General features: G+C 34.9%; 53 protein-coding genes and 1 pseudogene (2 of these 54 cut by a window edge). 34 read left to right on the top strand and 20 right to left on the bottom strand.

Annotated features, from left to right (window positions below; all coding sequences use genetic code 11):
• From BW932_RS03955 to BW932_RS03980, 6 genes are all read left to right on the top strand, one after another.
• Positions 1 to 336, top strand: partial view of a GIN domain-containing protein gene (locus tag BW932_RS03955; protein ID WP_076385597.1) — the end only. Its footprint begins 366 nt before the window's first position; only the last 336 of its 702 coding nucleotides appear in the window; its start codon lies beyond the left edge, outside the window; it ends in the stop codon at positions 334 to 336.
• 96 nt (positions 337 to 432) lie between these two features.
• Positions 433 to 2,145, top strand: coding sequence for a phospho-sugar mutase (locus tag BW932_RS03960; protein WP_076385599.1), 1,713 nt, complete (start codon positions 433 to 435; stop codon positions 2,143 to 2,145).
• A gap of 266 nt (positions 2,146 to 2,411) precedes the next feature.
• Positions 2,412 to 3,665, top strand: a complete 1,254-nt coding sequence (locus tag BW932_RS03965) for a pyridoxal phosphate-dependent aminotransferase (RefSeq protein ID WP_076385601.1) — start codon at positions 2,412 to 2,414, stop codon at positions 3,663 to 3,665.
• Between the two features lie 48 nt (positions 3,666 to 3,713).
• Positions 3,714 to 4,466: a 3-deoxy-manno-octulosonate cytidylyltransferase gene (gene kdsB / locus BW932_RS03970; protein WP_076385603.1), complete on the top strand. Its 753-nt coding sequence runs from the start codon at positions 3,714 to 3,716 to the stop codon at positions 4,464 to 4,466.
• A gap of 154 nt (positions 4,467 to 4,620) precedes the next feature.
• Complete coding sequence (locus tag BW932_RS03975) at positions 4,621 to 5,283, top strand: histidine kinase (RefSeq protein WP_076385605.1); 663 nt, start codon at positions 4,621 to 4,623, stop codon at positions 5,281 to 5,283.
• A 180-nt stretch (positions 5,284 to 5,463) separates the two neighbouring features.
• Positions 5,464 to 6,033, top strand: a complete 570-nt coding sequence (locus BW932_RS03980) for a glutathione peroxidase (protein WP_076385607.1) — start codon at positions 5,464 to 5,466, stop codon at positions 6,031 to 6,033.
• A 165-nt stretch (positions 6,034 to 6,198) separates the two neighbouring features.
• Here the strand turns inward: BW932_RS03980 and BW932_RS03985 are convergent, their stop codons facing one another.
• From BW932_RS03985 to BW932_RS03995, 3 genes are all read right to left on the bottom strand, one after another.
• Positions 6,199 to 7,653, bottom strand: coding sequence for an LptF/LptG family permease (locus tag BW932_RS03985; protein WP_076385609.1), 1,455 nt, complete (start codon positions 7,651 to 7,653; stop codon positions 6,199 to 6,201).
• Between the two features lie 67 nt (positions 7,654 to 7,720).
• On the bottom strand, positions 7,721 to 8,368 hold the full coding sequence (locus tag BW932_RS03990; RefSeq protein ID WP_076385611.1) for a LolA family protein: 648 nt from the start codon (positions 8,366 to 8,368) through the stop codon (positions 7,721 to 7,723).
• Between the two features lie 60 nt (positions 8,369 to 8,428).
• Positions 8,429 to 10,885, bottom strand: coding sequence for an FtsK/SpoIIIE family DNA translocase (locus BW932_RS03995; RefSeq protein WP_076385998.1), 2,457 nt, complete (start codon positions 10,883 to 10,885; stop codon positions 8,429 to 8,431).
• 218 nt (positions 10,886 to 11,103) lie between these two features.
• Here BW932_RS03995 and BW932_RS04000 point away from each other — a divergent pair, with 218 nt between their 5' ends.
• Positions 11,104 to 11,346, top strand: a complete 243-nt coding sequence (locus tag BW932_RS04000) for a hypothetical protein (RefSeq protein ID WP_076385613.1) — start codon at positions 11,104 to 11,106, stop codon at positions 11,344 to 11,346.
• A 51-nt stretch (positions 11,347 to 11,397) separates the two neighbouring features.
• On the opposite strand, the gene BW932_RS04005 is transcribed toward BW932_RS04000, so the two are convergent.
• Positions 11,398 to 11,799 (bottom strand): acyl-CoA thioesterase, encoded by a 402-nt coding sequence (locus tag BW932_RS04005; RefSeq protein ID WP_076385615.1) that lies wholly within the window; start codon positions 11,797 to 11,799, stop codon positions 11,398 to 11,400.
• Positions 11,800 to 12,088: 289 nt separating this feature from the next.
• Between BW932_RS04005 and BW932_RS04010 the strand changes: the two genes are divergently transcribed.
• The 7 genes and pseudogenes from BW932_RS04010 (at position 12,089) to BW932_RS04040 (ending at position 20,273) form a co-directional block, all read left to right on the top strand.
• Positions 12,089 to 12,379, top strand: a complete 291-nt coding sequence (locus BW932_RS04010) for a hypothetical protein (protein WP_076385617.1) — start codon at positions 12,089 to 12,091, stop codon at positions 12,377 to 12,379.
• A 98-nt stretch (positions 12,380 to 12,477) separates the two neighbouring features.
• Entirely contained in the window at positions 12,478 to 14,478 is a 2,001-nt protein-coding gene (locus BW932_RS04015) for a urocanate hydratase (protein WP_076385619.1), read from the top strand.
• A 659-nt stretch (positions 14,479 to 15,137) separates the two neighbouring features.
• Positions 15,138 to 15,359: a hypothetical protein gene (locus tag BW932_RS14295; RefSeq protein ID WP_076385621.1), complete on the top strand. Its 222-nt coding sequence runs from the start codon at positions 15,138 to 15,140 to the stop codon at positions 15,357 to 15,359.
• Entirely contained in the window at positions 15,349 to 18,276 is a 2,928-nt protein-coding gene (locus BW932_RS04025; RefSeq protein ID WP_076385623.1) for a T9SS type B sorting domain-containing protein, read from the top strand. Before BW932_RS14295 ends, BW932_RS04025 begins: the two co-directional genes overlap by 11 nt.
• 44 nt (positions 18,277 to 18,320) lie before the next feature.
• Positions 18,321 to 18,665: pseudogene (locus BW932_RS04030) on the top strand (urocanate hydratase); the annotation flags it as partial.
• A gap of 494 nt (positions 18,666 to 19,159) precedes the next feature.
• Positions 19,160 to 19,837 (top strand): peptidoglycan DD-metalloendopeptidase family protein, encoded by a 678-nt coding sequence (locus tag BW932_RS04035; protein WP_084566435.1) that lies wholly within the window; start codon positions 19,160 to 19,162, stop codon positions 19,835 to 19,837.
• A gap of 10 nt (positions 19,838 to 19,847) precedes the next feature.
• Entirely contained in the window at positions 19,848 to 20,273 is a 426-nt protein-coding gene (locus BW932_RS04040; RefSeq protein WP_076385627.1) for an SRPBCC domain-containing protein, read from the top strand.
• Between the two features lie 193 nt (positions 20,274 to 20,466).
• On the opposite strand, the gene BW932_RS04045 is transcribed toward BW932_RS04040, so the two are convergent.
• The 3 genes from BW932_RS04045 to pncA all read right to left on the bottom strand — a co-directional run bounded on the left by BW932_RS04045 (position 20,467) and on the right by pncA (position 23,624).
• Positions 20,467 to 21,291 carry an alpha/beta fold hydrolase gene (locus BW932_RS04045; protein ID WP_076385629.1) on the bottom strand — a complete coding sequence of 275 codons (825 nt, stop codon included), beginning with the start codon at positions 21,289 to 21,291 and terminating at the stop codon, positions 20,467 to 20,469.
• Between the two features lie 85 nt (positions 21,292 to 21,376).
• Positions 21,377 to 22,921 (bottom strand): S41 family peptidase, encoded by a 1,545-nt coding sequence (locus BW932_RS04050; protein ID WP_076385631.1) that lies wholly within the window; start codon positions 22,919 to 22,921, stop codon positions 21,377 to 21,379.
• Between the two features lie 97 nt (positions 22,922 to 23,018).
• On the bottom strand, positions 23,019 to 23,624 hold the full coding sequence (pncA, locus tag BW932_RS04055; RefSeq protein ID WP_076385633.1) for a bifunctional nicotinamidase/pyrazinamidase: 606 nt from the start codon (positions 23,622 to 23,624) through the stop codon (positions 23,019 to 23,021).
• A gap of 143 nt (positions 23,625 to 23,767) precedes the next feature.
• On the opposite strand from pncA, the gene BW932_RS04060 reads away from it, so the two are divergent.
• From BW932_RS04060 to BW932_RS04070, 3 genes are all read left to right on the top strand, one after another.
• A complete protein-coding gene (locus BW932_RS04060; RefSeq protein ID WP_076385635.1) occupies positions 23,768 to 24,304 on the top strand; it encodes a YfiT family bacillithiol transferase in 537 nt (178 codons plus the stop codon).
• A gap of 105 nt (positions 24,305 to 24,409) precedes the next feature.
• Positions 24,410 to 24,784, top strand: coding sequence for a bacillithiol system redox-active protein YtxJ (ytxJ, locus tag BW932_RS04065; protein WP_076385637.1), 375 nt, complete (start codon positions 24,410 to 24,412; stop codon positions 24,782 to 24,784).
• Positions 24,785 to 24,792: 8 nt separating this feature from the next.
• The gene (locus BW932_RS04070) at positions 24,793 to 25,383 is read left to right on the top strand and encodes a Crp/Fnr family transcriptional regulator (protein ID WP_076385639.1); all 591 of its coding nucleotides are present in this window, start codon (positions 24,793 to 24,795) and stop codon (positions 25,381 to 25,383) included.
• Between the two features lie 15 nt (positions 25,384 to 25,398).
• Here the strand turns inward: BW932_RS04070 and BW932_RS04075 are convergent, their stop codons facing one another.
• The 3 genes from BW932_RS04075 to BW932_RS04090 all read right to left on the bottom strand — a co-directional run bounded on the left by BW932_RS04075 (position 25,399) and on the right by BW932_RS04090 (position 28,565).
• A complete protein-coding gene (locus tag BW932_RS04075; protein ID WP_076385641.1) occupies positions 25,399 to 25,869 on the bottom strand; it encodes a hypothetical protein in 471 nt (156 codons plus the stop codon).
• Between the two features lie 67 nt (positions 25,870 to 25,936).
• Positions 25,937 to 26,803 carry a sigma-70 family RNA polymerase sigma factor gene (locus BW932_RS04080; RefSeq protein WP_039344711.1) on the bottom strand — a complete coding sequence of 289 codons (867 nt, stop codon included), beginning with the start codon at positions 26,801 to 26,803 and terminating at the stop codon, positions 25,937 to 25,939.
• A gap of 298 nt (positions 26,804 to 27,101) precedes the next feature.
• On the bottom strand, positions 27,102 to 28,565 hold the full coding sequence (locus BW932_RS04090; protein WP_076385645.1) for a T9SS type A sorting domain-containing protein: 1,464 nt from the start codon (positions 28,563 to 28,565) through the stop codon (positions 27,102 to 27,104).
• Between the two features lie 106 nt (positions 28,566 to 28,671).
• Here BW932_RS04090 and BW932_RS04095 point away from each other — a divergent pair, with 106 nt between their 5' ends.
• Both BW932_RS04095 and BW932_RS04100 read left to right on the top strand, forming a co-directional pair.
• A complete protein-coding gene (locus tag BW932_RS04095) occupies positions 28,672 to 29,535 on the top strand; it encodes an aldo/keto reductase (protein ID WP_076385647.1) in 864 nt (287 codons plus the stop codon).
• A 138-nt stretch (positions 29,536 to 29,673) separates the two neighbouring features.
• On the top strand, positions 29,674 to 30,042 hold the full coding sequence (locus BW932_RS04100; RefSeq protein WP_317043733.1) for an RNA recognition motif domain-containing protein: 369 nt from the start codon (positions 29,674 to 29,676) through the stop codon (positions 30,040 to 30,042).
• A gap of 45 nt (positions 30,043 to 30,087) precedes the next feature.
• On the opposite strand, the gene BW932_RS04105 is transcribed toward BW932_RS04100, so the two are convergent.
• The 3 genes from BW932_RS04105 to BW932_RS04115 form a co-directional block, all read right to left on the bottom strand.
• A complete protein-coding gene (locus tag BW932_RS04105; RefSeq protein ID WP_076385649.1) occupies positions 30,088 to 31,854 on the bottom strand; it encodes a DUF4153 domain-containing protein in 1,767 nt (588 codons plus the stop codon).
• 66 nt (positions 31,855 to 31,920) lie between these two features.
• Entirely contained in the window at positions 31,921 to 32,412 is a 492-nt protein-coding gene (locus BW932_RS04110; RefSeq protein ID WP_076385651.1) for a BlaI/MecI/CopY family transcriptional regulator, read from the bottom strand.
• Between the two features lie 4 nt (positions 32,413 to 32,416).
• Positions 32,417 to 33,019, bottom strand: coding sequence for a phosphatase PAP2 family protein (locus tag BW932_RS04115; protein WP_084566438.1), 603 nt, complete (start codon positions 33,017 to 33,019; stop codon positions 32,417 to 32,419).
• Between the two features lie 165 nt (positions 33,020 to 33,184).
• On the opposite strand from BW932_RS04115, the gene pdhA reads away from it, so the two are divergent.
• The 8 genes from pdhA (at position 33,185) to BW932_RS04155 (ending at position 42,489) form a co-directional block, all read left to right on the top strand.
• On the top strand, positions 33,185 to 34,189 hold the full coding sequence (gene pdhA, locus BW932_RS04120) for a pyruvate dehydrogenase (acetyl-transferring) E1 component subunit alpha (protein WP_076385653.1): 1,005 nt from the start codon (positions 33,185 to 33,187) through the stop codon (positions 34,187 to 34,189).
• Positions 34,190 to 34,287: 98 nt separating this feature from the next.
• Entirely contained in the window at positions 34,288 to 35,925 is a 1,638-nt protein-coding gene (locus tag BW932_RS04125) for a 2-oxo acid dehydrogenase subunit E2 (protein WP_076385655.1), read from the top strand.
• Between the two features lie 186 nt (positions 35,926 to 36,111).
• Positions 36,112 to 36,777 carry an ABC transporter ATP-binding protein gene (locus BW932_RS04130; protein WP_076386004.1) on the top strand — a complete coding sequence of 222 codons (666 nt, stop codon included), beginning with the start codon at positions 36,112 to 36,114 and terminating at the stop codon, positions 36,775 to 36,777.
• A gap of 114 nt (positions 36,778 to 36,891) precedes the next feature.
• Entirely contained in the window at positions 36,892 to 37,569 is a 678-nt protein-coding gene (radC, locus tag BW932_RS04135; RefSeq protein ID WP_076385657.1) for a RadC family protein, read from the top strand.
• A complete protein-coding gene (locus BW932_RS04140) occupies positions 37,566 to 38,441 on the top strand; it encodes a hypothetical protein (RefSeq protein ID WP_076385660.1) in 876 nt (291 codons plus the stop codon). The genes radC and BW932_RS04140 overlap by 4 nt, the downstream gene beginning before the upstream one ends.
• A 36-nt stretch (positions 38,442 to 38,477) precedes the next feature.
• The gene (locus BW932_RS04145) at positions 38,478 to 38,987 is read left to right on the top strand and encodes a DUF7935 family protein (protein WP_076385662.1); all 510 of its coding nucleotides are present in this window, start codon (positions 38,478 to 38,480) and stop codon (positions 38,985 to 38,987) included.
• A gap of 8 nt (positions 38,988 to 38,995) precedes the next feature.
• Positions 38,996 to 39,607, top strand: a complete 612-nt coding sequence (locus tag BW932_RS04150) for an inorganic pyrophosphatase (protein ID WP_076385664.1) — start codon at positions 38,996 to 38,998, stop codon at positions 39,605 to 39,607.
• A 143-nt stretch (positions 39,608 to 39,750) separates the two neighbouring features.
• A complete protein-coding gene (locus BW932_RS04155; RefSeq protein WP_076385666.1) occupies positions 39,751 to 42,489 on the top strand; it encodes a sodium-translocating pyrophosphatase in 2,739 nt (912 codons plus the stop codon).
• Between the two features lie 133 nt (positions 42,490 to 42,622).
• Here the strand turns inward: BW932_RS04155 and BW932_RS04160 are convergent, their stop codons facing one another.
• Positions 42,623 to 44,188, bottom strand: a complete 1,566-nt coding sequence (locus tag BW932_RS04160; protein WP_076385668.1) for a glycoside hydrolase family 10 protein — start codon at positions 44,186 to 44,188, stop codon at positions 42,623 to 42,625.
• 153 nt (positions 44,189 to 44,341) lie between these two features.
• Here BW932_RS04160 and BW932_RS04165 point away from each other — a divergent pair, with 153 nt between their 5' ends.
• Positions 44,342 to 44,836, top strand: coding sequence for a hypothetical protein (locus BW932_RS04165; RefSeq protein WP_076385670.1), 495 nt, complete (start codon positions 44,342 to 44,344; stop codon positions 44,834 to 44,836).
• Positions 44,837 to 45,365: 529 nt separating this feature from the next.
• Here BW932_RS04165 and typA read toward each other — a convergent pair.
• The 6 genes from typA to BW932_RS04200 form a co-directional block, all read right to left on the bottom strand.
• Positions 45,366 to 47,171, bottom strand: coding sequence for a translational GTPase TypA (typA, locus tag BW932_RS04175; protein ID WP_076385674.1), 1,806 nt, complete (start codon positions 47,169 to 47,171; stop codon positions 45,366 to 45,368).
• A 207-nt stretch (positions 47,172 to 47,378) separates the two neighbouring features.
• Positions 47,379 to 47,612, bottom strand: coding sequence for a YdcH family protein (locus tag BW932_RS04180; RefSeq protein WP_076385676.1), 234 nt, complete (start codon positions 47,610 to 47,612; stop codon positions 47,379 to 47,381).
• Between the two features lie 89 nt (positions 47,613 to 47,701).
• A complete protein-coding gene (locus BW932_RS04185; RefSeq protein WP_076385678.1) occupies positions 47,702 to 48,565 on the bottom strand; it encodes a GLPGLI family protein in 864 nt (287 codons plus the stop codon).
• 65 nt (positions 48,566 to 48,630) lie between these two features.
• Positions 48,631 to 50,427, bottom strand: coding sequence for a M56 family metallopeptidase (locus BW932_RS04190; RefSeq protein WP_076385680.1), 1,797 nt, complete (start codon positions 50,425 to 50,427; stop codon positions 48,631 to 48,633).
• On the bottom strand, positions 50,427 to 50,792 hold the full coding sequence (locus BW932_RS04195; protein WP_076385682.1) for a BlaI/MecI/CopY family transcriptional regulator: 366 nt from the start codon (positions 50,790 to 50,792) through the stop codon (positions 50,427 to 50,429). Before BW932_RS04195 ends, BW932_RS04190 begins: the two co-directional genes overlap by 1 nt.
• A 443-nt stretch (positions 50,793 to 51,235) precedes the next feature.
• Entirely contained in the window at positions 51,236 to 51,670 is a 435-nt protein-coding gene (locus tag BW932_RS04200) for a cold-shock protein (protein WP_076385684.1), read from the bottom strand.
• 394 nt (positions 51,671 to 52,064) lie between these two features.
• Between BW932_RS04200 and BW932_RS04205 the strand changes: the two genes are divergently transcribed.
• From BW932_RS04205 to BW932_RS04230, 6 genes are all read left to right on the top strand, one after another.
• Positions 52,065 to 52,580, top strand: a complete 516-nt coding sequence (locus BW932_RS04205; protein ID WP_076385686.1) for a pyridoxamine 5'-phosphate oxidase family protein — start codon at positions 52,065 to 52,067, stop codon at positions 52,578 to 52,580.
• A 106-nt stretch (positions 52,581 to 52,686) separates the two neighbouring features.
• On the top strand, positions 52,687 to 53,946 hold the full coding sequence (locus BW932_RS04210; RefSeq protein WP_076385688.1) for a putative DNA modification/repair radical SAM protein: 1,260 nt from the start codon (positions 52,687 to 52,689) through the stop codon (positions 53,944 to 53,946).
• Positions 53,946 to 54,710, top strand: a complete 765-nt coding sequence (locus tag BW932_RS04215; RefSeq protein ID WP_076385690.1) for a TIGR03915 family putative DNA repair protein — start codon at positions 53,946 to 53,948, stop codon at positions 54,708 to 54,710. The genes BW932_RS04210 and BW932_RS04215 overlap by 1 nt, the downstream gene beginning before the upstream one ends.
• Before the next feature lie 74 nt (positions 54,711 to 54,784).
• Positions 54,785 to 55,990 carry an NAD(P)/FAD-dependent oxidoreductase gene (locus tag BW932_RS04220; RefSeq protein ID WP_076385692.1) on the top strand — a complete coding sequence of 402 codons (1,206 nt, stop codon included), beginning with the start codon at positions 54,785 to 54,787 and terminating at the stop codon, positions 55,988 to 55,990.
• 12 nt (positions 55,991 to 56,002) lie between these two features.
• The gene (locus BW932_RS04225) at positions 56,003 to 57,016 is read left to right on the top strand and encodes a ligase-associated DNA damage response exonuclease (protein WP_076385694.1); all 1,014 of its coding nucleotides are present in this window, start codon (positions 56,003 to 56,005) and stop codon (positions 57,014 to 57,016) included.
• Positions 57,017 to 57,172: 156 nt separating this feature from the next.
• A protein-coding gene (locus tag BW932_RS04230; protein ID WP_076385696.1) for an ATP-dependent DNA ligase crosses the window boundary here: on the top strand, positions 57,173 to 57,671 show its beginning. It continues 1,082 nt past the right edge of the window; only the first 499 of its 1,581 coding nucleotides appear in the window; it begins with the start codon at positions 57,173 to 57,175; the stop codon falls past the right edge of the window.

The raw sequence follows: 57,671 nt of genomic DNA on the forward strand, positions 1-57,671 counted from the left end.
TTTAAGTTGAATCTGAAAAAAAATGCTAAATTTATTGGAGCCGTAAATTCCAGAAAAACAGATTTGGAAATGACAGGAAAAAGCCGTGCAAATTTTCTTGGATCCACAAAAAAAGCAACCATTAAAATTGCTGATACGGCCAGTTTAATCGCACCTTTCTGGCAAATTGGCGATTTGATGATTGACTCCAAAAACGGGAATTATGCGGAAGTGAATGTGAAAGATTCCATCAAAGGAAATATAAATAATTCGGCTAAATTTGTTTATTACAACGATCCAATTCGCGCCTTTAAAATTGAAAAAGGTACAACGGTAGAAAATAAAAAATTAGACTGAAGACTACGAAATTAACAGGTTTTATGAAATTTGATGATGCAAATATTTTAAAATCTAAAAACATAAACCAAGTCAAACGACATTAAAAAAATTACAATGACTACTTTAGAAAAAGCTAAACTTTGGTTGACCGATTCTTTCGATCAGGAAACACAAAACACCATCCAAAACTGGATCGACACAAATTCTGATGAACTTGAAGATTCTTTTTATAAAGAATTGGAATTCGGAACCGGCGGAATGCGCGGAATTATGGGGGTTGGAACCAATCGTTTAAATAAATACACGCTTGGACAAGCCACGCAAGGTTTAGCCAATTATCTTCATCAGCAGTTCCAAAATCAGGAAATTAAAGTCGCAATTGCTTACGATGTTCGGCATAATTCGAAAGAATTTGGAAAAATGTGTGCCGATGTTTTGACTGCAAACGGAATTAAAGTTTTATTGTTCAAGCAACACCGCCCAACTCCGGAACTGTCGTTTACCGTTCGTGATAAAAAATGCAATGCCGGAATTGTTTTAACGGCTTCTCACAATCCACCTGAATACAATGGCTACAAGGTTTATTGGAATGATGGAGCACAAATTGTTCCTCCACAAGATGGTGCGATTATTAAAGAAGTATATGCTGTAAAATTTGACCAGATTAAATTCAACGGCAATGATGATTTAATCGAATGGATCGGAGAAGAGCAGGATCAAGTTTATATCGACGCCTGCATGAAAAATTCTCTTTATCAAAATATTGGCAGAGATAATCTGAATATTGTTTTCACCTCGATTCACGGCACAACTTATACTACGGTACCACAGGCTTTGGAAAAAGCGGGATTCAAAAAAGTTGATTTGGTAAGAGAGCAAATGATTCCAAGCGGAAATTTTCCTACGGTTGCATCCCCGAATCCTGAAGAACCGGCTGCTTTGGAAATGGCACTTGATTTGGCCCGAATTACAAACGGTGATATCGTTATCGGAACCGATCCAGATGGCGATCGATTGGGAATTGCAGTTCGAAATTTAGAAGGAGAACTACAGCTTTTAAACGGAAATCAGTGCAACACGATTTTGACTTACTATATTTTGGATCAGTGGAAAAAAGCGGGAAAAATTACCGGAAAAGAATTTATCGGTTCTACGATTGTGACTTCCGATATTTTCTATGATCTCGCGAAAAAATTTGGTGTGGATTGCAAAGTTGGATTAACCGGTTTCAAATGGATTGGTAAAATGATCCGCGATTTTGAAGGTCAGGAAAAATTCATCTGTGGTGGCGAAGAAAGTTTCGGTTTTATGACCGGAGATTTCGTTCGAGATAAAGATTCTTGTGGCTCCATTTTATTGGCTTGCGAAATTGCAGCAGTTTGCAAAGCAGAAGGAAAAACCATGTACCAGTACATGATTGAAATCTATGAAGACTTGGGAATGTACTATGAAGGTTTAGTGAATGTAGTGAAAAAGGGTAGAACAGGAGCAGAAGAAATCAGCCAAATGATGATGGATTTTCGAAATAATCCGGTGAAAGAACTTGCAGGTTCGAAAGTAACCGAAATTAAAGACTTCCAGGAGCAAACCTCTCTCAACTTGATAGACAATCAAAAATCGATCATGGATGAGATTCCAAAATCAAATGTTTTAAGTTATTACACAGAAGATGGAACGAAAGTTTGTATTCGTCCGTCTGGAACAGAGCCGAAAATTAAATTTTATGTTTCGGTGAAAGATTCCATTACTTCGGAAGAAGATTTCAACGCGAAGTTAATTCAAGCAGAAAATAAAATCCAGAAAATTAAAGCAGATTTAAAACTTTAATCAATAGAGGACAAAATTGTAAAAAAAGACAGAGAATTGGGTTTTTCTGTCTTTTTCTTTGAGGAAATCAGAAAAATGATGAAAAACAAATAGATCGTAATAAATTCAATAAAAGAATGGTGACTTTAACTATTTTTTAAGAGTGAAAATGACTTTTTTCACAGTCCAAATCGTATTTTCGCTTCGAAAAATTATTTAAAATTTGTACATTTGAAAAGCATAAAAGGATGGATTCAATCCAATATTTATTTTACTAAAATTTATCTATGAAAGTATCAAAACTTGCCGCAAACTTAATTGGTTCCGAAATTATTAAGATAGGAAATCAGGTAAATGATTTAAAAGCACAAGGTGCAGAAATCGCGAATCTTACCATTGGAGATTTAAACGCTGATATTTATCCGATTCCGGCGAGACTAAAAGAAGAAATCAACAAAGCCTATCAAAATAATTTAACCAATTATCCACCCGCAAACGGATTATTATCTTTACGAAAATCAATTTCAAAAGATGTTAAAAAAAGATGGAATCTCGATTATCATGAAAACCAAATTTTAGTTGCAGGCGGTTCCAGACCTTTAATTTATGCTGCTTTCAAAACGATTGTTGATGATCGTGATAAAGTCGTTTATCCCATTCCGTCATGGAACAATAATCACTACGCATATTTGAGCAATGCGAATAAGGTTGAAGTAGAAACTTTGCAGGAAAATAATTTTTTACCCACCGCAGAAGATTTGAAACCTCATTTGCAAGGTGCTGTTTTGTTAGCATTATGTTCGCCGTTAAACCCGACTGGAACGATGTTTACCAAAGAACAGCTTTCGGAAATCTGTGAATTGGTGTTGGAAGAAAATAAAAAAAGAGGTGAAAATGAAAAGCCCCTTTATTTGATGTATGATCAGATTTATGCGATGCTGACTTTTGAGGAAGAGCATTTCAATCCTGTTTCGCTTTTTCCAGAGCTTGAAAAATACACCATTTTTATCGATGGAAGTTCTAAATGTTTTGCTGCAACAGGAATTAGGGTTGGTTGGAGTTTTGGTCCAATAGAAATTATGGATAAAATGAAAGCTTTGCTCGGTCATATCGGAGCTTGGGCACCAAAACCGGAGCAGGAAGCAGTTTCTGTATTTTTGGGAGAAACCGAAAATGTGGATGCTTTTGTTAATGATTTTAAGGGAAAAATTGCCGCAAGTTTACACGCTCTTCATCACGGAATTCAAGATCTGAAATCCCGAGGTTTTGCGGTAGAAAGCATCAAACCGATGGGCGCATTATATTTGACAATCGAGCTGAATTATTTGGGAAAAACGAAACCAGACGGAACGGTGATCAAAGATTCCTCAGATTTGGTTTTCTATCTTATTAATGAAGCGGGAGTTGCTTTGGTTCCTTTTTCAGCATTTGGAAACGCTTCAGAAATGCCTTGGTTCAGAGCTTCTGCAGGTGGATTGTCACTCAATGAAATAGAAAAAATGTTGCCCAGATTAGAAGCAGCTTTGGCTCAATTAAAGTAATGTTTTCAGGTATTCCAACAATCATTATCAAATTTCTAAAGTAATTTTATGAAAATTATCGCTGTAATTCCTGCAAGATACGAAGCTAGCCGATTCCCCGGAAAATTGATGCAACTTTTGGGAGAGAAAACAGTAATTGCAACAACTTATGAAAATGTAGTTGAAACCAAACTTTTTGATGAAGTTTTCGTGGCTACAGATTCCGAAATTATTTTTAATGAAGTTAGAAGTATAGGCGGAAATGCGATGATGACTTCTCAACATGAAACGGGAAGTGACCGCATCGCAGAAGCAGTTTCAACCATCGACTGCGATATTGTCATCAATGTACAAGGTGATGAACCATTTCTGAAAACAGAACCTTTAAAACAACTGATAGAAGTTTTTAAAAACGATGTGGAAGAAAAAATTTCGTTGGCTTCTCTAAAAATCAAATTGAAAGATCAGGAAGAAATTGAAAATTCGAACAATGTGAAAGTCATCACTGATCGTGAAGGTTTTGCACTCTATTTCAGCCGATCCGTCATTCCTTATCCGCGGGAAACTGCCATAAAAGCAGAGTATTTTAAACATATTGGCGTTTATGCATTTAGAAAAAATGCCTTGCTGAATTTTGCAAACTTACCAATGAGTCCGTTGGAAATTGCGGAAAAAATAGAATGCATTCGTTATTTGGAATATGGAATGAAAATTAAGATGATTGAAACCGATTTTGTAGGTGTCGGAATTGATGTTCCCGAAGATTTGGAGAAAGCACGGGAAATATTAAAGAAACAAGATTCGTCACCAAAGTTCACGTAATTTTTTTTGAATCATTATCTTTTGCTCAAAATGGATCAACAGAATCTTCAGGATCACAAAAAGAGAGTAGAAATTTAATGTACGTTTCTGACAGTCGATTTTTAAATTGACAAAAAATAAAAGTATATATTTGAAAAATAAATAGATTGCCTTAATGAGAAAGATATTTTTAGGATTTGTATTGTTGATGAGCTGCATGATTAATGCACAAACTGCAAAGGAAATTATAGACAAAAACATAGAATTATCGGGTGGTTTAACCAACTGGAAACTTTTAAACTCCGTCATTTTACAAGGAAAGGTAACTTTGGGAATCAATGATGATTATCCCATAAAAATTTATCAACTAAGACCGAATCTTACCAAAACAGTGATTACCATTAATAAAAAGGAAACGCAAGTTGAAGGGTATGATGGTAAAAAAGGATATGCGATGAATTACGCCACCAATAAAATTCAGGTATATCCCAATTACATCCCAGAAAGTTTTGATAACGACTTTATAGATTGGGAAAATAAAGGTTTTAACGCACAATATCTTGGTAAAGAGAAAATAGGAGAAGTGTACTGTCATAAAGTGGAGTTGACCAAAAATGTAAATAAAACCATCTACTTTTTTGATACGAAAAATTATATGCTTTTAAAAGAAGTAAAACCAGACGAAACTTTGATCTATAACGATTACCGAAAGGTGGGAAATCTTTTGATGCCTTTCAGATTGGAATCATCTTCCCAGAAAAAAGAAAGTGACTACGTGATGATCATCAATAAAATAGAAACCAATAAAGTTTTTCCAGCCAATACTTTTAAATTTTAAATGACCGATGCCGGAAAATAGGTTATTGGTTCAAATTTTGTTGTAAATTTCGTACAGCGATGTTTTCTTTGGAAGATATCCTCAGATTTTTAATGGAGAACTTTTTCATGATGAACTGAAATTTTTCTTTATGCCATTCTTTAAAATTAAAAAAAGATAATCATCTTTAAATTCCTGTAAATGAAAAAATTATTTATTGTCCTATTGTCAATAGGCGCTTTTTTACAAAGCTGCACCAACCATAAACAAGAAATATCGAAAGATAAATCAAATGAAATGAAAAACTTATACGACTACAAAGTGGAAAGTCTTGATGGTAAAGAAATTAATTTTGCCGACTTCAAGGGAAAGAAAGTTTTGATTGTGAACACAGCATCAGAATGTGGATTTACTCCTCAATATGCTGATTTGGAAAAGGTTGCAGAACAGTACAAAGATCAATTAGTCGTTGTAGGATTTCCTGCCAATAACTTTGGTGCGCAAGAACCGGGAAGCAATGCGGAGATTGGTGCATTCTGTCAGAAGAATTTTGGCGTGACTTTTCCGATGGCGGCAAAAGTTTCTGTTAAAGGAGATGATATCGCTCCGATTTTTAAATATCTAACAGAAAAAGATCTCAATGGCGTGAAAAACACCAATATTCTATGGAATTTTACTAAATTTTTGGTCGATGAAAATGGGAAATTAATTGATAGTTTTATCAGTACCACAAAACCAACAAGTGAATCCATTACGAAATATCTGAAATAAGTCTAACTCTTTATTTAAATGTAAATTGTAAGGTTTCGTTACAAACCTATTCGAAGGTTTTTACACCAAAAAAAAAGCAAAATAGACCAACTATTTTGCTTTTTTCATGATATTTTTCTAGGCCAAAATTGCATCAGAATACAATTTGAATTTTCGGGTACACTGTTATCGATATCTCGCGTGTTCCTTATTTTTTGAAAACCTATTGATCAGCGGTTTAAAGATGGCTTTATATTTCTCCACATCAAAGAGTTGTGAGTCTGTTAATGCTTTGTAAGTCAACCAAGCGCCAAATGGGAATAGGATCATATTGGGTAGCCAAGAAGCAAGATAAGGGTCCATTTTTCCCGCCCACGCCATATTTTCTACAGATAAGTTGATCACGTAAAAGATAATGAAAACGACGATTGCAATAACTACCGGCAATCCTAATCCTCCTTTTCTGATGATCGACCCTAAACTCGACCCAATCAAAAAGAAAATTAAGCACGTCATCGAATACGCAAAAATTCGCTGTTGATAAATAATAATTCGGGAATAATACGCATGAAGATCCTGAATTTGCTCTGTTTTAGTACTATTGAGCTGCTTTACACTTTCAATTTTACTATAGGCTCCGAAAAGAACCTCCTGTTTTTTCTGCGGTTTTAAAGTTTCAAATTTCGGAACAGAAGTCGGCGTCTCTTTTGTATTTGTTTTACCGATATAACTTATAAATCCATTGGTCTGATTCACCAATTCTGAATTGATATTATTCAGAATATCGCTGTTCTGTGTCTTTGCTTTCTCAATGGTTGTATTCAATTCAATAAAATTCTGAAACGTGTAATCATCGGTGATTTTTTCTGCTTCCAAAGCTTTATTAATGATTTCAGAAATATTAAAATGCGAAACCATGGTATCAAATTTAATCGCCTGATCTGGTTGCTTCAAACGCTGTGCGTAATCTACGTTTTCAATATTATCTTCGAAGATATGCCCGTTGAAAAGTACAAGTTTTAAATAATTCCGGTTAGCTGCAGGTACAAATTTACCTTTTTCGGCAACGATTGATTGTTGATTCTCGTAAGAATTTGCCATTTTGTGAATGAAAACCCCTTCGATATTCTCGCCGTTTTCGCCAAGAATTTTATCAAATTTCACACTGTATCCTGGGATTTGCTGAATGAACTGTCCCGGAGTAAAATTGAGTGCAGGTTTGGTCGCAGCAATGTTATAGAGCATATTCTTCGCTTTCCGCTGAAAATCGGGTATGACATTATTAGAAAAGAAAAAAAGAAATAGCGAAAAAATAAAGGTGACAAAAAATAAAGGCAACATAATTCTGGTCAACGAAATTCCGGCCGCTTTCATTGCCGCAAGTTCATAGCGCTCCCCAAAATCCCCAAAAGTCATGATGGCTGAAAGCAGAATTGTCAATGGCAAAACAAGCTGCACCACAATCGCAGAAAGGTAGGAGAGGAGTTTCAGGATTTCCCAATAACTCAGTCCTTTGCCTGTAAACTGCGCCAATCTAATCCAGATAATGTTGACCACAAATATGAAAAACAACACACTGAAAATAAAAATAAACGGGCCGAAAAAAGTTTTAATGACGTAACCGTCGATTTTTTTTATCATGGTTCAAATTTACCAAAAAAGTCACAAAAGAATTTTCCTTTGTGACTTTTTTTGAATTTAAAATATTTTACAGTTCAGTGACAAGGTAATTTTTATATTGATCTTTGTCAAAATTAAATAGGGCACTGCTTAAGTTTTGATTTTCTTTATAATCGCTGATCGCAATTACAGAAACAGATTTATCGGTAGAAAATTGCTCCACTTTTACAATTTGTTTTTTCGCAGCATTCACAAAAAGATTGACTTCTTGGATGCCGTTTTTTGAAGTTGGAGTCAGTTTAATGAAATCAGAATTCACACCGTTCACCATTAATTTCCCCATATATTTCACGTTGTATCCTTTTTTATATTCTTCAATATAATTTAAAGGCGAGAACATCTGTTCGTTTCCTGTTGGTTTCGCTACGGTAACTTCTTGATCTTCTGCGGAAATATTATACAATTTTTTGCCATCAAAAATCTGTTCAGTTCCCATGATTTTCAATTTGTACTTGTCTTTTGCAGAATAGAAAATTCCAGGTTCGGTGCGCGTAATTTTTTTACTGTTTCCTGTTCCGTACACAAATTTAAAATACACATTGTTTTTAGATTTATACTGAGTAGAGATCGCGTCTAAAATCGTTTTTGCTTTGGCATCAATTTTCTGCGCAGAAAAACTCGCGCTTGCTGCTACAATTAATATCCCAAGAGAAATTTTACTCCATGTATTTTTCATTCTTCTTTTCTTTTGATTAAAATTTTACTATAAAATTAAACTCATGTTTAAAGTTTAAAATTACTTTCGCAACTCTTCCAAAAACTGTTCCAAAGAATTTAAATCAGAGATTTGTACTTCTCTTGCTTTTGCTCCATTAAACCCACCAACAATTCCACTTGCTTCCAATTGATCCATGATTCTTCCGGCTCTGTTGTAACCCAATTTAAGTTGTCTTTGAAGCATTGAAGTGGAGCCTTGCTGCGTAGAAACAATAATTCTTGCGGCATCTTCGAAAAGAACATCTTTTTCGTTCGGATCAAAAGCTCCCACGGTCGAAGTCGTTTCTTCCGAAGAATATTCCGGTAACATAAATGCACTTGCATATCCTTTTTGTTCCCCGATAAATTCTGCAATTTTTTCAACTTCTGGCGTATCTACAAAAGCACATTGCAATCGCATAATTTCATTTCCATTGAAATAAAGCATGTCTCCTTTACCAATCAATTGATCTGCTCCCGGAGAATCTAAAATCGTTCTGGAATCTACGCTAGAAATTACACGGAAAGCCGCTCTCGCTGGGAAATTCGCTTTGATCATTCCCGTAATTACGTTTACTGAAGGTCTTTGTGTTGCTACAATTAAGTGAATTCCGACGGCTCTTGCCAATTGTGCTAATCTCGCAATAGGAATTTCAACTTCTTTTCCAGCAGTCATTATTAAATCAGCGAATTCATCGACGACCAAAACGATGTATGGCAAATAACGATGTCCATTTTCAGGATTCAGTTTTCGCTCCGTAAATTTTTTATTGTATTCCTTAATGTTTTTACAAAAAGCATTTTTAAGCAAATCATAACGCTGATCCATTTCCACACATAGGGAATTCAAAGTGTTAATTACTTTGTGGGTATCTGTAATAATCGCATCATCACCATCTGGAAGTTTTGCCAAATAATGTCTTTCAATTTTTGAATAAAGGGAAAGCTCTACTTTTTTAGGATCTACCATCACAAATTTCAATTCACTCGGATGTTTTTTGTAAAGTAAGGAAGTCAAGATGGCATTAATTCCGACCGATTTTCCTTGTCCGGTTGCTCCTGCCATTAATAAATGCGGCATTTTTGTTAAATCTGCCATAAAAATCTCGTTGGAAATGGTTTTACCAAAAACCACGGGCAAATCCATATCTGTATTTTGAAATTTCTGTGAAGCAATCACACTTCGCATAGAAACCATCGCTGGATTTTTCCTTGGAACTTCTATCCCAATCGTTCCTTTTCCAGGCATTGGTGCAATAATTCGAATTCCTAATGCCGAAAGATTCAGCGCGATATCATCCTGTAATTTTTTAATTGAAGCAACCCGAATTCCAGCTTCCGGAACGATTTCATATAACGTAACAGTTGGTCCAACTGTCGCTTTAATTTCTGCAATTCCTACATTAAAGTTTTTGAGAAGTCCAACAATTTTATTTTTATTTTCTTCTAATTCTTCTCTATTAATGGCGATTTCTTCGTTTCCATAATCTCGCAATAAATCAATTGTTGGCATTTGAAAATTCGCCAAATCTAATTTATGATCGTACAATCCGTGTTTGTCAACTAATTCTTGTGACTTTTTATCCGATTCGTCTACAATATCAATCGTTTTTGCCACTTCAACTTTAAAATCGATGTGATCTGTTTTCGGAGAAACGATATCGATTGGCTTAGAAACTGGATTTAAATCAATAGAACTTCCTGTACTTTCCGTTACATTTATATTGGGCAATTCTTCAAAAGAAGTTTTGTTTGGCGTAACAATGGGTTCGATCTCAATTTCCGGAGTAAAATCAGGAACTTTGTTGATGGTAGAATCTTCGCTTTTAATGGATAAATCTTGCTCGTTTTGTAATTCTTCATCTGCTTCAAAATTTTCAGAAGAATTCGGCATCATCGCTTTTACTCGTCCTAAAGTTTGATCGTTGAGATCATTCAATTTTGATTTTACGTTGCTTGGATTTAAGTTAAATTCGAGAATAAAATACAACGAAATACTTACCAAAAGAATCAGCCATAATCCAACTGTACCAATTACTGAATTGAGGAAATCCATAATTTGAAAACCGTAAACACCGCTCAAAACTCCTTGTCCATTGGTAATTGCACCCATGAAAATCGGCACCCAACAAATTAAAAATAGGGAATGTCCGAAAGTTTTCCAAGGTTTAAAATAATTCTTTTTAAGGATCATCATTCCGAAAACAAAAAACAGAAACGCCACGACAAAAGCAGCAATTCCCAGACTTTCAAAAATAAAAAGATTACCCAACCAATCTCCTATTTTCCCAAATATATTCGAAGATTTCACGGTTTTATCCAACATTGTTCCAGCTTGACTTTGATCACTTTTCCAATTTAAAAGATAAGAGATAAAAGAGAAGGCCAAAATAATGGAGGTGACGATAAATAAAACTCCAAAAAATATGCGGGGTTTAGAGAGTATTTTACTTTGCTCAGCCGTTTGCTGTGGTACTTTTTTAATATTTTTTTCCATAATGTCAATGAGGGCAAATTTAATAATAAAAATTAAGATTTTGTTCGCAGGAGTGTAGAATTTCAATCTCTATTTTTACTAAAAAATGTAAACATTCGTTGCAGTTCTTCAATAGATTGAAACCAGCGCACGCGATTGATAGAGGAGAACTATTTTCGATTTGAAAAACCTTTAGGAATAATTATTGAATATCGTAATTTGTAAAAATATAAAAGATCATGGAAAATACGCACGACAATAATTTGACCGACAATAATGCTTCTGAAGTTGAACAAAAAAATACAGAAATAAAAACATCCACACTTCCTACACCGGAACAAGGAGTTCAACATGACGATGAAGGCAATATCATCAAAACCGCCGCAAATGCAATTCCGCCGAAAGCTTGGAAAAATCAAAAAAAAGCGTACGATGACGCTTTTGAAAAGAATAAAAATCAACAGTTAGATGATGATTTCTAAAATATCATATAAAATTTAAAATCCGCTGCAGCGCGGATTTTTTTAATTCAGTTAAGACGAAGGATGATCTTCAAAAATTTTTAGCGGTTTTTTATCGGACCCGATTGCGACCAAAGTAAAATCTCCGGCAACTGCTTTTTCCCGTTTTTCTTCATACATTTCTTCTACAAAAACTTCCACATTTACCTTTACACTGGAGTTTCCTACATATTTTACTTTGCCAATTAATTCCACCAAAGTATCTGCAGGAATGGGTTTTTTGAAATCAATTCGGTCGCAACTCACCGTTACGAATGATTTTCTGGCAAATCTTGTTGCCGTCATAAATGCAACTTCATCCATCATTTCCATCACCGTTCCTCCAAACATGGTATTGTGATGATTGGTAATATTGGGGAAAACTACTTTGAAAACGTGGGTTTCGGAATTTTTGATTTTTTCCTGATAATTCATTTCTTTTAATTTTACAGATTGATAAATGAGTTGAACAGAAAAACAGGACTTTTAAAAAGTGGAATTTCTGCTTCAAATCGCGAAAGCATTTTTTAATTTCAAAAAAGGGATCTGACTTATCCTCGCCGGATTTACAGTTGCGCGACAGTTCGTGATTTTCACACGATTCACCTTGATGATTGAAATCTTCGGTGCAAAGATAAATTTTTTATTTTATTAGGAATTATTTGAGGAGGGTTGGAACTGTTTTTGAAGATACTTTATATATTAACAAAAAATACCAACGATTATGAGTACAGAAGATAAAGATCAGGAACAGGAAAGAAAATTAGAAGAAATGGATTACAGTCCAAACGAAGATATTTTTGCTAAAGGGGAGCAAATTCCTTTGGACGGCGACGGAAATCCCATCACGAATGAAAATCAAAATGACGGAATGCCTTACGGATTGGATATTCCAGGTTCAGAAGATGATGATAATTTTGAGCAAATTAACAGTCAGATTCCCACCGAAGATGAAAGCCTTCATACCGAAGATATTATTAAAGACGATCTCGAGGAGAATGACGACGATATTTAAAAAACAATTTACCTTACTCAATTCAGTAAGGTTTTTTTTGTGCTCATTTTCAATATTCATTTAATAATCTTATTTTTGAGAAAATTCATGAATTGAAAATGCAGACTACTACAACCACTTTCAAAGACCAAATACAACAGGGAATTCCGTTTGAATTGCCTCAACCAAAATCATACGATTCCACCATCAATCACGCTCCGAAGCGGAAGGAAATCTTGACCGATGAAGAAAAAATTTTAGCTTTAAAGAATGCTTTACGCTATTTCGATCCGAAATTTCATGCAGAACTGTTGCCTGAATTTAGAGAAGAATTAGAAAAATACGGAAGAATTTACATGTATCGTTTTCGTCCGGATTACGAGATGAAAGCCAGACCAATTTCCGAATATCCTGGAAAATCGGAGCAGGCAAAAGCAATTATGCTCATGATTCAAAACAATCTGGATTATGCAGTCGCGCAACATCCGCATGAACTCATAACTTACGGTGGAAACGGTGCGGTTTTCAGCAATTGGGCGCAATATCTGTTGACAATGAAATATCTGTCGGAAATGACGGATGAACAGACTTTAACGATGTATTCCGGTCATCCGATGGGATTATTTCCTTCGCATAAAGATGCACCAAGAGTGGTGGTAACGAACGGAATGGTTATTCCCAATTACTCAAAACCCGATGATTGGGAGAAAATGAATGCTTTAGGCGTTTCCCAATATGGACAAATGACTGCGGGAAGTTACATGTACATCGGTCCACAAGGAATTGTTCATGGTACAACGATTACTGTTTTGAATGCTTTCAGAAAAATTAATAAAGAACCGAAAGGCGGAATTTTCGTCACTTCAGGTTTAGGTGGAATGTCTGGAGCGCAACCAAAAGCCGGAAATATTGCAGGTTGCATCACGATTTGTGCAGAAGTGAATCCTAAAATCACCAAAATCCGTCACGAACAAAAATGGGTGAATGAAATCCATGAAAATTTAGATGAATTGGTTTCCAGAGTGAAAAAAGCGCAGGAAAATAAAGAAACTGTTTCTTTGGCTTACCTCGGGAACATCGTGGATATCTGGGAAAAATTTGACGAAGAAAATCTCAGAATTGATATCGGTTCGGATCAGACTTCGCTTCACAATCCATGGGCAGGAGGATATTATCCGGTCGGAATTTCTTTTGAAGAATCCAATCAAATGATGGCTGAAAATCCGGAATTATTCAAAGAGAAAGTTCAGGAAACTTTACGAAGACATGCTGCTGCGATTAACAAACATACCCAAAAAGGAACCTATTTTTTCGATTACGGAAATGCATTTTTACTGGAATCGAGTAGAGCTGGAGCCGATGTAATGTCCGAAAATCCTACAATTGGTCGGGAATTTAAATATCCGAGTTACGTGCAGGATATTATGGGACCGATGTGTTTTGATTATGGTTTTGGGCCGTTTCGCTGGGTTTGTGCAAGCGGAAATCCGGAAGATTTACAGAAAACTGATGAAATTGCGTGCGAAATTTTAGAAGAAATGATTAAAACATCTCCTCCAGAAATCCAACAGCAAATGCAGGATAATATCACTTGGATTAAAGGTGCGCAGGAAAATAATTTGGTGGTCGGTTCGCAGGCAAGAATTTTATACGCCGATGCAGAAGGACGAATGAAAATCGCTGAAGCTTTCAACAAAGCCATCAAAACCGGAGCAATTGGAGCGGTGGTTTTAGGTCGTGATCATCACGATGTTTCGGGGACAGATTCTCCTTATCGTGAAACTTCTAATATTTATGACGGGTCCAGATTTACGGCAGATATGGCAATTCACAATGTGATTGGTGACAGTTTCCGTGGCGCAACATGGGTTTCAATTCACAACGGAGGTGGAGTTGGTTGGGGAGAAGTGATCAATGGAGGTTTCGGGATGTTGCTCGATGGAAGTGATGATGCGGATAGACGTTTAAAATCCATGCTTTTTTGGGATGTGAACAACGGAATTTCTAGAAGAAGCTGGGCAAGAAATGAAGGTGCCGTTTTCGCCATTAAACGAGCGATGGAAGCTGAACCAAATTTGAAAGTGACACTGCCAAATTTTGTGGATGAGGGTTTGTTTTAAATTATTATCTTAAGACTCATCATCAAGTAACATTTTCATTTTTTCCAAATACTGAATGGCTGTATGGAAGTTTTTTTAATACATCCAATTTTTTTTACTTTGATTACATACAATCCTATTTGTGGTGAACTAGAACTTAGATTCATTTATAACACGCTTGTTTATAATCAAATATTTTTTGCATTTAATTAAAACAGAGGTGTTTTTAATGAATTACAACTGTATTGTTTTTCCAAAATATTGGTAATAGATAGATTCCAAATTTTTTTATTTGTCTGAACGATTTATTTAAATAATTAATACTAAAAACAGAATTAGTGAAGTTAGTGTATTGAAACAAAAAGTAGCAATTTCAATTTAAGCATTAAAAACGTAATAAGGAGCAACTATAATCACCTCAAAATAACTTCAAAAAATGAAAAACTATAATTTACTTTAGAAATTAATGCTTTTAAATAAAAAGTTTAGGATGCACTTTGGCAAGACGAAAACGTCATAAAATGGACTTCCGCTTTCGGCGAAGGTTCTTATTACTAATAGGATTTGCTAGGAGGTTGTGAAGTTCATTTTCTTTCTCCCAATAACAACCGAATGATCGAAACTAGTGAAAAATTAGTTCCAACAAAAAATGTATTTTTTGCATAAAGGTGAAGTAAAACATGGTGAAAAACAAGAAGCAATTTATGGTGAAGATGCTATTGGACTATACGATTTTTCTGAAAAAAGGCAAAACTGAACGTATTGCAAACATGAATAAGCCAGAAGAATATATTCCTTATATTGCAGACACGTTTCCCGATGCGCTGGATTTTATAAAATTAATTGCAGAAAGTTTAATAAATAAATTGAAGATCTATAGATCTGTTTCACATGTTTTATAAAAAATATATTATAGTATTATTAACAGTTGTTTTTAATTTTTGTACAGCACAGACATTCAGTGGAGTAGGTGGAAATATTCCCAAAAATGATTACACGGTTTTTGATATTAATGTTAACGGAATTGGAGTTTTAAATTCCAGCCACGGCTTAGAAAAAATTTGTGTTAATATAAATTTTCCACATGATGAGAATTTAAAATTAGCCTTACGTTCGCCTTTCGGTTCAATTATTATTCTAAGTGAAAATAATGGGGGAAAAGGTTCGGATTATATAGGAACATGTTTTGATGGGGTATCAACAAAAAGTATTGCACTAGGAGAAGCTCCATTTACAGGGAATTTTTTAGCGGAAAGATCATTGGGAATTTTAAATAATAATCAATCTGGAGATGGAAAATGGTCTTTAATAATTTACAATAATTCAACATCATTATCTGGGAATTTGACAAATTGGACTATAACATTTGGAAACAATCCTGTCATCACTCCTCCCGATCCACCCTATCCAAATTGTAGTAGTAATATCCCGACAACATGCACAACCGAAGCTTTTTGTGATTACGGTAAATCATTTTGTGGAGTTTATAATAATGCATACGGAATGCCTGTTGTTAATCCTCAGAAAGGTTATTTAAAATTCAAAGCATCAGGAAAAAGTGCTGCTTTTAGAGTGTGGATAAAAAATGGAGGACCAGATAGAAACTTAGGTGGAGCTTTACCTATTGAACTTAATGTTAGTTTTTATCGTTCAGATTGTATCAGTGCGGGAGCGCAACCATTGATAACATTTGTTTTACCCTATAATTTAGATACTATACCAGATCCCAATTATTATGAATTGAAGCTAAATGATATCTTGGATGAATGTGAATTGTATACCATAAAACTTGAAGGAATAAATAACAAATGCTATTTTGATTATGCGATTGAACAAACAGCAGGAATTAATGTAAAAGAAATTGTTGTAGATCCTCCATCTGCAAAAATTTGTGCAGGAGATTCTGTTGATTTAAGTGTAATACAAGGTTGCGGTCCATTCGTATGGAGCCCATCTACAGGATTAAATACTTCATTTGGAAGTCATGTTGTAGCTTCACCCACTGTAACAACGATGTATAAAGTGTCTTCTACCGGTGCATGTTCTAAAACAAAAGATGTTTTGGTAGAAGTAGTTCCGAAACCTATTGTCAATGCAGGTCTAGATCAAACGAAATGTTCAAATATATTTCAAATGAATGCCAATGTACCCGCAACCGGAGAAAATGGATTTTGGAAAATTATAAATGGTAATGTTTCGCCTACTATTTCATCGGATCCAAAACAAATTTTTGTTTTAAATTCTCAGACAGCCACATTACGCTGGACAGTTACTAACGGTATTTGTACTGTTGTTGATGATGTACAATTAGTTAATACATTACCTTCAAATACAAATCTTAACTTTAGTTATGAATCTCCTGTTTGTATAAAAAAATATAATTTTTTATCACCGCAATTATCAGTAAATTTTTCGGCAGGCGGTACTTTTTCATCAACTTCTGGGTTAGTAATAAATCCGATAACTGGAGTGATTAATTTGTCTCAGTCATCGCCAGGAAATTATATTATCAATTATAAAATTTATGTAAATCCAACATGCGGAACTGTCGATTATGGTGCTTTTATTGAAATTAAGCCCTACACAAATCCTGTAATTAATTTTAGTTTTCCAAGTACAATTTGTAATGATGTTAAGTCTGTTTTGCCTAATTTACCTTCTGGCTTTCAAATTGGGGGAACATTCTCTTCATCGAGCACAAATTTATCTATGGATACAACAACTGGAATGATAAATGTTGCCAATAGTCAAAATGGTGTTTATACAATTACATATCATTTTCCTGGATCTTTAGCAGACTGCATTGCTCCAAATACCTATTCACAACAAGTATCTATATTATCAAAGCCACAATACACTCAAAATTTGGATGTAGTAAGTTGTAACATCACTGGAACAGGAATTGGAAGTTTTAATTTATTATCAACAAAAGCATCATTAACTACAGAAACTAATGCAACGGTAAGTTTTTTTGAAACTTTGCAAGATGCAGAACAGAATCAGAACCCAATTATTAATACAAATTCTTATCCCAATGAAGTTCCGTATCATGATATAATTTTTGCCAGAATTTCTGTTCCCAACAAATGTACCGTATATGCAACATTGAATTTGAATGTGAAAGAAAATCCATATTCAGATACTTTGGGTGAAGGTCCTTATTATATTTGTAAAGGAACAACATTAGAATTGGATGCAGGAGAAGGATTTTCCGGTTATGAATGGTCACCTACAAATGAAAAATCTCAGAAAATAACGGTTAGTTCACCTGGTGAATATTGCGTTAAAATTACCTCAACTGATGGTTGTTCTTTTGTGCAATGTGTTTTGGTGAAAGAAGGAGTTTTGCCGGAATTTACTATTGAGATAATTCCCAATTACATGATCGTGCATGTAACTTCAGGAAATGCTCCATATGAATATTCTTTAGATGGTATTAATTGGCAGAATGAAAATCAGTTCCCTTATTCAAAGGGCAATACATACACTATTTTTGTAAGGGAAAAGAGCAAAGCAAATTGTGTTGCGTCGAAAACGGTTCATATCCCCTTAATTCCGAATGTGATAACTCCAAATGGTGATGGAATAAATGATTTTTGGAATTTAAGTACATTAAACTTTTATTCAGGAACCATCAAAGTGAAACTATTTAATCAACATGGAACTTTAGTAAAAGAATTAACCATTAATGATGGGAAAAATCTTGCGATGAATGAAATCAATCCTTATCAAAAATTATCTTCTGGAACCTACTGGTATCTTATTGAAATTCCTAATTTTGTTATACTTAAAGGATGGTTACTGGTTAAAAATAGATGAAATTAATTTAATTTTTTAATTTCCTGCATTACCGATTGGCCGATAGAGAGACTTCTAATATTTTTGACGGCTCTAGATTTACCGCAGAAATGGCAATCCAAAATTTGATTGGTGAAAGTTTCCGTGAGGTAACCTTGATTTTAATTCACAATGGAGGTGGAGTTGGTTGGGTTGAAGCGATCAACGGTGGTTTTGGGATGTTGCTCGATGGAAGTGATGATGTATACAGACTTTTAAAATCAATCCTTTTCTGGGATGTGAATAACCGAATTTCCCGGAGATCTTGGGCAAGAAATGAAGGTGCAGTTTTCGCCGGTAAAAGAGCCATGAAAGCTGAACCGAATCTGAAAGTGACGTTGCCAAATTTGGTTTATGTGGGAGTGTTTTAAAATCCGGAATTCCCCTCCAGCGGAGGGGAATTCCCGTGCGGAGGAGAACTAAATTTTTAAAATGAATTTGTTGATTTTTGCGGATGAAGGTTTGTTTTAATGCAACCTCGTCAAGGTTTTTCAATCAAATTTTGGGTTAATAATTTCACCGATTTTCGGTTTTGTTCATTGTTTTGTTGGTTGTTATAATCATTTCAGTCCTTCGGACTTTTATAGATGAGCATTTGCTTTATTGCAATCTTGTAAAAGCTCTGAACTATGACAAGGTTTTATTTCAGCCCTCTCAAATTTAGTTTCACCACGAAGTGGTGACATGATTGTAAAATATGAACCCCTAAATTTTAAAAACCCTGAAAGGGTGACATTTTTTTACCGTAATCTTAACCTTAATATCAAACCACTTCGTCTACACAAAGTGATCTAACTTTTTTCAATTTCAAAAAATATTTATCCCTAAATTGTCAAATCAATTTTTAATAAATTTAAAATCAATGATGCCAATATTTGAAAATGTCTTGAAAAAACAAATTGACATAAAAGTGATTGATTCCACGATCGATTACAAAAATTACGTTCCCCTTGATCTTTCGGCAAAACATACGGATGAACTTGATCTGGATCTCACCGATGCAGATAAGTTCGAGGATTTTGTAAAAAATCATTTGTCTCAAAATAAGGCGAAAGTCGCTTTTGGTGGTTATCTGGAACACCGAAATCTCTATAAAAGAAGTGAAACCTTTAATGATGAAAATACGGAAGAGCGCAATATCCATATCGGTTTGGATCTTTGGATTAAAGCCGGAACTTCCGTATTAAGCGCACTAGACGGAAAAATTCACAGTTTTCAACATAATCTTGGATTGGGAGATTATGGTCCCACTATTATTTTGGAACATGAAATCGAAGATTGCACTTTTTATACCTTGTACGGACATTTAAGTCTGGAAAGTTTAGAGGGAAAAACGGAAGGTCAACTCGTGAAAAAAGGGGAGAAGATCGCTGAACTCGGAAAACCGCCAATTAACGGAGATTACGCACCGCATCTGCATTTTCAAATCATTAAAAATCTCGAAAATAAAAAAGGCGATTATCCCGGAGTTTGCAGTTTTAAAGAAGTCGATTTCTATAAAGAAAACTGTCCGGATCCGAATTTGTTGTTAAAGATTAATTAAAAATGAACTTATGAAAAAGCTGGAATTATCAACTGAGATTATGGCAACCAAAGAAAAAGTTTGGGATGCGCTTTGGCAAGAAGAAAATTACAAGAACTGGACTTCCGTTTTTATGGAAGGATCTTACGCAGAAAGTGACTGGAAAGAGGGAAGTGAAATCCGCTTTTTGTCGCCCGGCGAAAACGGAATGTTCGGAATTATTGAAAAAATGATTCCTTTCGAGAAAATGTATTTTAAACATTTAGGCGAAATTCAAAACGGTGTAAAACAAGCAGAAACCTACGGTGAAGAAGCCTCCGAAAGATATGATCTAAAAGAAGAAAATGGAAAAATTACGCTTTCAGCGACCATGAATGCTCCGGAAGAATATTTGATTTACTTCACCAATATTTTCCCAAAAGCTTTAGAAAAAATAAAAGAAATCTCAGAGAAATAAGAAGAAAATTAACCTGCATCACCGCAGGTTTTTTTGTAATATGGAAACGCTTTTTGATTTAATATTGCCAACAAAACTATTCAATTTTCACAACTAAAAATCTGTGATAAAGAGTTCACTCATAAAATCAATGTCATAAAAAATCAGCAACAAGCATTTTGCTGCTGATTTTAAGTTTTGAATCTATTCAATTTTATTTTAAAAATTTAGTCAAAATATCATTTAAAATTTCGGTATGTGTATTATTTAAGCCGTGTGGAGCTCCGGGAATAATTACAAATTCATTGTCTGCAATTCCTGCTGCAGCTTGTTTTCCTGAGGTTTCGATCGGAACAATCTGATCTGCATCGCCATGTACGATCAAGGTTTTAACCGTCACATTTTTAAGTTCCGGACGAAAATCTGTTCCTGCCCAACTTTCGGCAGCACTTATGGTAGCAATAGGATTTGCGTGAGACGCGATGCTCCAATCGTAATGCAATTGCTGTTCGCTCACTGTTTTAGAAAGCAAGCTGTAATTGTAGAAATTTTTATGAAAACCTTCCAGGAATTTTACGCGGTCTGTTTTTAAAGCATCCATAATATCACTTAAATCCTTCGCTGGAACTCCGTTTGGATTATCGTCGGTTTGCTTCACAATCGGAATAATAGAAGAGATTAAAGCAATTTTATCTACATTTTCTGCACCGTAATTGGTAAGATAACGAACCACTTCTCCGCCTCCCATCGAGAATCCGAACAGGATCACATTTTTCAGTTCCAATTGAGTAATTAATTCATGTAAATCTGCGGTAAGTCCGTCATAATCATAACCGTCTGCAGAAACGAACGATTTTCCGAACCCTTTTCTGTCGTAAGAAATCACCCGATATCCTAAATTTACAAGCAAAGGAACTTGATTTTCCCAGGATTTTCCACTTAAAGGCCAACCGTGAATTAAAATAATTGGTTGGCCAGATCCGAAATCTTCATAGTATAACTCATAATTTTTTTGGTCTTGTTTGGTAATGTAAGGCATAACTTCTTTTTTAAATTAATGTTCTGCCATCTTTAAAACAATTTTTACGCCATCAAAAGTTAAAGAAACGGTAAAGTTGGTCCATTTACTTCAGGAGCTTTTCCTTTTCAATGTCTTGCATCACCCAATCCAGTTGAACGTCTTTTTTCTGCAAAACTTCCTGCAAAGTAGGGATGATTTCTACATTTGGAGTAACGCCCTTTTTAGTATTGGTAAAATTTATATGAGGTTTGATGAGCATTAAACCAATCGGTAACTGAAGTTTTGAATGGGGTAATTTTTCTGTAGAAAATCTTCCAGCAACGGTTCCGTCATTTGCGCCACCTGTTTCTTCACCTACCAAAAATGCGCGGTTTTCGCCTTTTAACTTGGAGGGTAAAATAGAAGCGGCAGAAAAACTGCTTCCATTGATGAGTACATAAATTTTTCCTTTAAAATGATCCTTTTTTGGTTTTTTCAAAGCGAATATTCCATTGTTCTTTAATAAAAACCGTTCATCTGTTTTTTTTACGGAAAGTGCAGTTCCAACCCAATAAAAAGGATAAGCTATCGCTGCAAATGGCGTAAAAAATGGCGACATTCCCTTAAAATAATCCGCATGAAACATCGCATTTCTGGAGGTCACTTCGATGTCATCGATAAACTGAAAATTTTCTGAAACCAAATACGAATAGAGATTATTGATCTCATATAACGAGCCACCCAAATTATTCCGAACATCTAAAATCAAATATTTCGCAGGTAAGTTTTTGAGTGTTGAGAAGCTTTCTTTGTAGAATTTTTTAGAATAAGTCCCGGAAAAGGTTTTGATTTTCATGTACGCAACGGTGCTGTCTTTGGTTGGGAACTGCAGATCACGATTATAAGATTTGGTCACCACATTATAATCGTTGGTTTTTCCCTTCTGTGTTTTTGTCACTTTTTTCGTCGCAGTTTCTTCTTTTTGCTTTTCTTCTTTCGTGATTTTTTCTCTTTTCAAATAGAGATTTTTGACCTCGTTTTGGTATTTGGTTTCTAATTGTACGCTGTCTAAAATTCCATATTCAGCGGTGAAATAAGAAGGCCATCTTAACGCCAAAATATATTTTTGGAAGGTTTCATTTTCACCATCGCTGTTTATAAACGGTCGGTATTTTTTGAGTAAATCTTTAGCCTGAATATCTTTAATTTTAAGAATTTCCGTTCCCACATTCATATTGGGAATTTTATCAGGATTGTCTTTTACAAAAATTTGGTCACCCTCAATTATAAAATTATACCGACTCAATAATCCTTTCTGATATTCCAGATTTTTGATTTCTTTTTTTGTTAAACGCTTTGTTAAAGGCATTAATCGCAAATGCCCTTCTTTGATATCAGAAATAATGGGCGCCAATTTCTGGTAAAACGCGTTCGGTTTTAAAGGTTCATTAAGGGTTGTTTTTAAACTATCGAATTTATAATCCAGCTCTTTTTTGGAGATATACCAATATAAATTGGGGTGAAGTTTTTGTAGTTTTTCATAGGCAAAATCGACGTCTTTTTTTAGTTTTTCTGGTGCAATGGGAATTTCAAGTTTTTCATTCCATTTTTTAACTGAAATGCAGGAACTAAAGAAAGCGAGTAAGATGAACAGAACAATTTTCCTCAATGTAAAATTTTTATAAAAATAGAAAAATTATCCAAGTAAAAATCTAAAAAAACGCCACAATAAATTGCAGCGTTCATTAAACTTGAAATGTACTATTTTAACCTAAAATAGTTACCGAATTTTGCAACATTTCATAGATCGCATCTTTTCCATTTTCTGGTTTTACGTTTACAGCGCGCGTTCCATTAAAATGCAAACAGGTGACATAACCCAATTGTGCTGCATCTAAACATGTAAATTTCACACAATAATCGAGCGCTAAACCGACAACTTCGAGCAATTGAATATCGTGGTACTTTAAATAATCATCTAATCCGGTTTTTGTAAAATGATTATTATCCTGAAAGCCGCTGTAGCTGTCGAAATCTATATTTTTACCTTTTTGAATAATGTGATCTACTTTTTCGCGGTTCAAATCTTTGTGAAATTCTGCGCCAGAAGTTCCTTGCACACAATGATCGGGCCACATAAATTGCGGAATTCCGTTTAAAATAATGGTGTCGCCTACCTTTTTTCCGTTGGTAGAAGCAAAACTTTTGTGATTTGCTGGATGCCAATCTTGGGTGAGAACTATTTTATCATACTCATTTTCCTCCATAAGAAGATTAACGTAAGAAATAATTTCGTTGGCTCCAGGAACTGCAAGTGCGCCACCTTCGCAAAAATCATTTTGAACATCGACTATAATTAGGGCTTTTTTCATATTTAATGATTATAAATTTTATATTAACTTTAAGAAAAACACAAAAGCAAATTGCGGTTTTATGTTGTAAATTTACGAAACTGAAAACGCAAAATTTTAGCCAAAATGAATATTCAGTCAAATCGTCAAAATATTAAAATATCATGGACAAATTAGAACAAAAAAAATATCCTATTGGTCAATTTCAGTGTCCAGAAAAAATTTCTGACCCAGAATTAGATCAGTTTATCAGAACCATAAAAGAGTTTCCAAGCAAACTCAAACATCTGGTAGAAAACTGGACCGATGAGCAGTTGGATACGCAATACAGAGAAGGCGGTTGGAAAGTTCGGCAACTCATCAATCATCTTGCAGACAGTCACATGAACAGTTTTATTCGTTTTAAATTGGCTTTAACAGAAGAAAATCCAACTATAAAACCTTACGATGAAGCAAAATGGGCAGAATTGCAAGACAGTTTCAATATTGAAATTAAACCCGCGCTTCAAATTTTGAAAGGATTGCACAAAAGATGGGTATATGAAATGAAATGTCTCACCAACAAGGAGTTGCAGAGTACTTTTCACCATCCAGAGCAAAATAAAAATATTACACTTAGAGAAAGTATAGGGTTTTATTCGTGGCATTGTGATCATCATTTTGCACACATCATAAATTTGAAAATTGAAAAAGGTTGGTAAAATTTTCTTAAGGGAAAATTAGATCATTTAAATGCGATAGATCAACAAATAAGATGACCTAAAACCGAAATTTTTAGAAGCAATCATCATTAAATAGAATAGAATATGAGTTTTTTAAATAAATTATTTGGCAGTCCAGAAAAGGAAAATTCTTCAGAAACTTTTTGGAAAAATATCACCTCCGAAGAGGATTTGAATAAAGCAATAGAAGAGTCTGCAACGAAGAAAGTAGCGATTTTTAAACATTCTACGAGTTGTTTTATTAGTAAAACTGTTTTGAAAAACTTCGAAAAAGAAGTAGCAAATACTGATAAAGAGGTATCATATTATTTCCTGGATTTGCTTGCGCACCGAAATATTTCAAATAAAATTGCGGAACAGCTTGAAGTAACGCATCAAAGTCCGCAATTAATTGTTTTGGAAAACGGTAAAGCCACCAAAAATGCTTCTCATAGCGATATTTCTGTTTCATTACTTTAATATTTTTTATGGACAATATTGAAACTTATTTATCGGAAATTTTAGAAATACCAAAGGATGCCATTACCACCTGCAGTGGTTTTTATGTTTCTAAAAAAGTGGCAAAAAATGAATTTGTGTTAAGAGAAGGTGAAATCTGTTTAGACACTTTTTTTGTAGAAAAAGGCTTGCTTCGAATGTTTTCTCTCGATAAAAACGGCAAAGAGCACGTTATTCAATTTGCACCAGAAAACTGGTTGATTTCTGACCGAAGTTCCCTGAATTTCAATGAAAAATCTAAATTTTATATTGAAGCAATTGAAGATACAGAAGTCTTTATTTTGGGCAATGATTTTTTCACCAAAATGATAGAAAATTATCCGCATATTGCAGAAAGAAATGACTTGCTGTTGCAAAAACACATTCGAAATTTGCAAAATCGCGTGAACTCTCTTTTAGCAGATACCGCGGAAGAAAGGTATATGAATTTCATCAAAATGTATCCGGATATTTTGTTGCGTGTTCCACAATGGATGGTTGCTTCTTATCTGGGAATCACCCCCGAAAGTTTGAGCAGAGTTCGAAAGGAATTGGCAAGGAAGAATTTTGAGATTTCGTAATTTTTAGAGCTTAGTTTACTTTAAGTTTTTTCTGTAATTCAGCCACTGAACAAGCATAGAAATTCCAACAAAGAGATAAAATATAAAAATGGAAACACTGAATAAATCAAAATTCCAATACATTCTATCTTGAAAAATCACAATAAAAAAGGTAACAATTGGAACGAAAAAAATGGTAAATAATAAAAAAGGATAATTTTTTTTATTCCAGAAAAAGAAAGGAATTCGACCTCCCATGAAATAACCCGGATTTAAACTGTTTTTATGCCAATCATCAAAATCTTGCTGAAAATTCTCGTCTACTTCAACCTCCTTTTCATCTAAATTTAAATCATCAATAATTTTCAAAATTTTTGATTCTTGATATTCATCTGAAGAAATAGTACCATTTTCTAAATCGATAGAATGTGCTATTTTCTGCTCCTCCAAAACGGAATGAACATATTCTAAATTTGAAACGAATTTGAAGATTTTGATAACTTTCATCAATTTAAATAAAAAAAAGCAGGCTGTAAAAAACCTGCTCTAATTTATAAAATATTTCTCAGAAATATTATTTCCCCAAATAAGATTTCAAAATCTTACTTCTGGTATTGTGTTTCAATCTTTTGATCGCTTTCTCTTTGATCTGACGAACTCTTTCTCTTGTTAGATCAAAAGTTTCCCCGATTTCTTCCAAAGTCATAGGATGTTTGCCGTTCAAACCGAAATACAAACGAACCAAATCAGCTTCACGCGGAGTCAATGTTTGCAACGCTCTTTCGATTTCAATTTGAAGGGATTCCAACATCAAATCTTTATCTGGACTTGGTGATTCACCGGAACGCAAAACGTCATATAAATTGGAGTCTTCACCTTCAACCAACGGAGCATCCATCGACAAGTGTCTTCCGGAGTTTTTCATTGATTCCTTGATGTCGTCTTCGCTCATATCCAAAACTTCCGCTAACTCTTCAGGAGAAGGAGGTCTTTCGTTTTCCTGCTCCAAATGTGCGTAGGCTTTGTTAATTTTATTGATTGATCCAATTTTATTTAATGGCAATCTTACAATTCTCGACTGTTCTGCCAAAGCTTGCAAAATCGACTGACGAATCCACCAAACAGCATAAGAAATAAATTTAAAACCTCTGGTTTCATCATATCTTTTAGCTGCTTTCATCAAACCAAGATTTCCTTCGTTAATCAAATCGGGTAGGGAAAGACCTTGATTTTGGTATTGTTTAGAAACAGAAACCACGAAACGCAAGTTGGCTTTAATCAATTTTTCAAGAGCAACTCGGTCTCCTGCACGGATTTTTTGCGCCAATTCAACCTCTTCGTCGGCAGTAATCAAATCTACTTTTCCGATTTCTTGTAAATACTTATCCAGTGATGCGGTTTCTCTGTTGGTAACCTGTTTTGTAATTTTTAATTGTCTCATGTAATAAACCAATCCACTTTAAGGACTGCATTATATTATACGACAGGAATCATCAAAAGGTTACAAAAGTTTATTCATTTTTAAATAAACTGTATTTGGGCGACATCCCGATCGTTATCGGGACCGGCTTCCATTCCCGCTTTTTTCTTCCACTTCGTTCCATAAAAAGAGCTTCATTCAAGCCGGGTCGCATTTTCCGCACCCAATTAAATTTTCGGTAAAAAATAAAAATGAGACCAAAAAAAAACTCATCCTGCAGTGGCACAGAATGAGTTCAAATTAATTATAAGAGTTTCAATTATTTAATAATTAATTTTGTTGATTGTTTATAATTTTCATTTTGATAAACTAAAAAGTAAACTCCCGAAGTCGCTTTTAAGGAAATTACATTACTTCCTTTCGCTACATTTCCAGAATAAACGAGTTTCCCAGATATATCGGAAACCGTAATATTTCCAGAATTTTCAGCTACAAAGGAAAAAGTGCCATGACTTGGATTTGGATAGATCTTATTTAGAAGCGTCGAAGCATTATTCGTAGCCAAAGGAGCTGCGCATAAATAAGGTTTGAAATTAACCAATCCCAAAGCAGCATCATCTACTTTATGAGAGATCACATTTTCTACCATTGTGTCATCTGAAAGTTCGCCTTCTCTCCAGCAATTATTTGTGGCACTCACTGCATTTGGAGTATTGTTGAAAAGAGCATATAATTGTCCACCATTTCCGTTGTTTTTAAAAATGTTTTGACCAACGCTTCCCAAACTTCCACCACCTAAATCTGCACTTGCAGTCGTAATCAAAGTGATTCCCCAAAGATGTCCACGAATTTGATTTTTTTCAATTTTAAATCCTAAACCTACAGCGCCGCTTCCGCTCAATGAGATTCCGCTTCCACCACTTGCAGGAATATTTTCAGTATTGTTATTGGTTAAAATATTATTAGAAATCGTTCCCGAAGAAGCGTTTCCTGCGCAGGTAATTCCGTAACGGTTGTCTGTCACGGTGTTTCCATCGATTAGTACGTGATTTTCAACACCTAAAAGTGAAGAAACCGAAATTCCTCCTACTTTGGTTAATGTTCGGTCACCAATGATGGTATTGTTCAATATTTTCGTAATTCCGATCCCACTTGGTCCCATGTTAATTTGCGGACGGTTAGAATTTAATTTCGTATTTCCCGAAAGATTATTATTGCTAAATTCCAAAGCAACAGATTGATTTGCTCCTGATGCAACTGCCGGTAAATCGTTACTCAAAAAAGTAGAATTTTTTACCACCGGATTTCCTTTAGAGAAATTAACGGCAGCTCCTGTAACCAATCCCGATTTAAAATATCTCACGGTACAATTATCCATTAGAAAATTTCCCGTTAACACCTGAATTCCACCACCATATTCCAAAATGGTATTTTTAAAAGTTGCAAAGGAACCGTCTTCAAAGCGAATTCCTTTAAAAATGGTTGCAGGAGTTGTGGCGGTAATTAGAAAATTGGTTGCAGTGGTATCATACGTTCCAGCAATCGTTAATTGTACTCCACCGTCTATTTTTAAAGTGGTATTTTCATCCAACAAAAGTTTGTCTCCCACAGAAATAGTCACATTTGCAGTCATTTGGTAATCTGTCCCATTGTTTACAACTACAGTTGGAGCAGCGGTTGAAAGCGATGCTAAATTATAGGTAATTCCGGTTCCGGGACTCACAAACTGTGAAAAAAGAGAGAATGAAATTAAGGATAAAAATAAAATAGAAAGTTTCTTCATAACAATTATAATTATTCTCAAAGTTAAAAATGTTATGCTAAAGATATGAGATACAAATGTTAAAATTTGAACAGTATTTTTATAATTTTGACAAAAATAACATATTATGGATTTTTCGCCAATCATTATAGGAACCATGCGGTGGGGAATTTGGGGAGCCAATCATTCTAAAAAAGAAGTGCAGAATTTAATTCAGTCTTCTTTAGAGCAAAAGCTTTCCACATTTGATCACGCCGATATTTATGGCAATTATACGACTGAAAAATTATTTGGAAATGCATTTTCCGAAATGAATTTAAAGCGTGAAGAGGTTCAATTTATTTCCAAATGTGGAATTGAAATGCCGTGCGACAACAGAAATTTCTCGGTGAAATCATATAATTATTCGAAGGAACATCTTCTGAAATCCGTTGATCAGAGTTTAGCCAATCTAAAAACAGATTATTTGGATTTGTTGTTACTTCATCGTCCTTCACCTTTGATGAATCCTGAGGAAATTGCAGAAAGTTTCAGTATTTTAAAAACGCAGCATAAAGTCCGCCATTTTGGAGTTTCCAACTTTTCGCCCTCTCAATTTGACCTCATTAATAATGCCTTTCCCTTGATCACAAATCAGGTAGAAGTCTCTTTAAATGAACCTAAAGCTTTTTACGATGGAACATTAGATCAAATGATCATGAAACAATTAAAACCGATGGCTTATTCCGTTTTAGGGAATTATTTTTCGGAAAATACAGAAGAAAATAAACGAATAAAAAAAGTACTTACTGTTCTTTGTGAAAAATACAATGTTGAAGAAAATCAGATTTTACTTGCCTTCATTTTAAAACATCCAGCTCAAATTTATCCTATTATTGGGACTTCGCGTGCAGAGAATTTGGTAAAATTCAAAAATAGTTTAAGCATCGATTTGGAACGCGAGGATTGGTTTAAACTGCTGGAAGCGAAGACAAATATAGAAGTTGATTAAACATTAAAAAAAATAGTGGTGTTATTAATATTATGTTGTATCTTGCAACCGTTTTTATAACCGAAGTCAATCTATGTTCATCCTTAGTTGAGTTTCATTTATAATTTACAAGCAAGTATTAATTTTTTAATTTTTTTTATGATGAACATTTTTGTTTCAAACATTAACTATGCAACTCAAGAACAATCGTTGCAAGATTTATTTTCAGAATTTGGTGACGTATCGTCTGCCAAAATTATTACAGACAGAGAAACTGGGAGATCTAGAGGTTTCGGTTTTGTAGAAATGAGCGACGAAGATGGCAAGAATGCTATCGAAGCTCTAAACGGAAAAGAATTGGACGGTAAAGAACTTAACATTTCTGAAGCTAAACCAAGAGAAGACAAACCAAGAAGAAGTTTCGACAACAACCGTTCAGGCGGTGGTGGTTACGGAGGTGGAAATCGTGGAGGCGGTGGAAGCGGATACGGAGGTGGAAGCCGAAGTGGAGGTGGATCTAACTGGTAGAAACTTACCTAAATAATTGAAGCGACTTTTTTAAGTCGCTTTTTTTTATTTCTTTTTTATCAGTAAAATTGGGGTGTTGTAATAAAAAACGGAATCCTGTACATTTTCTCTAATCAAATTATTGAAGACGATTTTTACGTGATAAGCTCCTAGATCTTTCTCTGCAGTTATTTCCGAAACTGGAATGATTCCGCTTTCTTCTTTATGCGCAGCGATCGTTTTCTCTAGAAATGGAGTGATATTCCATTGCTCTTTATTAATTGCAAAAACGAGCAGATTTTTAGTATTGTTTGGAGCAATGATTTCGAATTTATCATTATTAAACACCAATTCCTCTTGGCGCAAAAGATCAACTGAAATATAATAGTCGTAGTTATCAATATTTTGAAATTTAGCTTTCGAGATTAATTCTAATCGTTTCCCGAATGAGCTTTTCGTATTTTCAATCTTGGTAAAACGAGATTTAATTTCGTTACTTATTTTCCAAAAGTCAGCTTTTTCAAGATTTTTTACTACTATTTTTTCATCTTCTTTCTTTAAAAAATGTTTTAAAAAATCACCTTGTTTTCTTTCCGCCAAATATTTGAATTTATCTGAAAGTTCATCAACAACCGTATCTGAAACTTTTTTGTCAAAATTAATATTTCCGTTTTCTAATAAATTATTTTGAACCAGGACCTCTTTCAATTCCTTTTTCTGACTTCTTATCGCGACTGAAAAAGTATTGAGATAAGGAAAAATCAGAGAAAATAATCCGAAGACAAATAAACTCACGGGAACAAATTTTATCGTCGTTTTTCTTGAAAATGCAAAGTATAAAACAACGGAACTAAGCCAAGCCGCCAATAACAGGACAAAATACCGTGGTTCTGTATAACCGTACGCTAAAATTCTGGTAAAAATCGCGGTAAAAAGCAATGCAATTAAAGGGATAAGCGTGTAGTAAAATATTTTGGAGAACATTTGTACCCATGATTTCGTAGAAGCGTCCTTTAAAGGATGAACCAATAATAAGCCTAAAATCCCAACTACAGAATAAGCCAAAACCAAATAAGAAACCCAACCGCGCGGAAGTTCCCAGTTAATAAGGATTTTTCCGCCATAAAAATACAAGATGACCACATATATAAATAATAAGGGAATGAGAATATATTGGGTGAAAAATTTTAAGATAAGAGGATAGGAGCCGTCTTTTTCCAAATCTTGCAGACCTTTTTCGTTAAAAAGTAAAAAGATAAAGCAACTGCCAAATATTGCGAGCAAAATGAATGTTTTCCGATAATATTCCCCATCAAAATTGAAGTCGAAAAGCTGGTCAATCGCTAAAATAGCCAGTTCTACACCGCCCACCAAAACTCCTGTGAATATCGCGGTTAAAAAGATATTGATAAAGAGATTTTTGTTAAACTGCCAGAAATACATTTCGCGTTTCACCCCGAAAAATGCGATAAAAGAAACCAATAAGTGCGATAAAATAAAAGTGGGAATGAGCAGAAACGCATATTGCTCGGTGAAATCTTTTTCTTGAGCCGGAAGTAAAAAGTAGAATAAAACCAAAAATGCTGTACCTGAAGCTTCTAGTAAAATACTTTTTCCAATTCTTTGAGAAAGCGTTTTCAAGCTGTACAACAAAGAAATTCCCAAACACGAAACCAATCCTAATTTAAGAAAAATAAAATCGTTGCTTTGTGGATGCCGATCAGAAGTAAGTATAAACGATAACGCTCCGAAAAATGCCAGGAGCAAAACCATTGGATATTCGCGAAAAATAAGCGATGCTTTTCCGAATGTATCTTTAAATTTTTTTAGCATTTGGAGAGAATTTTATTATTAATTTTAAATATGATTCAGAAAAAAAGTTCAAATTCCGAAGCTTGACTATTTATCGTTTTTGGTCTTTTTATTTTTTTTCTTCTTATTTTTTTTCGTTTTCAATTTTTTATCAGCCGTTATTTCTGCGACAAAATCGCTGATTTCACTATTTTTTTCATCAGATTCTAGGTGAGAATGAAGGACTGTTTCGGTTGCGAAAACCTCCTTAATATCTAATGGATGAACCCAGTTTTCTTTTCTTAAAGATTTCAATAATTCAATTCCGGAATTTTCAAAATATCGTTCTATAAAATTACTGAGAAGAAAGTTTTTGTAGTCTGTAAAGGGAATTGCAACGGTATATTTAAAAATTCGGCCTTCTTTTTCGGTGGTCAGAAATTCCTTTTCTACCAATATTTTAATGAAAGTAGAAATGGTATTTTGATGCGGTTTCGGTTCAGGGTAATGCGCAATCACATCTTTCATGTACGCACAATCAAGTTTCCATAAAATGCTCATTAAGATTTCTTCGGACGGAGTAAGGTGATTTATTTTCATAAGTTTACGACTGAATTTGGATATTGGCATAAAGATAAATAAAAGAAACTAAAATAGAGACTGCTGCACCCGCAAACACTTCTTTTATGGTATGCATTTTCAGGATTATTCTTGTAATTCCCACTATTATCGCAATTCCAAACCAAATTAATCCCATCATCGGACTTATAGCGAAAAATAATGCAGCTGCAAAAATGTTAAATGCTGTGTGCATGGAACTTTTAATGATATAATTGCTGACCTGCATGGCGAGAAGTAAAAAAAGAACAAATAGAAGAACAAGATCGATAGTATGGTTGCGCCAATAATCATAAAGTAAATAGGCTAACAAAGTACCGCCGACTACAAAATAGAGACTTTTTCTCTGATTGCGGTTAGAAACGTCCATATTGGTATAGTTTCCTTTTTTTACATTCCAGAAAATCCATAGATAAATAGGAAGTGAGATGCAGAGAAATAAGGGTAAAAAAAGACTAACCGTTTCCTGGAAAGAATGCAATTGCAAATTGCGATAGATAAAGTAGATAAAAAGTGAAGTTATCGGATTAAAAAAATTGGTGATGATTTTAGATACTTTTTTAATCAATAGATCAGGAAGATTGCGCATAAATATAATTGTGCTTTCAAAAGTAGTATTTTTTATTGGTTAGAAACTCAACATTGTTTTGATATGCTACCAATAAAGACAAAGATTTTTATTATTTTTGCTGAATATTTCCAACAGACAAAAAACCAAATGGTTTGATGTGTCTAAAAAAGCAACAGCTCACTCATGAAAGAATTTTCGAAAGAAGTGTACCTAAAATGGTATGAAGAAATGACAATGTGGAGAAGGTTTGAAGATAAATGCCGATCTCTTTATTTAAAACAGAAAATCAGAGGATTTTTACACTTATACAATGGACAGGAAGCAATTCCAGCTGGTTTTGTACATGCGATGGATTTATCCAAAGACAGCATGATCACCGCCTACAGATGTCACGTACATGCGATGGCGATGGGAGTTGATCCGAAAAGAGTAATGGCAGAATTATGTGGTAAAGCAACCGGAACTTCTGGCGGAATGGGTGGTTCTATGCACATTTTCAGCAAAGAAAAAAGATTTTACGGAGGACACGGAATTGTTGGAGGCCAAATTCCTTTGGGTGCTGGAATCGCGTTTGCCGATAAATATTTTGAAACTGGCGGTGTAAATATCTGCTTCTTCGGCGACGGTGCTGCTCGACAAGGTTCGCTACACGAGACTTTCAACATGGCAATGAATTGGAAATTACCAGTGGTTTTTGTGGTTGAAAATAATGGATATGCGATGGGAACTTCTGTAGGAAGAACTGCCAATCACGAAGATATCTACAAATTAGGTTTAGGGTACGAAATGCCTTGTCTTCCTGTAGATGCAATGGATCCTGTAAAAGTTGCAGAAGCAGCTTACGAAGCCATTGAAAGAGCGAGAAGAGGAGACGGACCAACTTTTATAGAGGCAAGAACTTACCGATACAGAGGTCACTCAATGTCTGATGCAGAAGCTTATCGAACTAAAGATGAAGTTGCTGAACGCAAAAAAGATGATCCAATTGAAATTGTAAAACACAGAATCTTAGAAAATAAATGGGCAACAGAAGAAGAATTAGCTTCAGTTGATGAGAAATCTCGGGAATTTGTTGACGAATGTGTGGAATTTATGGAGCAATCTCCTTATCCATCTGCAGATAAATTGTACGAATATGTGTATGCACAGGAAGATTATCCTTTTTTAAATAAATTAGAAAATAACTAATAATGAGAAAATGTGGCAACGTGTTAATCAATCAATTAACATTTTCCATTTTATTATCAAATTTTCGAAATAACTCATTATCAAATTAAAAAAAAATTATGGCAGAAGTAATAACCATGCCCCGACTGTCTGATACGATGACAGACGGAAAAGTGGCGAAATGGCACAAAAAAGTGGGCGATTCCGTAAAAGAAGGTGATATTTTAGCAGAAATCGAAACCGATAAAGCGGTGCAGGATTTTGAATCAGAAATTAACGGAACGCTTTTATACATTGGAACAGAAGAAGGAGGATCGTCTCCTGTAGATTCAGTTTTGGCTATTATTGGTGCAGCTGGTGAAGATATTTCTACTTTAATAGGTGGAAATAATGCCGAAAAAAAATCTGAAGAACCTTCTGAGGAAAAATCAGCTCCAATAACTCAAGAAAATAATACAGAAACTTCAACTGCAGAAATTCCTGCAGGAGTTGAAGTGATCACAATGCCCCGACTTTCAGACACCATGACGGAAGGAAAAGTGGCAAAGTGGCACAAAAAAGTAGGCGATGCGGTGAAAGAAGGTGATATCCTTGCTGAAATTGAAACCGATAAAGCCGTTCAGGATTTCGAATCTGAATTCAACGGAACTTTGTTATATGTGGGAACTGAAGAAGGTGGTGCAAATCCAGTTGATTCTGTTCTTGCAATTATTGGTCCTGAAGGAACAAACATTTCTGGAATTATTTCTGGCGGTGGAAAAAAAGATTCTACTCCGAAAACGGAGATCTCTGAACAGAAATCTTCAAACACAGAAGCTCCAAAAGCTGATCAAAACGAAAATACAGCCGTTTCTGCAAGCAGTTCTGAAAGAGTTGCAATTTCCCCTTTAGCCAAAAAAATGGCAGAAGATAAAGGGATTGACGTAAATGTTTTAAAAGGGAGTGGCGAAAATGGCCGAATCGTGAAAAAAGATATCGAAGGATTCACGCCAGCTTTAAATGAAAGTGTAACGAACGAACCTAAATCGAGTACTGTTGCGGCAGCTCCAGCTCCAGTTGCGATGAATTTCGTGCAAGGACAAGATTCTGAAACACCAAATTCTCAAGTTAGAAATATCATCGCAAAAAGACTTTCTGAAAGTAAATTTACAGCTCCTCACTATTATCTCATTGTTGAAATCAACATGGATAAAGCGATTGAGGCGAGAAAGGAAATTAATTCTTTACCGGATACCAAAATTTCTTTCAACGATATGGTTATTAAAGCAACGGCAATGGCTTTAAGAAAACATCCGCAAGTAAATTCAACTTGGAATGCAGATAAAATTATTCACCACGGAAATATCAACGTTGGCGTTGCAGTAGCAATTCCCGATGGATTGGTTGTACCAGTATTGAAAAATGCAGACCAAATGAATTACAACCAAATTTCTGCAGGTGTGAAAGATATGGCAGGAAGAGCAAAATCGAAAGGTTTAAAAGCCAATGAAATGGAAGGTTCTACCTTCTCCGTTTCCAATTTGGGAATGTTCGGTATCGAGACTTTCACGTCCATCATCAATCAACCCAATTCTGCGATTCTATCGGTAGGTGCAATCATCGAAAAACCTATTGTAAAAGATGGGCAAATTGTGGTCGGTAATACCATGAAACTTTCGCTCGCATGTGACCATAGAGTAGTTGATGGCGCAACTGGAGCACAATTTTTACAAACTTTAAGAACCTATTTGGAACAGCCATTATCGTTGTTGCTCTAAGTTTTTGATTTCAATAATTTCAGATCCTTTCAATTTATTTTGAAAGGATTTTTTTATGCAGTACTTTTCAGCATGCCTTTTTCTCGTCGGATGATTTACAGAAGTGATCCGTCGTGCACTTTTACATTGCGCAAAAACCTGCGAAATAAAGTGGAGATTACAATCATTTTCCCTAATTTTGAAACCATGATTAGAGCAAGTAATATTCATAAATCTTACGGAGATTTAGAAGTTTTAAAGGGCGTTGACATCCATATAAAAGAAGGTGAAGTTATTTCTATTGTCGGTGAATCCGGCGCAGGAAAATCAACCCTTTTGCAGATCCTCGGAACTTTAGATACTCCTACAAATCCGAAAAATTTTCAGACAGAGATTACTTTGGCAGGTCAATCTTTCATCAATATGAATGACCGTCAACTCTCAAAATTCCGCAACGAAAATATAGGTTTTGTCTTTCAGTTTCATCAGCTTTTACCTGAATTTACTGCACTAGAAAATGTTTTGTTGCCGACAAGAATTTCCGGTAAAAACGAAAACGAATCTTTAGAAAAAGCCTATTCTTTATTTGAAGATCTCAATATTGCACACCGTCTTCATCACAAACCAAGCGAAATGTCGGGTGGTGAAGCGCAAAGAGCCGCCGTTGCAAGAGCACTCATCAACTCGCCCAAAATTATATTTGCGGACGAACCAACGGGGAATTTAGACTCTAAAAATGCAGATGATTTACACCAACTTTTTTTTGACTTGAGATCCAAATACAATCAAACTTTTGTAATTGTGACGCATAATACGCATCTTGCTGATACGACCGACCGCAAATTAGTAATGAAAGATGGTTTGATTATTTAAGAACCAAAATTAAATAGTGACATAGAGGAATGAGCCTCTTCAAATTAATGATAGAGTGAAATTTAGAAATTTAATATTGATAAGCTCAAAAATTTAATTTATTTTTCGAAAACAATGTCTATAAAATTCCTTGCCGAAGACGACAGACCACGGGAAAAATTTTTGCTTAAAGGTAAAAATTCACTTTCTGATGCAGAGTTATTGGCGATCATCATGGGGAGCGGAAACCGAGAAGAGTCGGCGGTAGAATTAGGTCGGAAAATTTTAGATTCCGTGCAAAATAATTGGCATAATTTGTCGCTATTGCAAATTTCAGATTTAATGAAGTTTAAAGGAATTGGTGAAGCGAAAGCAATATCCATCGCCACTGCACTAGAAATCGGCAGAAGAAAAGCTTCCCAGGAAGTTCCCGAAAAAATTCAAATTAGTTCGAGTTCAGATCTTTTCAAAGTATTGCATCCTTTTTTGGGAGACTTGCAAACCGAAGAATTCTGGGCTGTGTTCTTAAATCAAAGCAACCGAATTGTTGGAAAATCGAGACTTTCTGCAGGTGGAATCAACCAATCTGTGGTCGATGTTAGAATTTTATTCAAAACTGCTCTCGAAAATTTGGCAACGGGAGTTGTCATAGCACACAATCATCCCTCAGGAAACCTAAAACCAAGTCAGGAAGACTTGAAAATCACAAAACAAATCAGTGAAGCCGGAAAAATTTTGAATATTCAAATGCTTGATCATTTAATAATTACCCAGAATTCTTATTTAAGTTTTGCCGACGAAAATTTATTATGATCAAAAAACTGAATTATAAAGAAATAGATTTTTCCCTCTATAGCAAGTGTTTAGATCAATCTTTACAAAAAAACCGATATGCAAAAAAAGAAGTTCTCGATTTACTTAGTGAGTCGTGGGAACTTCTGGTGTATGGTAATTACGAATTTGTGATGCCGATTCCAATTAAGAAAAAAATAGGTTTCCGTATTGTGATTATGCCGCTTTTTTGCCAACAACTTGGGATTTTTGGACCTGAACATAATGAAGAAATAGAAATTTTATTTTTAGAATTTTTACAGAAAAACTACAGGGTCTATTCGTATGCTTTTAATTTTCACAATTTGGTCACCCAAAATTTAAGCAAGAAAAAAAATTATTTTATCGAAGAGACCGAATATCAACTTTTAAGAAAAAATTACTTTAAAGGACGAAAATCTACAGTTAAAACCGCGCAGTATTTGACTTTTAAAGAATTGAAATCTACCGATTTTTTAGACTTTATTAAGAGTAATTTCAAAGGATTAGATAAAAAAGGAGATGTAAACCAGTTTTTCAGGTACATGAATTTTTTAGAAAGTGAAAATAAATTGAGACTTTTTGGTTCTTATAAAGAAAATGAACTCACGAATATGGCCATTATTATTGATGATGAAAATAGGTTTTCACTTTTAGGATTAATCAATGATGATCAATATAAATCTGACAACGGAGCCTCATTCCTGATTGACCGAATTTTGAAAGAAAATATTCACGAAAAATCATTTGATTTTATGGGAGGAAGCATCCGCGGAATTGAGGTTTTTTTCAAGAGTTTTGGTGCTATTTTACAAGAATATCCCATTCTTGTAAATTCTAAAAAAGATTTGTTGAAAAAGATTTATAAAAAGTAGCAAATTATTAGTAATTTTGCAACCTCAATATTTGATATGATTGACTCCCCTTATTTTCCTTACGCATTTGCGTTGTTACTTGCTGTACCTTTTCTGATTTTTATCAGACAATTTGTTTTTAGCTACATTAAATTGAAAAATCAGGAGATTAAATTACTTACTGTAAAAGGAAATTCGGAGCAAAGGGTTCATGCCTACGAGAGAATAACGTTATTTTTGGAGCGATTAAAACCTTCTAATTTAGTGACGAAATTTGACCGAAATCTAGCGCCGCACGAATTTATCTTTTTGGTAGAAAAAACCATTAACGAAGAGTTTGATTACAACGCTTCGCAGCAGCTTTACCTCACCAAAAATTTGTGGAAAAATGTGGTTAACTGTAAAAATAACACGCTGCACTTATTGCATAAAACGTACGAAAACCTAAGCGATAATTCGACATTAGACGATTTCAAAACTGTTTTTTTAATGAATTATATGAATGAAGCAGATTTTATATCGCAGACGATCGAAGATTTGAGAAAAGAAAACTTAATTGTAAATTAAAAATAATAATGATACCAAATTTTAAAGCACATCCTTGGCACGGAATTTCCGTTGGTAGCGAGGCACCAGATATTGTAAATGTATTTGTAGAAATTGTTCCAAGTGATACCATAAAATATGAAGTAGACAAAGAAAGTGGCTACTTAAAGGTCGATCGACCTCAACAATTTTCAAACATCATTCCTGCATTATATGGTTTTATTCCAAGAACCTATTGTCATGACGAAGTTTTAAAACTTGCAATCGAAAGCGGCGCAACAGATGTAAACACAGGTGATTTAGATCCACTTGATATTTGTGTTTTGAGTTCTCATAACATTCACGCAGGTGGTTTGTTGTTGGAAGCAATCCCAATCGGCGGTTTCAAAATGATTGATAAAGGTGAAGCTGATGATAAAATTGTGGCAGTAATGAAAGGTGACCATGCATTCGGTCATTTCCGTGATATCAAAGATTTACCACAAGCGGAAGTAAAAAGATTGATGCATTATTTCTTAACCTATAAGAATCTACCGGATGAACCTGCAAAATGTAGAATCCAGGAAGTTTACGGAGCAGAACATGCCAAAAAAGTAATCCAAGCTTCGGAACAAGACTACGCCAATAAATTTGGCGGCTAGTTAAAAAAATAAATAGGTACAAAAAGACAGATTTTCGAATCTGTCTTTTTTTGTTTTTAGAAAGAAAAAAATCCGCATTTTAAAATAAAAATTGTATTTTCGAGAATCAGTTTAACAAATAATTAACATTTAAATTATAATCTATGGATTTATTTTATTTAGTACCAATATTTGGTATTATTGCCTTAATCTACACTTTTATTCAGAGTTCCTGGGTAACCAAACAAAATGCGGGCAGTACTCGAATGCAGGAAATTGCGGGTTACATTGCGGATGGTGCAATGGCTTTTTTGAAAGCAGAGTACAAAGTGATGGGTTATTTCGTAATTATTGTGGCCGTTTTACTTGGTTTAATGGGCGCTTCAAGTTCAAATTCTCACTGGAGTTTGGGAATTTCATTTATTTTGGGTGCCATACTTTCTGCTTCGGCTGGATTTATTGGGATGAAAATTGCCACCAAATCAAATGTTAGAACCGCTGAAGCGGCAAAAACTTCTCTAGCAAAAGCCTTGAAGGTTTCTTTCACAGGAGGTTCTGTAATGGGAATGGGTGTTGCTGGGTTAGCTGTTTTAGGTTTAGGAGCTTTGTATTTGGTGATTAAGCAAATTTTCGCTCCAGACGCCATTGCCAATTCTCACGAAATGGAAAGAGCAATTGAAATTCTGACCGGCTTTTCATTAGGAGCAGAATCGATCGCACTTTTCGCCAGAGTAGGTGGTGGTATTTATACCAAAGCAGCCGATGTAGGTGCTGATTTGGTTGGAAAAGTAGAAGCAGGAATACCGGAAGATGATCCAAGAAATCCTGCGACAATTGCCGACAATGTAGGTGATAATGTAGGTGATGTTGCCGGAATGGGTGCCGATTTATTCGGTTCTTATGTAGCGACTGTTTTAGCGACCATGGTTTTGGGTAACGAAACGATTTCAAAAGATCTCTTTGGAGGCTTTGCGCCAATTCTTTTACCAATGTTGATTGCGGGTACAGGAATTATTTATTCGATCATCGGAACCCTATTCGTGAAAGTTGCAGAAACTGTTGAATTAGATACAGCACCTGTTCAGAACGCTTTAAATTTAGGAAACTGGGGAAGTATTGTTCTTACCGCCATTTCTTCTTATTTCCTTGTGAATTATTTAATGCCTGAAACAATGACTTTAAGAGGTCACGAGTTCACCAAGATGGGAGTTTTCGGCGCGATTATCGTGGGTTTAGTGGTAGGAACTTTAATGAGTATCATTACCGAATATTATACTGCAATGGGAAAAGGTCCGGTTAAAAGTATTGTAAAACAATCTTCAACAGGTCACGCAACCAATATTATCGGTGGACTTTCTGTTGGGATGGAATCTACCTTTTTACCAATCTTGGTTTTAGCAGGCGGAATCTACGGATCTTACCTGTGTGCAGGACTTTATGGTGTAGCAATTGCTGCAGCCGGAATGATGGCTACAACAGCAATGCAATTAGCAATCGATGCTTTCGGACCGATCGCAGATAATGCAGGTGGAATTGCTGAAATGAGTGAATTGCCAAAAGAAGTTCGCGAGAAAACAGATATTTTAGATGCGGTTGGAAATACCACTGCAGCTACCGGAAAAGGTTTCGCAATCGCTTCTGCAGCTTTAACTGCTTTAGCTTTATTTGCCGCTTTTGTGGGAATTGCAGGAATTGATGGAATTGATATTTATCGTGCCGATGTTTTGGCAGGTTTATTTGTTGGCGGAATGATTCCATTTATTTTCTCCTCTTTAGCAATTAAAGCAGTAGGAACTGCGGCGATGGCAATGGTAGAAGAAGTTCGTCGTCAATTCCGTGAAATCCCGGGAATTTTGGAAGGAACCGCAAAACCTGAATACGAAAAATGTGTAGCGATTTCTACGGATGCTTCCATCAAAAAAATGATGCTTCCTGGTGCGATTGCTCTTGTTTCTCCTTTATTAATGGGCTTTATTTTCGGTCCGGAAGTTTTGGGTGGATTTTTAGCTGGAGCGACCGTTTCTGGAGTTTTGATGGGAATGTTCCAAAATAATGCAGGTGGAGCTTGGGATAATGCAAAAAAATCTTTCGAGCAAGGTGTAGATATCAACGGGAAAATGTATTACAAAGGTTCTGAACCTCACAAAGCTTCTGTTACCGGAGATACAGTAGGTGATCCATTCAAAGATACTTCAGGACCATCGATGAATATTTTGATTAAATTAATGTCGATCGTTTCCTTGGTTATCGCACCAACTTTAGCTGTTCTGCATAAAGATAAAATTCAGGAAAACAGAAAAGAAAAATTAGAAAATCTTAACCGATTAGCAGGAATTACAGCAGCAACAGCTACTGTTCACGGTGTAAATGAAGCAGCTCCAATTGCAGTGCAACCCGCAAATGGAAAATTGAATGCAGATGGAGATTATGTGTATGATACAGGAAATATTCAAGAAATAAAATTATCCAACAAAACCCTTTCAATAGGAGAGAACAGCAGTTTATATGCTTTGTACAACGGCGTAAAATTAGAAGATCAAGCGGTATTGAGTAAAGATAAATGGTACACGATTGAAAATTTATTTTTTCAAAGTGGAAGCAGCAATTTGAAACCAGAATCTGAAGTTCAATTGAATAATTTGGCAGAAATCCTGAATGCTTATCCAACTTTGAAAGTGAAATTAGGAGGTTACACCGATAACACAGGAAATGAAGATACCAATTTGAAACTTTCTAGTCTTCGGGCCAAAACGGCAAAACTGAAATTACTCGAGATGGGAATTTCTGGAGATCGCGTAGAAGCAGAAGGATACGGCTCACAATTCCCGGTTTGCGAGAATAATGATACCGATGAATGCAAAGCAAAAAATAGAAGAATTGACGTAAGAGTTTTAAGTTTCTAAACTCCTGATCAATCATTATAAATCCCAACTGAAAAGTTGGGATTTTTTTATGACAATACTTTAAGAGGGTCCTTTGAAATACTCTTATTTTGCTCCTTTTTTTAGGTTGATTTCCTTTTTGAAAAAGTTTTTACTATAATTTCTTTGCTTCATAATCGCTTTCATTTCCTAAGCGATCTACTGATTTTATTGCAACAGTATTTAGTTTTTTACCATTTTTAATGAAAGGTAAATTTCTGGAGGTCAAATTCTTTTCCAAGATTTCAGTTTCCCATGTATCATTGTACTTTGTATACAAAATCCACTGGAAAACACTTTGGCTATCATTCGAATTCCATTTCACATTTAATGCATTTTTGCCATTATCAACTGATAAAATGGGTTTTTCAAGAGGCGCTTTTTTGATCCATGGCGTTTTTGGGACCAATGCTTTTGTTGGGTAAGCATTTTTCACGGCATTGTACATTGCCGCGTTTTTAGACAACCCATCGACACTGTAATGAACCGTTCCGGCGGAGTTTTTTAGAATATTTCGGGTAGCATTTATTTGATTTACAATTTCTGTGGGCCGATCCGAAACATCGCGCAATCCAACAGTATTTAATCCAGGATAAAGATGTCGCTTTTTCGTATTTTCACTTTCCCACCATTTAAGTAAAGAAGTGAAACTTTGAGGCCCATCATTTTTCCAGTAGAGTTGGGGCGAAAAATAATCTAACCAACCTTGATTCAGCCATAATTTTGCATCAGCAAACAACTCATCATATTGCGACGATCCTTTGATCCCTTCCGGATATCCTGGTTTCCAAATCCCGAAAGGGCTGATTCCAAACTGAACATCGCTTTTCTCGGCTTTAATTTCGTCATGAATTCTTTTGATGAATTTATTGACATTGGCTCGTCGCCAATCTGCGCGAGATAAATTTCCACCCGCATTTTGGTAAGCACTCCAGGTTCTGTTATCCGGAAAATCCTTTCCACCATTGTATTCTTTGTAAGGATAAAAATAATCGTCAATGTGAATCGCATCAATATCATATCTTTTCACCAAATCTTTGATGACTTTGGAAACGTGATTTTGCGTTTTTTCGTCTGAAGGATCCATCCAATACATTCCATTTTTCAACTTAATGATCTGTTCCGGCATTTTTTTCACGATAGATTCGCTGGTGATCGGACCTCCTGTGGTGTGTTGAGCGCGATAAGGATTCAGCCAAACGTGCAGTTCCATCCCACGTTTGTGCGCTTCGGCGATCCAGAACTCTAAAGGATCATAAAATGGAGCAGGAGCTTTACCGATTTCTCCTGTAAGGAAATAAGACCAAGGCTCCAAACTGCTTTTGTACAATGCATCGGACGATGGTCTTGCCTGAAAAATCACTGCATTAAAATTTGCATCTTTCAGTAAATCTAAAATCTTGAGGGCTTCGTCTTTTTGCTGCTGCGTAGAAAGCGTATTTTTTGAGGGCCAATTGATATTCGCCACGGTTGCAATCCAGGCTGCACGAAATTCGCGGTTGACTTCGGGAAGATTGAGTTTTACATTTTCACTTTTAGGTGGAGTAACCACCGGAACGGTAGGTTTTGTAGAGATTACGGGTTTTTTACCACCGGTATGAGAAGATTTTTGAGAGGTGCAGGAATTAATGAAAATTGCTGTCGCGATGAAGAAGGGATATTTAAGTTTAAGAATATTCATGCTGACAAAAATACTATTAATATGATTAGAAAAAAATGGACTTTACCACTTTAAAAATAAAAAAAAAGGTGTTTTCACCCTGCACATTTGTTCAATTTCATTAAATATTAAACCTAAAAAGATGTAATTTTATTATAATAAAAACACAACATCATGTTAATTAACAATCTAAACAACAGCCACCTCACCGAGGAAGAAAAAACTGAAATCAGAAATGCATTGATCGTTTTAGAGAATGCAATCCGGAAAATTACCGTCAACTTAACTGCCGAAGAACGGAAGATTTATGGAAGAGTAAATGAAAAAAACAAATTATTAATTAATAAAGTTTGGGATTTTAGAAGGTATGAAGAAAATCTCTCTAATCCAGATATCGATTGGGAAGAGTTTCAAAAGGATTATGACAGACGGGTTTTTCTGGAGGGTATCATTGATCGGATTATGTCCATGTACATTACCTGTAAAAATGCAAAAACGCTTCACGATTATGATAGCTACAAAAACGCGTTGAAAGATTATTCTTACACGAGATATAAAGCATCATCAAATACCTCCGGTTTTGAAGTAAAAAGAGCAGAATTGAAACAGTTTTTTGTAAAAAAAAATATGGGAAATAAAGCAATTAATAATAGTGACAGCGAAAGTTAATCTATTTTTTAATAATCAACATCGAAAACCTTTTATCAATGATAGAGGGTTTTTTTGTTGAAGACTAATTACCAATTAATGAGCAAAGCTGATTGAAATGGAAACTATTTTGAATTAAATTAAAATGAATAAGAATTAAATTGACAATCTACTGTATTAAATCAAAGGTTATGACCATTAACTTAGAGGTCAAAAGCATTAGATTGATAGTCGAGATTATTAAATCAAACATTACTACCATTAAATTGATAGTCAAAAGCACTGAATTGATACTTGAAAGCATTGAATTGATAGTCGAAACCATTAAATCAAAAATTTTGAGCTTTAATTATAAAGTTAAATTTATTAAATTAAAGGTGGTGAGCTATAAAGTAAAGATTGTAAGCATTAGTATAAATGTAAAGACCATTGATTTTGCACTCAAAAATTTAAGGCTAATAATTTCATCCATTACCAATAAAAAAAAGTTCCAAAAATTAATTTGGAACTCTTATCTGCAATTGACCGAAGTCAAAATTCTTATTTAAGATTACCCTTTCGCGCCTCTTTCAATACGTTTTCTTTCGTTTTCTGAAAGAATTTTTTTACGCATTCTGATGAAGTTTGGAGTAACCTCAATTGCTTCATCACCTTGGATGTATTCCATGCACTCTTCTAAAGAGAAAAGAATTTTCGGAGCAATACTTCCGTCTTTATCTTTTCCAGAAGCACGCATATTGTTCAGCTGTTTTGCTTCTACAATGTTTACTACCATATCTCCAGGTTTGTTTTGTTCCCCGATGATCATTCCTTCGTAAATTTCTTCACCCGGATCAACGAAAAACTTACCTCTATCCTGTAATTTCGCGATGGAATATTCAGTAGCAGGACCTTGAGTTTTACTGATTAGAACACCAACCAAACGTCCTGGAATAGACCCTTTGTAAGGTTTGTAATCTACAAAACGGTGCGCCATAATTGCTTCACCTGCCGTTGCAGTCAACATTTGAGAACGCAATCCGATCAAACCTCTAGAAGGAATTTCGAATTCCATGTGCTGCATTTCACCTTTGGTTTCCATGATATGGAGATCACCTTTTCTTTGCGTAGCAAGATCGATTACTTTAGAAGCAAATTCTTCTGGTACATCAACTACCATTGATTCATAAGGCTCACATTTTACGCCATCGATTTCTCTCAGAATAACCTGTGGTTGCCCGATCGTCATCTCATAACCTTCACGTCTCATTGTTTCAATCAAAACAGAAAGGTGAAGAATACCTCTACCGAATACCAAGAAAGTATTGGCATCTTCAGTTGGTTCAACTCTTAATGCTAAATTTTTCTCAAGCTCTTTGGTTAACCTTTCTTTTAGGTGATTAGAAGTTACATATTTACCATCTTTTCCGAAGAAAGGAGAGTTGTTGATAGAGAACGTCATGTTCAAAGTAGGCTCATCAATCGCTGTTCTTGGCAATGGATCTGGATTTTCTAGATCTACGAATGAATCCCCAATCTGGAATTTATCAAATCCTACGATCGCACAGATATCTCCTGCTTTTACTTCTGTAACTTTCTTTTTTCCAAGACCTTCAAAAACGTATAATTCTTTTACTTTTCCTTTGATGATTTTGCCATCTTCCTGCGCCAAACCAATCCATTCTGATTCTTTTACAGAACCTTGCATGATTTTTCCGATCGCGATTCTTCCTAAGAAAGAAGAGAAATCCAAAGATACAATCTGCATTCTAAGTGGACCTTCTTTCGCTTCCGGAGCTGGAACGTGTTCCAAAATACCATCTAATAATGGGAAAATATTATCTGTTTCTTCTAATGAGGTATTGAACCATCCTTGTTTAGACGAACCGTAGAACGTTGGGAAATCCAATTGCTCTTCTGTAGCATCTAAGTTGAAGAATAAATCGAAAACCTTGTCATGAACTTCATCCGGACGACAGTTTGGTTTATCAACTTTATTGATCACTACAACCGGTCTTAATCCTAATTCCAAAGCTTTTTGAAGTACGAAACGTGTTTGTGGCATCGGTCCTTCGAAAGCATCAACAAGAAGTAAAACACCATCTGCCATTTTCAAAACTCTTTCTACCTCACCACCGAAATCGGCGTGACCAGGAGTATCAATTACATTAATTTTGGTGTCTTTATAAGTTACCGAAATGTTTTTCGATAAAATGGTAATTCCTCTCTCACGTTCCAAATCGTTATTATCCATAATAAGATCTCCAGATTCCTGGTTCTCCCGGAAAACACTGGTAGCGTGAATGATTTTATCAACCAAAGTTGTTTTACCGTGGTCAACGTGCGCAATGATTGCGATATTTCTAATGTTTTGCATAATCGTTTTTTGACGGTGCAAAAGTAAGCTTTTTTAGCGAAAAACGAACTTAAGTATTAGAATTTAATAAAATTTTATGCTAAAAATTACAGAAAGTTTAATATTGGAAGGACCTCAAATTAATATTAGGACCTGTTTTAAGAACTTTTCACAAAAAAAAGCGACTTTTCAGCCGCTCAAACAATCAAATTTTTATGAAATAATTTATCACTCCTTTAAATAGGAATACAAATCATCTTTTAAATGAACTCTTTTTTTACGTAAATCAGTTAAATGTTCGTCTGTTGTGTGGTTTTGTTCCCCATCTTCGTAATGCTGAATGAGTGCGTTTACTTCTTCATAATTCACATACATTTTTTTGAAGACTTCATCATTCAGTTTAAAATCATTGATTTTTTCTTCCAGTTCTGGGAATTCGTGGGTAAGGTTGTGATTTTCCATGACGATAATTTTTTTGAATTTTTAATAGAATAAAGTTAGGGAATAATTCAAACAAAAGAAATATGAAAATTGTCAGGGATTTTAACGCATCATTTTAGAAGATCCAGTTCGAGGGGATTATTATCTTTTGCATTATTTGCTTTTGCATTTTTTTCCTTGTTTTTAATCATTTCGACAGGCGAAATTTCAGTTCCATTTTGATCTCTAAATTGAAGAATACCACCGTTTGCTAAGGCTTGTTTAATTGTTTTTGCAGGATCATTTCGCTCTTCCAAATACATTTTTTTGTATTGCTTTTGGTTGATTTCAATCTCTTTATTTGGTTGACTAAATGGTGAAACTTTCTCCGTCGGACTTGTATATTTAGAAACACCCACCAATTCAAATTGATGTGTTTTCGCAGCGTCTTCCAATTTTACGATTAAACCAGGCAATCCATAAAATTTATACGGTCCGTCTTGAAAAGGCAATTCGGTAGAAAACCACGCGATCCATTTTCTTCCGGCAAATTCAGTAGTTGCTTTTTGGGTATTGAATTCCCCGATTTTCTGTTTTTCTTTCAGGATGTTCCAAGCCAATTTTCGATCCTCGGCAACTTTATAAGCATCCATTCCCATTCTGGTTTTGGTAGAAATTTTAAACTCAGGATAGCTTTTAAAGATGTTATATCTCATGCTTCCTTTCCGTTGAGACATTATTTTGGTGTCTACATTCATCGATCCTGTGGTTTGAATTTGTTTTTCAAAGTAGGCATTCATTGTAGAATCTGAAACATAAACATCGCGACTGTAAAAATTAGAACCTTCTTTTCCTATATCAAGACTCATTAATTCCTTTGTGATTTCCGTTTTGTTTAAAGTGTCTTTTACGAATTGATATTCATAGCTGAATCGCTGGTTTTGAGCATTAAAAATACCAAAAGCGAATAAAAAAAGTACGGTAAAGTTTTTCATTGATTTTTTATTAAAGATAAAAAAATGCCAAGATTTTTCAGCCTTGGCAATTTTTATTTTGATTATTATTTCGTGGTGATATGAATCTCTTCTGTTTTATTACCTTGAAAACCCTTCTTGTAAATATGCATCGTCGCAATTTCACCTGGAGCAATGTTCTTTGCGTTTTCTGGACTTAAAGGATTCCCGTTTAAGTAATATTTAATAGAAGCATTGTTCGCCAATGTTTTGTTGGGATCTACAAAAATAACAGAACTGTAGTCTTTTCCATTTTTAGCGCTTTCTTCGGCTTCTAATATTTTCTTTTTAAATTCTGGCGAATTGATCAACTTTTCAGCTTCTTCGGCTTTTTTCTCGGCCTCTTTTATTTGTTTTTTAAATTTCCTAGAATTCACCAATTTTTCGGCTTTTTTTCCTTGTTCTTCGGCATCTCTAATCATTTTTTTGAACTCGGGAGAATTTATTTTTTTTTCTGCTTCTGCAGCTGCAATTTCTGCAACTTTTATTTTCGAAGTAAATTCGTCTGAATGATAATACTGATCAAGCTTTGCATATAGTTGGTCTAAATCTTTAAAATTGGTGTCCAATATTTGTTGATTATTTTTAAAATCATCGGTATCAAAAACAGCATTTAACTTCGCTCCAAGTTGCTCCAATTCTTTTTCCAGCAATTTAAATTTTGGATGATCGAAATCTTTTTTAGCAGCTAATTTTAGCAATTCTTCCGACTTTTTTTTCAGCGCTTTACTGATTTTTTGTCCTTCTTCACTTTTAGAAAGCATTAATTTTTGATAAGGCTCAATTTTCTTTTGCTTTTCAGAAATTTGATTTTGAATTTCTGCTAAAGGTTTTTCGTTCAAAGAATCATGATCGAAAAACAATTCGGGATGTTCTTTTTTAAGTTGCGTTCCATCAGTTCCGAGAGCTGAATTTTTAGGTGCAATGGTATCTTTTTCAATCGATGATACTAATTTTTCTATTTCGAAATTGGTACTTTTAATCTCTTTGTTTTTCGCATTGACCATATAAATAAAGGCAATTGCGAATAAAAGCGGCAACGCGAAAATTCTGCGCGCATAACTGAATTTTGTTTTTGATTTTTTAAGCATTGTTAATCTTTTTTTGAGGTTAGAACTGAGAAATGGACTCGCTGCAGGTAACTGTTTTCCGGAAAAGTGACTTGCCAAAAGCATCTGCGCAAATGCTTTCGTGTCCGAGTTTTTTAAGGCTTTATGATCAGCCAAATATTCGTGAATTAAATTAATTTCTTTTTTGATGAGATAGAAAAACGGATTGAACCAAAACAAAGAGGTGATGATTTCTAAAAAGATCTTGTCCCAAGAATGTTTTTGCTCAATATGTACCATTTCGTGTTTCAAAATCTGACGACCCAGATCGGAATGAATCAAGATTGTATCTTTCCAAAATAAATTCTTGAAAAACGAAAATGGAGCGTCGTGTAAATTGGTTTGATAAAAGCTGATTCCTTCGAAATTCTCCTTTAGAAACTTCTTTTTTAACAGCTGAATTTTAACCAAGCCGAAAATAAATTTCGTTAGAAAAAAGACAGCAACCAATCCAAAAGCGAAAGCAATAACTGAAATATAAATGAAATCATTTTCTGTATTTTTATCTGATTGTATATTGTTTAACTTGCTAATTAACAAATAGATATTACTATTTACTTCAAGTGTGAAATAACTCACTTTCAGTAAAGGCAATAATAAACTCACGATCATCGAAGCCAATAAATAAAACCGATTGTAATGATGAAACGTCTTGTCTTTTAAAAACAATTGATAGTACAGAAACATTACACCCGAAGTGAAAATAACTTTTCCGAAATAGAGTAGGATTTCCATCAGTCTTTATTTTTTAGTTCATTGAGAAGCATTTCCAGATCTTCTACGCTCATTTCATTTTTTTCCACTAAAAACGAAACCGCATTCGTGTAAGAACCTTCAAAGTAATTGGTTACGAGACTTTTCATAGATTTCCCGCTGTATTTTTCCTTTGAAATTAAAGGGAAATATTGATGTTGACGCCCAAAAACTTCATAATCGACAAAGTCTTTATCTTTCAAAACTTTTAAAATGGTAGAAACGGTGTTGGTATGGGGTTTTGGTTCTGGGAAAAGTTCCAGAATATCTTTCAGGAAGGCTTTTTTCAAGTCCCAAAGATATTGCATCACCTGTTCTTCAGCTTTTGTTAATGGAGAAATCTGCATATCACTATTTGTTTAGTGATACAAATGTAGAATATTATTTCAATTCTACAACTATTTTTGTAGTGATAATCTTCAACTTTGGTTAAGTGTTTGAATTTCAATACAAAAAATTTTAAATCTAATGCGTTTTAAAATTTTGTTGAAGTGATTTTAGAAGGGTTTTCGAAAGAACAGATCGACGAAGAAACCCACCATTGGTCAACTAAATAGTTTAAGTGGCGATTAAACTTCTCATGAATCCCATTTTGCCACGGTTTTTGTACAAAATGAAATAACTTTCAACCTGGAAAAATTAGTAAAAACAAAACGTGTTTTGCCTTCAGATGTGGGAATTGAACCTATTACAGGTTTGGAATAAAGTGCGAATAAAGGCAAGAGTCTAGGAAATATATTTTCAAAAAAAAATCCGTCTCTGTTATGAGACGGATTCGATTTTTTTTATTTTACCTGATTACCTTGATATCCACTGCAACCAAACCTTTTGGAGACCTTTCAATCTCAAAGGAGACTTTGTGGCCTTTTTTTACCGGTTCTACGCAGTTGTTACTGTGAAAGAAGATGTTTTCACTTGATCGATCCTGGGTGATAAAACCATAGCCTTTTTCACTTACAAAAGTGACAATGCCAGATTTTACAACTTCCTCAGCTTCAATCGGAGTTGCACCCAATTGAATACTATTAATGTCAATGTCAATTCGGTCATTTTTGTCCGGTGGTGTACTTGTTAATTGACCATTATGGTCAACATACATGATCATGTCATCCAGAGTTTTTCCTTTGTCATTGCTTTCTTTACGTTCTTCACGTCGAGCTGTCTTCTCTTTTTGTTTTTGAAGTTTTTTCTTAAAGTTTTCTTTTTTGGAGAAAGAATCCGCCATATAAATTGTTGGTTTTTAAATTGTGTGATAAGGTACAACATATATGAATAGAATCCAAATAAATTCATAATTTTAAGACAATTCCGACCGAAATTAATTCTAAAGATTCATTTTGTAAAAGGTATTTTTCATAAGATCATCAGAAGTATTAAAATCAATTCTATTTTTTTTTCCTAAAATCGATACGTACATTTAAAAAAGTAAATTTCTATTTCATAAAAAATAATTTTCCATTGATTCGAAAGTATTAAAGTTCCTTAAAATTTAATATTTGGTATGTTTTTGGACTATAGTTTGATTCGTAAGAATTATGATTGATTGAAAAATAAAGGATTTTCAACAGTGATTTCTTATTAAAAAAAATTCAAATTAACATTTATTAAAAATTATTATTATGGGACAAGCACAATCTCCACATCAGGATCTAAACGGACAAGAAGCCATTGAAACCATCAAAAAACTCACAGAAAAAGCTGGAGTATGTTTCTTCGTGACGGATATCGGCAAAAATCCTCACAGCATTCCAATGTCTTTGCAGGAAGTCGATGAAGAAGGAACTTTATGGTTTATCAGTTCTTCGGAAAGCACGCACAATCAAAATTTGGCAAAAGATCCTTCCGTTCACTTGTACTTTTTGAACAATTCTTCTTATGAATATGTTTTCATTCAAGGGAAAGGAGAAGTTTCGAAAGACCGCGCCTTAATAGAAAAATATTACAGCCATTTTGCTGATGCTTGGTTTGACGGAAAAGACGATCCGAGAATCACCGTAATCGGAGTAAAACCAGATGATGGTTACTATTATGAAACCAAAGACAACAAAGTTTTCGCCATGGCAAAAATGGCTTTTGCAGCCGTAACTGGAACAAAAATGGAAGATGGCGGCGTTGAAGGTGGTTTAAAAGTTTAACGAATTGAAAAGGCTTTTCGCCTAAAAATTGCTACAAAAAAGAGCAACGGTCGAGGTGTTTTGATATCAATTATCTCTATTTTTGATCGTTGCTTTTTAACATAATATGAACATCGACCGAATTCAGGAAAAATTAGAAATCCTTGCAGATGCTGCGAAATATGATGTTTCGTGTTCGTCGAGTGGAGGAAACCGCAAGAATAAAAATGGAGGTTTGGGAAACAGTCACGCTTCTGGGATTTGCCATTCTTATACGGAAGATGGTCGCTGTGTTTCTTTATTAAAAATCCTTTTGACGAACCATTGTATCTACGATTGCGCTTATTGCGTGTCTAGAAAATCCAATGAGATTAAACGGGCTGCTTTTACGGTAGAAGAAGTGGTGGATCTGACCATTAATTTTTACCGCAGAAACTTTATTGAAGGTTTGTTTCTAAGTTCCGGTATTTTCACCGATTCCGATACGACGATGGAACGTTTGGTTCGGGTCGCCAAAAAATTACGGACCGAACATCAATTTAATGGTTATATTCATTTAAAGTCAATTCCTGGTGCAAGTGATGAAATTATGCGCGAAGCTGGCTTGTATGCAGATCGACTCTCCGTTAATTTAGAAATTCCCACTGAAAAAGGGTTGAAACTTCTCGCGCCAGAGAAATCGCATTCAGAAATGTTAAAACCAATGGCTTTGGTAAAGAATGAATTGGTGTTATATAAGGAAGAGCGCAAAATTTTTAAAAAGGTTCCGAAGTTTGCTCCAGCTGGACAATCCACGCAAATGATTGTGGGTGCAACTGATGAAACCGATTTCAAAATCATCAAAGTAGCCGATCATTTTTATCAGAACTATAATATGAAACGCGTTTATTATTCCGGTTACGTTCCGATGTTGGAAGATGCGCGATTGCCTTCAATTCATTCCCAAGTTCCTATGGTAAGGGAAAATCGTTTGTATCAAGCAGATTGGCTTATGCGTTTTTATGGTTTTAAAGCCGATGAAATTTTAGATCGCAGCAACCCTTTTCTCGATTTAGAAATGGATCCCAAATTAGCGTGGTCTTTGCGAAATTTAGAGCAGTTTCCGGTCAATATCAATACGGCATCGAAAGAGATGTTGCTCCGAATTCCCGGTGTTGGAACCAAGTCGGTGCGCAAGATTTTGATGGCAAGAAAATTTCAAAAACTCAATTTAGACCATTTGAAAAAGATGGGAGTCGCCCTGAATCGAGCTAAATTTTTTGTGGAATTTGAGTCGCATAATGTCTTTACTCATCTCATCGATCACCAAAATTTTAGAAAAATTATATTGGACTCCACGAAATCTAAATTTACGTCTCCTTTTTCCGAACAACTGACTTTATTTTAATGACGACTTTACTTTATGACGGCAGTTTCGAAGGTTTAATGACTGCAATATTTGAGATTTTTGAATACCAATTTCGAGATGCGGAAATTTATAGCCAGGAAAATTATAAGGTAGAAAACATTTTTGCCACTGTTCATGCGGTTCAAACCCAAGTGGAAAAGTCGGAGAGGGTTTTAAAAAAGTTAGAACAAAATTTAGGAAAAAGTGGTGTTTCACAATTGTTAATGGTATTTCTTTCCGAAGATGCGCAGTTGGAAAACTTAATTGTAAGTGCCGTGAAATACTCCCTTTCGCGTCCCAATCAAAATGTTTTAAATGATTTTGCTCAGTCAGACATGATGCAGATTGCGAAAGTTTGCAAATCGGTGAGTAGGGAAGTTCACCGCATGAATGCTTTTGTGCGTTTTGAAAAATTGCAGGATGATTTCTATTTCGCCAAAGTAGAGCCCGATTTCAATGTACTTCCTCTTATTTTCAAACACTTTAAAGCCCGATATCAAGACCAGAAATGGATGATTTTCGATTTGAAAAGACATTATGGTATATTTTCTGATAGAGAAAATGCAGACTTTTTTTATCCTAATGAATGGGATCAAAACAAGTTCATAAAAACCCAGAATCTTTTGCATGAGGATGAATTGAAATACCAGAAATTGTGGCAACGCTATTTCTTTAAAACCAATATTCCCGAAAGAAAAAACGTCAAATTGCATGTAAAATCTTTGCCCAAAAGATACTGGAAATACCTTACAGAGAAATATTAAAGGTGCTTTTGTATCAATTGATAAATGACCTTTAAAGACTTTTATAAAACATTTAACCTTTAGAAATTAATAGTATGGACTTAAAATCGAATGAGCCATTTTGGCTTGTAAAAAACGGAATTTTACACTCTTATCCTTCTTTAAAAGAAACGATAGAATGTGAAGTTTTGGTCATTGGTGGCGGAATTACAGGAAGTTTAATTGCTCATCAAATGGTTAAAGATGGGTATGAAACTGTTCTAATCGATCGTCGGGAAATTGGCAACGGCAGTACTTCCGCCACGACTTCCATGCTACAATATGAAATTGATGTTCCTCTGTATGAACTGATCGATCAGATTGGCGAAGAAGGAGCGGTAAAAGCCTATAAAGCATGTTCCAAATCCATCGATGATTTAGATAAAATAACTCAGGAATTGAATTCTGAAGCGGGTTTCGAAAGAAAAGAATCTCTGTATTACGCCTCCAAAAAGAAAGATGTTTCCTGGTTGAAAAAAGAATTTGAAGCTCGAAAAAATGCGGGTTTCAACATAAAATGGATTGAAAAAGAAGAAATCTTAGAACGGTATGAATTCGAAAATACTTTTGGCGGAATTCTTTCTTCGCAAGGAGCAAATGTTGATGCTTTCCATTTGGCGCATGAACTTTTAGCATTTAATTCCAAAAAAGGATTGCGTGTTTATGATAAAACAGAGATGGATTCGGTAGAAGTTAAAAAAGGCTTTAATTTGGTCACAACAAAAACAGGGCAGAAAATTAAAGCCCAAAAAATCATTTATGCCATTGGTTACGAAAGTGCCCATTTGATAAAAGAGAAGTTCGTAGATTTGAAAAGCACTTTTGCCATGGTTTCTGAAATCGATGAAAAAGGAAGTGAAAAATTAAATAATACCTTATTTTGGAATACTTCTGATCCCTATTTGTACATGCGAACAACGAGTGATGGTCGGGTTTTAATTGGTGGTGGCGACGAAAATTTCCGCGATCCTGAAAAACGCGATGCCATGATCGATAAAAAGGAAAAGGAGATTTTAAGAGATTTAAAAGATTTGTTGCCCAATTATCATTTTTACACTGATTTTACTTGGGCAGGAACTTTTGGGGAAACCAAAGACGGACTTCCTTATATCGGCGAACACAAGGATTTTCCGAATTCCTATTTCGTCTTAGGTTTTGGCGGAAATGGAATCACTTTTTCCGTAACGGGTATGGAAATGGCATCTGCTTTTATGAAAAATAATAACCATCCGCTCACCGAATATTTCAAGTTTGGACGATAAAATTAATCTATTTTGAAACTCATTAAATTCACGAACAAAGGCATTTATTGCATCCCCGGAAAATTCTATCTGGATCCGTGGAGACCCGTCGATTTGGCGGTAATTTCCCACGGTCACGGTGATCACGCAAAGTGGGGAATGAAGAAATACCTGTGTCATCACTTTACAAAACCCATTTTGCAGATTCGAATTGGACCCGATATTGAGGTGCAAAGTCTCGGCTACAACGAACCCATCATGATTAATGGGGTAAAACTTAGCTTTCATCCAGCCGGTCATATCGTAGGTTCTTGCCAAATTCGTTTGGAATATAAAGGTTTTGTAACCGTTTTTTCGGGGGATTACAAAGTTCAGGATGACGGAATTTCGACGCCTTTTGAATTGGTAAAATGCAATGAATTTATTACAGAAAGCACTTTCGGTTTGCCGATTTATAATTGGTTGACTCCACAACAATATTCGGAACAGCTTGGAAAATGGGTAGAAAGCAATCGCGAACAGGGAAAAACTTCGGTTTTCATTGGGTATTCTTTAGGAAAAGCCCAGAGAATTATGAAGTCGGTAGAAGGTTATGGAAAAATATTTGTCCATAGTTCCATTGGAAGGTTAAATGAAGCCATCGAAAGTGTGGGAGTTCAATTACCGGATTACGAAATTGTGAATTTTACAGAAGATATTAAAAAGCTCAATCAAGAAATTGTCATCGTTCCGCCCGCTTTATTAGACAGCAATATGATCCGCAAAATCCCAAATCGTGCGACAGGAATCTGTTCCGGTTGGATGCAGGTTCGCGGTTCCAGAAGATGGCGTTCTGCAGATGCAGGGTTTGCAATCTCAGATCATGCCGATTGGAACGGACTTTTAGAAACCGTAAAAGCGACAGGAGCGGAACAAGTTCACGTCACACATGGACAAATTGCCGTATTTTCAAAATATTTAAATGAAATCGGCATCAAAGCCGATGAAGTAACCACGAAGTTCGGCTCCGATGAAGAGGAAAAAGAAGAGGATGAGTTGATGGGATAATGAAATGATTTGATAATTTGGTAGTTTGAAATTATCAAGCTCTTTAAAGATATTTTTTTTCAAAATCATTAAGAAAAACAACATCAATCGGCAATCAATACTCAAATGATAACGTTCAATTTTTAACTTTCAAACATCTCTTTCAACTAAGAAAAAATGAAACATTTCGCAGCATTAATCGCCTCCCTTGAAACCAGCAACAAAACAACTGCTAAAGTTGATGCAATGGTTCATTACCTCGAAACTGCGGATGATCAGGATAAGTTGTGGTTTCTGGCTTTATTTACAGGAAAACGTCCGAAAAGACCCATTAATACTAATTTTTTAAGAATTTGGGCTTTAGAAATCACGGGTTTACCGGAATGGCTTTTTTTAGAAAGTTACAGTTCTGTAGGTGATATCGGTGAAACACTTTCTCTCATTTTACCGAGACCCGAAAATACGGTTGAAAAATCATTGAGCCAATGGATGTTCGAACTCATTAATTTGAAAGAAAAATCAGACGAAGAAAAGAAAAAATATGTTTTGGAAAGCTGGAATGGTCTCGATTACACCGAACGATTTATTTTCAATAAACTCATTGGTGGAAGTTTCCGAATAGGAGTTTCCAAGAAATTATTAATCAATGCTTTATCCAAATATTCAGGTATTGAAA

The organism is Kaistella chaponensis, from assembly GCF_900156725.1.
In the GTDB taxonomy this organism is placed as follows: domain Bacteria; phylum Bacteroidota; class Bacteroidia; order Flavobacteriales; family Weeksellaceae; genus Kaistella; species Kaistella chaponensis.

What these genes read in the sequence shown, in the direction of transcription:
- BW932_RS04220 (WP_076385692.1), top strand. Translation starts at nt 54,785, where the DNA reads ATGGACTTAAAATCGAATGAGCCATTTTGGCTTGTAAAAAACGGAATT.
- BW932_RS04035 (WP_084566435.1), top strand. Translation starts at nt 19,160, where the DNA reads ATGCCAATATTTGAAAATGTCTTGAAAAAACAAATTGACATAAAAGTG.
- BW932_RS04000 (WP_076385613.1), top strand. Translation starts at nt 11,104, where the DNA reads ATGGAAAATACGCACGACAATAATTTGACCGACAATAATGCTTCTGAA.
- BW932_RS04205 (WP_076385686.1), top strand. Translation starts at nt 52,065, where the DNA reads ATGGGACAAGCACAATCTCCACATCAGGATCTAAACGGACAAGAAGCC.
- BW932_RS03965 (WP_076385601.1), top strand. Translation starts at nt 2,412, where the DNA reads ATGAAAGTATCAAAACTTGCCGCAAACTTAATTGGTTCCGAAATTATT.
- BW932_RS04125 (WP_076385655.1), top strand. Translation starts at nt 34,288, where the DNA reads ATGGCAGAAGTAATAACCATGCCCCGACTGTCTGATACGATGACAGAC.
- BW932_RS03975 (WP_076385605.1), top strand. Translation starts at nt 4,621, where the DNA reads ATGAGAAAGATATTTTTAGGATTTGTATTGTTGATGAGCTGCATGATT.
- BW932_RS04185 (WP_076385678.1), bottom strand. Translation starts at nt 48,565, where the DNA reads ATGAAAAACTTTACCGTACTTTTTTTATTCGCTTTTGGTATTTTTAAT.
- BW932_RS04080 (WP_039344711.1), bottom strand. Translation starts at nt 26,803, where the DNA reads ATGAGACAATTAAAAATTACAAAACAGGTTACCAACAGAGAAACCGCA.
- BW932_RS04200 (WP_076385684.1), bottom strand. Translation starts at nt 51,670, where the DNA reads ATGGCGGATTCTTTCTCCAAAAAAGAAAACTTTAAGAAAAAACTTCAA.
- BW932_RS04110 (WP_076385651.1), bottom strand. Translation starts at nt 32,412, where the DNA reads ATGAAAATAAATCACCTTACTCCGTCCGAAGAAATCTTAATGAGCATT.
- BW932_RS04140 (WP_076385660.1), top strand. Translation starts at nt 37,566, where the DNA reads ATGATCAAAAAACTGAATTATAAAGAAATAGATTTTTCCCTCTATAGC.
- BW932_RS03995 (WP_076385998.1), bottom strand. Translation starts at nt 10,885, where the DNA reads ATGGAAAAAAATATTAAAAAAGTACCACAGCAAACGGCTGAGCAAAGT.
- BW932_RS04180 (WP_076385676.1), bottom strand. Translation starts at nt 47,612, where the DNA reads ATGGAAAATCACAACCTTACCCACGAATTCCCAGAACTGGAAGAAAAA.
- pdhA (WP_076385653.1), top strand. Translation starts at nt 33,185, where the DNA reads ATGAAAGAATTTTCGAAAGAAGTGTACCTAAAATGGTATGAAGAAATG.
- BW932_RS03985 (WP_076385609.1), bottom strand. Translation starts at nt 7,653, where the DNA reads ATGATAAAAAAAATCGACGGTTACGTCATTAAAACTTTTTTCGGCCCG.
- BW932_RS03960 (WP_076385599.1), top strand. Translation starts at nt 433, where the DNA reads ATGACTACTTTAGAAAAAGCTAAACTTTGGTTGACCGATTCTTTCGAT.
- BW932_RS04075 (WP_076385641.1), bottom strand. Translation starts at nt 25,869, where the DNA reads ATGAAAGTTATCAAAATCTTCAAATTCGTTTCAAATTTAGAATATGTT.
- BW932_RS04160 (WP_076385668.1), bottom strand. Translation starts at nt 44,188, where the DNA reads ATGAATATTCTTAAACTTAAATATCCCTTCTTCATCGCGACAGCAATT.
- ytxJ (WP_076385637.1), top strand. Translation starts at nt 24,410, where the DNA reads ATGAGTTTTTTAAATAAATTATTTGGCAGTCCAGAAAAGGAAAATTCT.
- BW932_RS04045 (WP_076385629.1), bottom strand. Translation starts at nt 21,291, where the DNA reads ATGCCTTACATTACCAAACAAGACCAAAAAAATTATGAGTTATACTAT.
- BW932_RS03980 (WP_076385607.1), top strand. Translation starts at nt 5,464, where the DNA reads ATGAAAAAATTATTTATTGTCCTATTGTCAATAGGCGCTTTTTTACAA.
- BW932_RS03990 (WP_076385611.1), bottom strand. Translation starts at nt 8,368, where the DNA reads ATGAAAAATACATGGAGTAAAATTTCTCTTGGGATATTAATTGTAGCA.
- BW932_RS04095 (WP_076385647.1), top strand. Translation starts at nt 28,672, where the DNA reads ATGGATTTTTCGCCAATCATTATAGGAACCATGCGGTGGGGAATTTGG.
- BW932_RS04150 (WP_076385664.1), top strand. Translation starts at nt 38,996, where the DNA reads ATGATACCAAATTTTAAAGCACATCCTTGGCACGGAATTTCCGTTGGT.
- BW932_RS14295 (WP_076385621.1), top strand. Translation starts at nt 15,138, where the DNA reads ATGGTGAAAAACAAGAAGCAATTTATGGTGAAGATGCTATTGGACTAT.
- BW932_RS04105 (WP_076385649.1), bottom strand. Translation starts at nt 31,854, where the DNA reads ATGCTAAAAAAATTTAAAGATACATTCGGAAAAGCATCGCTTATTTTT.
- kdsB (WP_076385603.1), top strand. Translation starts at nt 3,714, where the DNA reads ATGAAAATTATCGCTGTAATTCCTGCAAGATACGAAGCTAGCCGATTC.
- BW932_RS04115 (WP_084566438.1), bottom strand. Translation starts at nt 33,019, where the DNA reads ATGCGCAATCTTCCTGATCTATTGATTAAAAAAGTATCTAAAATCATC.
- BW932_RS04015 (WP_076385619.1), top strand. Translation starts at nt 12,478, where the DNA reads ATGCAGACTACTACAACCACTTTCAAAGACCAAATACAACAGGGAATT.
- BW932_RS04100 (WP_317043733.1), top strand. Translation starts at nt 29,674, where the DNA reads ATGATGAACATTTTTGTTTCAAACATTAACTATGCAACTCAAGAACAA.
- BW932_RS04195 (WP_076385682.1), bottom strand. Translation starts at nt 50,792, where the DNA reads ATGCAGATTTCTCCATTAACAAAAGCTGAAGAACAGGTGATGCAATAT.
- BW932_RS04165 (WP_076385670.1), top strand. Translation starts at nt 44,342, where the DNA reads ATGTTAATTAACAATCTAAACAACAGCCACCTCACCGAGGAAGAAAAA.
- BW932_RS04010 (WP_076385617.1), top strand. Translation starts at nt 12,089, where the DNA reads ATGAGTACAGAAGATAAAGATCAGGAACAGGAAAGAAAATTAGAAGAA.
- BW932_RS04145 (WP_076385662.1), top strand. Translation starts at nt 38,478, where the DNA reads ATGATTGACTCCCCTTATTTTCCTTACGCATTTGCGTTGTTACTTGCT.
- BW932_RS04090 (WP_076385645.1), bottom strand. Translation starts at nt 28,565, where the DNA reads ATGAAGAAACTTTCTATTTTATTTTTATCCTTAATTTCATTCTCTCTT.
- BW932_RS04060 (WP_076385635.1), top strand. Translation starts at nt 23,768, where the DNA reads ATGGACAAATTAGAACAAAAAAAATATCCTATTGGTCAATTTCAGTGT.
- BW932_RS04190 (WP_076385680.1), bottom strand. Translation starts at nt 50,427, where the DNA reads ATGGAAATCCTACTCTATTTCGGAAAAGTTATTTTCACTTCGGGTGTA.
- pncA (WP_076385633.1), bottom strand. Translation starts at nt 23,624, where the DNA reads ATGAAAAAAGCCCTAATTATAGTCGATGTTCAAAATGATTTTTGCGAA.
- BW932_RS04025 (WP_076385623.1), top strand. Translation starts at nt 15,349, where the DNA reads ATGTTTTATAAAAAATATATTATAGTATTATTAACAGTTGTTTTTAAT.
- BW932_RS04130 (WP_076386004.1), top strand. Translation starts at nt 36,112, where the DNA reads ATGATTAGAGCAAGTAATATTCATAAATCTTACGGAGATTTAGAAGTT.
- BW932_RS04070 (WP_076385639.1), top strand. Translation starts at nt 24,793, where the DNA reads ATGGACAATATTGAAACTTATTTATCGGAAATTTTAGAAATACCAAAG.
- BW932_RS04155 (WP_076385666.1), top strand. Translation starts at nt 39,751, where the DNA reads ATGGATTTATTTTATTTAGTACCAATATTTGGTATTATTGCCTTAATC.
- typA (WP_076385674.1), bottom strand. Translation starts at nt 47,171, where the DNA reads ATGCAAAACATTAGAAATATCGCAATCATTGCGCACGTTGACCACGGT.
- radC (WP_076385657.1), top strand. Translation starts at nt 36,892, where the DNA reads ATGTCTATAAAATTCCTTGCCGAAGACGACAGACCACGGGAAAAATTT.
- BW932_RS04005 (WP_076385615.1), bottom strand. Translation starts at nt 11,799, where the DNA reads ATGAATTATCAGGAAAAAATCAAAAATTCCGAAACCCACGTTTTCAAA.
- BW932_RS04040 (WP_076385627.1), top strand. Translation starts at nt 19,848, where the DNA reads ATGAAAAAGCTGGAATTATCAACTGAGATTATGGCAACCAAAGAAAAA.
- BW932_RS04215 (WP_076385690.1), top strand. Translation starts at nt 53,946, where the DNA reads ATGACGACTTTACTTTATGACGGCAGTTTCGAAGGTTTAATGACTGCA.
- BW932_RS04210 (WP_076385688.1), top strand. Translation starts at nt 52,687, where the DNA reads ATGAACATCGACCGAATTCAGGAAAAATTAGAAATCCTTGCAGATGCT.